Consider the following 57,671-nt stretch of genomic DNA (forward strand, 5'->3'; position numbering starts at 1 on the left):
AGATAAAGTAAATTTTTACCATAAGAATCGGAGCTGGAGGTAAAAAGACCACATCCTGGCGTGGCACAAATATCCTTAAAGGAACTAAAAAGTCGCCGAGACTCTTCGTTAAGAGATAAGGTGTTGATCTCGATCTCAATTTCGTCTTTTATCTTGTTGAACCCTGACACCCGGCTTTCTAGGTCTTTTATTGCAGCAGAGAGATTAAGCCGCTCACCCTGCTTCTCGCGAATTAGTCTTTGTAGAACATAATCTGCATCGTTCGTCGCATCAAAACTATTACGGAGCTCTTCAAATTCATCTCTCAATTGTTCCAACTCATCTTCGAGCTCTGCAGCGGAAATATTATCTACATCAGACTGCTCTTCGAGTTTTAGAATAAAATCTTGAGTATTAACGATTTGAATATTTACTAAATCAAGCTCTCTTTTCTTTTCTATGAGAAAACGTTTTGCCTCGAATGAATGTTTTGGTGCTATTCCAATCCCCAATCTGATCATCTCGGCGTATTGATCTTTTATGAAACTACTTGGGGGCTTGTAAGCACTCGTGTAACCAGCGTCTTGGTCTATGTAAAAGAGAGGCAAAAATGTCGATATATAAGGATAAGTGGGCTCGTTCTTATTAGTTGTCAGAGCAAGCGGCGAGAGTCCAAGTCTCGAAAAAAGGTACTCAGAAATCTCTTTTTCATTGTAAAATATACGCGTTTCGTTGGAGCCTCGCTCCGACACTTCTATGTGAAACTTATCAGAAAATGACCTCTCGAAAATGAAAAATTCCCCTTCATGCTCTACAGTGAGGCTGGCTGACGAACATTTAGCCATAATATCGTCCCTGTATCGAACAGGGTATCCAAGCGCGAAGGCAATGGAATGAATGACAGGCGTTTTTCCTGCTCCGTTCGGCCCATATAGCTGGGTAATATCACTAGCAAACACGAGGTCCTTTGAACCCCAACCGTCCTTCCCTGAAGGGTGAATTTTTAATTTAACAAGTTTCATTCCAAATCCATTGCAATTTGCTTTTCTATTTGTAAGTCAAAATAATTACGTTCAATTACCTGAAGCGTATAACCGAGGTCTGATTGAACGTCTATTGCTTTTGATACGACCTTTTTCCCAAAATCGGTAGCTTTAATGCGGGAATCATGGCGATCAACTTCAACAAGGCTTACTGTCTCAAGAAATGTTAGCGCCTTGACTGTCCGCATCCTAAGGTTTGCGGACCATCCCAAGTGTTGGGAGGAACCTTTAAAGCCTGAAAACGTTCGTTCAAAGCACTCGCCAATCAACTGACCTAGTTCGTCTGACTTCGGCTTACGGCGTGTTTTGGACAACAAGAGAATAGTCATCGCGAGCAAGGGGAGATGAAAAAGCGCCTCATTACTGAGCCGGTGAGATACTGAATCACTGAATTGATCTAAAGACAATACAATTTCTTTTTCAGATGCTTCTTGAAAGAATTCTTCGTAATCCATCACGCGTTCCCTCTAACTATAAATGAGAAAACAGCGCCGAGAAGGAGTTCACGATCAAGAGTGGCAGACAAGTCTTCGCCATCCAAAGCTGACAATACTTTATCAATACGACTTCGAAGAATTGGCAGATCCTCCCCAGACTTAACCCACTCTGCAGCATTATTCTCTATTTCTTCAAGAATAAAATTCAGATCGAACTCCGGGATAGTATGACGTTTATCCCTAAACCATATATCCCATCGAACCTTACAGCCAGATACGAATTCTATCATTCGTTCTGACGCACCAGCCTTACTCATCAACCTGTGAATAATCGAAGCATTCTTGATGGCTTGTGAGTCGCCGCTATCTCTTAAACTCTGATAAGCCGCTTTGGAGATACTCAAAATATCGAGCATTTCGGCAAGACTAACACCCGCTATATCATCGAGATCCTCTTCTCCGATTTCACCTAATAGTTTCCCTAACGACTTCCGTTCAACAAGTGATATAAGACTGTTAATTATTTCCTCACACTCTGAACGCTGCAAATCTATTTCACTGTACTGATAGATGGTCTCTCTTGCCTCAGAGAAGAATTTATCATCGTGTGGATTTAAATAGGAAATATTCGATTTAAGCTTAAGTTTCCTAATATGCTCAATAATATTCTGATCTTCTATTGGCGCTCTTGGGCTCAATGCGTCATTAAAATTTTCAAGCAACAACTTGTAATATTTGTTATCGCTATCGTCCTGTATTGCATCACGCAACTCCTCTAAATCGTCATTCAGATGGACGTTAGTGAGAAAAACGACGCTTCCACAGGAGTTCTCAAATCTGATAGTGTGGATAAGGAGCTTTCCAACGTAGCTATCAGTAATCTTGGCTGGTTCACATGCATTGGCGCCTTTCCTTATCCCTAGGACGTCATTGACAGACCATTGGTAATTCAACTTGCCCTTGGTTTTGACCTGAAAGAAATTATAAACATAGTTCCCGTCGACATTGATGCGAGACACGAAATCGTCCTGGTAATCACAATAGACCCGGTCTAGTGCCTCATCCTCCAACAATGACAAGCACTCGAAAGCAGCTCCGCGAAACTGAGCCTGATAACGGGCAATGGTTTCCCTTCCAACGTTCTCTCGTGGCTCAACTTCATGAAGCTTGGGACCACCGCTATTTTCTCCAGCCACGCTCATCTTCCTTCAGGAAATATCCTTCGCTTGTTTATACGCATTTCCCACTCCTCTTCTTGGTTCTTAATAGTATTCAGTACGACTATCATATAGCGACAGAATAACCCGAAAGGCCTGGAGGGCGAAGCACGGAAGGTCTTATCGGGTTCATTCACTCGTTAGACCTTACATTTTCGGAAGACGCCGCCAAACCCTTTCCGGCATAAACAGCAAAACTAACAATAACCAAAGTGAACCCAGTTAGAACCTGATGAATTACGAGAAGCTTAGCCACCCAGAACGACGGTGAATAATCACCGTACCCCAATGTGGTTATCGTGACCCCGCTAAAGTAAACTGCATCAATGATATTTCCAAATTTCTCTTCACCAAACCAACTAGGAGGCATCATAAAATATATAACCGCATAATTGATAATTAGCTCAATATAGCTAAGTAGTGCAAGCTTTATTCGCTTCCTATAAGTTAAACTACTTTCATTATTGACACCGCCATCACTAGCGTCTTTTGTCTTATCAAGCGCATCCACGATGAACGCGAACAATATTTCGTTACATCTTGCCCAGGTGACTACATACAAAAATAACAATACTAGCAACTGATATTTCAGCGGATAGTTATCCGTCGAGATACCGTGCGTAAAAATGCCAAAAACGAGTGCAACAATAATAGCGTAACTAAGGTAGAAATAATTTCTAAGAATTATACCCTTTGCTCTATCATGCCCGAAGGCCCCCGCTTTAGCATGGGTGGCAAACCACCAAGTAGGTGACAGGGCCCTTACAATCCAGCGCATGATGCAGGAAAACCTTGGCCATGCATATTTCTCTGCCCAGTCATATACCCGAGTACTCATCAAACCATCTTGAGTCGAATTAAAATTATCAGAGTTCAACTTATATCTCCACAAAAGCCAATACAAACCCGAATGCTTATTTCTGTCTAACAGTGACTATGCGGCTGTCTGCATAACCTCAATAAACGTGCGCGCTCATTCAGTGAGGGTATAAAGCCAGCTCATTTGACTCTATCCCACTGATTCGCCTGAAGGCAAAGAAAAAATAGGCGGCATATCCCAAAGTCGCGTACCGGCGCGTTTAGCTCTGCCTAATCACACAGCCTAGAAAAGGACGACTTCACTATGGGTATAGGCCTTTGACGCCGAAAAGCCAGTCTGCGGCCAACCTGGTCAAAGTGGGAAATAGTGAAATTGAGTGGCTGTCACAACAAGACAGCTTTTAACTAAGCGCCACACAAACCATCTCCACACCAAACCACTGCTGCTTAAGCCCCCGCTGCTTTTCCAGCAACAACGTTAGATAGTCGCGCAGTGGGTGGCCGGATGGTAGAGCCGCGAGGTATTTGCGCAGCCGCCGTTGGTAAGGAAACTGTTCAGCAGGCACATGCAATGGCGTGTCGTTTTGAGTAAGCCATTCAATGCCGGGCAGGAGTATATGCGTGGCCTTGTTGTCCAGTGCTAGGGTGACGCCTTTTACATCGAAGTCACCGGCGTAGATATGTGTTCGGCGGGTTTTGTGCCACGCCTCGGCGAGTAAGGCGAAGCCGCCGCCATAGTGGCTGTCGCCGCGGTAGACGACCAGCGGATTTGCGTAGCCGCTTAGCGCCGGTTGTTCCGGCGAAAACTCATAGAAGCTGTCCAGATTTTCGACCTGAATCAGGGCGCTGAACGCGCTCAGCTTTAGCCCCATTACATCTACATCGCGAATAGCCCGTGGTTCGTTGGCAAGCCCTGTTGTTGGTTGAGGCGGAAAGCTGACGAGTACCCGCCTTGCGCGGGGGCTTTCGCGGGTTGCTTTGTTTTCCTCTACACCCTCTTTCGCCTGGGCGCTGCTGGGCAGGCCGCTGAGTGATCGGCCTAGCGGCGCTATGCGGGCGCTCTCTAGAACGTCATTAATCTGCGCCAGCAAGGCGGCGTCAAAGCGCAGCGCTTTACTGTTGATTCGCGAGGCCAGGTCAATGTCGTGCTGCTGGCACCAGGCCACTACGTCGTCTACCCACTGGCGGCGCGGCTTTTCCACCGCGGGCTGGCGGAGAAGTTCGCGGGCCACACCGTTAAGGCCATTGCGTGCGCGGCTGGGTAGGTTCATACGGCCAGCTGCAGCTCTACATCGTGGATCAGGCGCAGGTGATTGAATTGGCTCGCCTGGCTCTCCTGCTGTTTGAGCCGAAACGCCTTCTGGTCGCTGCGCGGCAGGCCCTGGTATTCGGAAATCACCTGGAAGAGCCATATTTCATCCGGCCATTCCAGCGGGCTTTCACGCAGGTATTCAAGGGCGCTGACCGGCTCCGCCTGGGGCTGGTCGATCACGCTTAAATAGAAGTGTTCCACATCCTGCTTGAGCGCCTGCTGGCGGGCGGCGGCAAGGCTGCTCTCTTGGGCTTGGGCAGGCGCCGCGGCTTCAACCGTTTGCGTGGTGTGGCGCGGCTGGGGTAGTTGGTGCAGCAGATCGGCGAGCAACCGGCTATCCAGGTTGCGATCCAGCGCCGGGGCGGCGGCGGCGCTTAGCGGGGCGGCTTGATTGACCAGCCCTGGCACTTCGCTGCGCCTTGCATAGTTGCCGGGCACAAAGCCGGGGTGTTCGCGCATAAAGGCGGCCATGCCGCTGATCAGGCGGCTGCGCGCCTGCTGCTTGCGAAAGCGCGCCATCAGCTCGATCAAGCGCCGCTGCACTTCGCGCAGGCCGGTGTAGTGGTGGCTTAACTGCTGCTGTAGCTGGCTGATCAATAGCTTGCGCAGGCTGCCATCGCTGCCCACCAGTTCGATCAGTTCGTCGAAGTCGATTAGCGCCAGGCCATCCAGCAGCCTTGCGATCTGTTTCTGGGCGCGGTCGTTCTCGCGGATTTTGTCGTTGAGCTGGCTGACGAAACCAAAATCGCTATTCAGCCGCTGCCATAAGCTGTCGATGGCATCGGCGAAGCGCCCGTTCAGGTCGTCGACTTCCTGGCGCAGGCGCATCAACTGCTGCTCCAGCCGCCAGTGTTCGCCGCGGCTGCGCGCTTCCCGGTAGCTGTGGACCAGGGCGCGAATCAGCTCCAGGGTTTCCGCCACGTCGGCGTTCACATGGCGGCGGGTCTCGTCAGCGAGCATCTCGGCGATCAGTTCGCGCACCTTGGGCGCCAGCTTCACGCCGCTCTGCTCATCCGGTCGCCAAAGGATGCGCGCCGCCAGAAGCTTGCGCAGCGCGCTATCGCTGAGCGATTCCAGCGGTACTTCATCGCGGGTGTAGGCCTGCATCAGTACATCGGCGTGCTTGCCGAGCAGCGCCAGCCGTTCGCTGCCGGTTTTCAGCAGGCGGCTTTCCAGAGCGTGTTCTCCGTTCGAACTCACAGCAGGGCCTCCTGGGAACCGGAGCCCTCCTCGCTGCCCTCTTCGATGGGCAGGTTCTCTTCATCGCGAATAAAGCGCACCAGATCCACCAGGTAGTCGATCTTGCCGGTGACCACGAACACCTGCCGCTCTGAATGGGGCTGGAGCAGGTAGCCGTGCTCTTTCAGGCGCTTGAAGACCTGCTTTACCTGGGCATCGAGCTGGTCACTTTGCGAGCCGAAAAAGCTATCGGTAGCCAGGCGCTCCAGGCGTTCGCGCAGGCTTTGGTTGTCTTCGCACTTGGCGCTGAACTCGGCGGGTTTGAGCACATCGCCGGGGGCAGCCAGAGTATCGCGGCCCAGCGCCTCTTGAACCAGCTGCAGCCACTCTAGCAGCGGCAGCAGGCTATTGAGGGTATCGCCGAGCTGGCGGGAGAGCTGATCGCGGGCGTTGTCATTGAGCTGACGCCAGGCCAGAAAGTAGACACTGCCATCTTCATTGCTGGCCAGGCGGCGGTTAAGCGGCCGCAGGTAGGTGTCGATCTCTTCCCGGGTCTCTTCATTGGTGAGATGACGATAGCCGCTTTCATCGCTGATCGGGCAGACAAACTCCCCGGCCAGCAGGCGCTCTAGCAGTGGGCCATGTTCGATCATACTGTCACCTCCTGCTGGCGTTCCTGGAGCCGTTCGGCCAGGCGGCTTAGCCGTGGCTCGATGCGTTTTAACACCCGCTTATTGGGGTTGGCCTCATCGCGATCGATCAGGTAGCGGTTGGCGAACAGCAGCAATACATCGGACTCGGGGTTGGGGAAGGCGCCGACGATATGAATGCGGTTGCTGTCGCAGGCGTCGAACAGTTTTTCGACGTTGTGATACGCCAGGGTGCCGATCTCATCGATGGGCCAGTGGATGGCAATTTCCGCATCGCCACGCAGCAGGCGGGTAAAGGCGAGCAGGAACTTGCACAGAATCAAATACGCCATGCCGTGGCTGGAGGACTCCAGCAGTTGGCGGTCGTTCTTGATCACCAGGTCGGTGCCGCCTTCGTTCAGGTGCAGTTCCAGGCGCAGCAGGCTTTCGAAGCTGTACTGCTGGTCGCTGCGCAGCAAATCGACCACGTCCGCCAGTGCGTTGAGGTAGTCGTCGCTGGGTAGCGTCTGGCCGGATTCCCGCCACTCTTTGTAGCGCTGGGCGAACAGCTTTAGCGGCTCCCAGAAGCCCAGCTCATCGATGGTGGACTGGATGCGCACTTCGGCCTTGGTGATGCCTTCCAGGCGCAGATCGTCGGCGACCTCTTCGGAAAGCCGGCGGCTTTGGGCGCTGATGCGCCGGTTCAGATCGCGGAATACGGTGAAGAATTTATCCAGGTCGTCGCTCAGGTTGCGGCCTTCCTGAATCAGCTGCTGTTGTTGATCTTCGAGCAGTTTGAGCATATCGCGCAGTAGCGGCAGCTGTAGCCGGGGGTTGTCGCTTTGCAGCTTGCTGCGTTCGCTCTCCAGCGCTTCGGCGAAGCCGCTGCTGGCGTCTTTGATCAGTTGGCTTTCCACCTCCAGGCAGCCACGGCGCAGCTGCTCGATGAGCTGGTGGCGATTACCCAGCGCCTGGCGGGCGCGCTCGATGCGCTCGTCCACATCACCGACTGGCGCACTCGACGCCTGGCCGTCGGGCTCGATGGCCAAGCTTTCCAGCTGGGTGAGTAGCGGCTTCAATGCTTCCAGGCAGGCGTATTCGCTCTCCCGCTGGGTTTTCAGTGTGCTGACTGTGCTTTGGTGAGTTTTGCGTGCGGCCTGGAAGTCATTTTTCAGGTGCTCTTTATCCCGCTGCAGCTTTTGCTCCGCCTGCTCCAGCTCTGCCTCCTGGGCGACCAGCTGGGGCTTATGCTGGCCCCACTCGACGCGCATAAAGCGAGTGTACTCGGTGAGCTCATCCTGGCGGGCGGCGGTGACGCGGATGCGTTCATCCTGGCTTGCCAGCCGCTCCTTGGTATCTTTTAGCTTGGCGGGGTCGACGCCCTGCTCGGCCAGCTCCTGGCTAAAGGCCTCTTCCAGCTCCGCGCGCTGGCGCTGGTGTTCGCTGTTGGCGTCGCTCAACTGCTGTTTATACTGGCGCAGCTGGGCATCCAGGCTATCCACCTGGCTCTGGCCGTCGGCCTTGAGCTCCAGCAGCTGACTTTGATGGGTCTCGCTGAGGGCGGTGAGCGCCTGCTGCTTCTCTTCGCGCAGCTCCTTTTGCGCCTGCTCTTGGCTGGCTAACGCGGTTTGATGAGCCGCGCGACGCTCCTGCTGACGCTTGGTATGGCGCTCCTGCTGCTGGCGGCGGGCCTCTATCGCAAACTCGACTTCCTGCTCGGCGCGCTTGTGGGCCATGCGGCCCTGATCCTGGGCTTCATCAGCCTGCTGTACCCGCTCGTTATGCTGCTTGAGCGCTTTCTCGGCGGCCTGGCTCTCCGTTTGCACCCGCCGTTTGGCGCCATCCGCCTCTTCGATAGCGGCCAGCAGGCTGGCTTCGTCCTGGGCGTAATCTGGCAGGGCAATGGCGGAAAGATCCAGCGCCAGCCCGAACAGGTCATCGCTAGCGCCTTCGGCCAGCTGCGGGGCGAGGTCACGCCGCTCCAGCAGCTCCGGGGCAATCACTTTGCCTAGCTGCTGCTCCCAACCGGGGCGGTGGTAGCGCAGGAAGTGGCGCAGGCTGCCCTGCTCCGGGTCGCGCTGCTGATAGAGCGCGTAGCAGCGCTGCTCGGCGCGCTCCAACTGCTGGCGAAGCTGCACCAGCTGCTGTTCGGCACTGTCGCGCTCGCGTTTGCGGCTTTCAAACTCCCGGCGCAGGCCATCCAGGGTAGCGGCCGATGCGTTGCGCTCCTGCTGGGACTGATCCAGGCGGGCCTGGGCAAGCTCCGCCTCGGAAGCCTCTTCAGCGGTCTGGGTCGAGAGCGAAAGTTGCGCTTTTAGTTCGGCTAGCTGCTCGACACCGAGTTCCAGCTGCGCCTGATACTCGCCCTCCAGGCGTTGGCGCTCCTGCTGGTAGCGCTCGTTAAGCTGCTGTTCGGACTCCCACTGCTGCTCCCGGCGCAGGGCTTTCTCTTCGACCAGGGCGTCGATCAGCTCCTGGGATTCACGGGTCTGGCGGGCCAGCGCCTCTGAAAGCTCGCGCAGCCGCCCATCCAGGCGCGCCTGGCTCTCTTTTACCGCGTCCTGCATCACGTTTAGGTGGGTGCGCAGCTGGTCACGCTGTTCCCGCCACTGGGGCAGCGCGTTGATGTCGCGCTCCAGGGCGGGCATATCCGCCTCGGCGTATTGCTCGTACTGGGTTTGTAGATCATTCAGGCGGCGCTGGGCCTGCTGCAAATCGCTGACCACTTCGCTGTGGCGGTCGTTTAGCTTATCCCGCGCCTCACTGTAATCGCTCTCCCGCTGCTGGAACTCGCGGTGATGTCGGGCAAGCGCAGCATCCACATCGGCCATTTGCCGCTCTGCTTTCTGGCGGTCCTCTTCCAGCTGGGGCTTCAGTTGCCACAGCGTGGCATCTAGGTCGGCGAGTTCACGGTCGATACCGGCGAGCCGGGCAAGAGAGGCCTGCAGCGGTTCCAGGCGCATGGATTGGCGCATCTGGGCAATCCACTCCCGCGCCTTGGTGTTGCGAATCCGTGTCACCGGCAGCTCAACGCCATCCTCTTCGAAAATCGCCGCCAGCATGGTTTTGAGGGTGTCCATCTTGCCCTCTTTGGCATGCACCGCAGAAACCAGCTTTTCGATATGGCGGATGCGCCGCTCGGGTTTTACCAGACTGAACTGGGCCGCGATTTGGCGCAGTTTGAGGCCATCGCGGCTGTTGCCGTGCAGTTGGGTAAAGTCGTTTTGGATCACCGAGCGAAATTCAGAGGTCGCGCCCAGCTTGGGGGAGACCGGCGTGCCGCTACGCCGCAGGCCGCTGGCCCACTGGGTGTAGTCCAGCGCCGCTACGCCCGCCTCGCTCTCCACCAGATAATCTTCCGGCTGGTAGGGCGCGCCGACAAAGCGGTACTCCACCCCGCCCTCGGCTTTGCGGGTCAGCACCGCCTGGCAAATATTGCCCGCTTCGCGGCGGTATTCGTACACCAGATAGCTGTTGCGGTTGGGCAGGTAGAACGCGTCGAATTTCATGCGCGTTTTGGGCACGACCTTGTTAGGTAATTCGCCGTAAAACACCGGCACCAGCCGCTGCAGCGTGGTTTTACCGGAGGCGTTGGTGCCGCAAATATTGGTGTGGCCATCCACACTGAGTTCGACCACTCCGTTTAAGTGGCCGTGAATCATCACGATGCGTAGCAGGTGGGCCATGCCGAGTCCTTGATCGATAGAGATTCGAAAGCGACTATCTTGCCAGACACATTGATGGCTTGTCTTACTGATTACTTCTTAGCAAGCAGCCCCTCAAAGAAACTCACCAAATCCCGCGGTTGAAACGGCGACCTTGGCTTGGGGGTCGAGTTCGTAGATATCAAACCCCAGCGCCAGCACAATCGCATCCGGCTCAAACAGCCGAATGGCTTGGCAGGATTGCTCCAGGCGATCAAAAAACACTGACTCTTCTGAACCGTGGGGCATCGGCAGGTTGAGGTTATAGCCCAGCCCGGCCCCCTGCCCGCGCTCGTTTTCGAAGCCGGTTACCGCCGGGTAGAAGTTAGTGGTATCGCCGTGGATCGAGATATACAGCACATCGTCGCGCTGATAGAAAATTTCCTGAATGCCCTGGCCGTGGTGCATGTCGGGGTCGAGCACGACGATGCGCGGGTAGCGCGTTTTAAGATGCTGTGCGGCAATCGCAGCATTGTTGAGAAAGCAGAAGCCACCGGCGGAATCGATGCCCGCGTGGTGGCCCGGCGGGCGCGATAGCGAATAGGCGAATCGATCACCGGCTATCAGAGCCTCTGCCCCGGCGACCGCACTTTGCGCGGACCAATAAGCAGACTGCCAAGTGTACTGGCCCACCGGGGCGCTACCGTCGGCCAGATAACGCCCAGCTTCTGCCAAGATGCCGCGCAGGGCGTTGGGCGAACGCACGAAGATATTGGAGATCACCTCTTCACCCCAGTCCTCCCCAAGGGCATGCCAGCGCCGGTGGGCACTTTCGAGAAAGCGCAGATAGGGCAGTGAATGCACCGCTCTCAATGGGCCCACGCCATAATCGCCGGGTGCTTGAACATCGAAGTTCATCCGCTTGGCCGCTGCCAGCAGTTGTGTGGCGCGCTCCGGCACTTCCTGGGGCGTGCGCATCTTTCCGCGGGAGAAGTAGGTTTGCGGCTGATGAAGCAGTTGGTCAGCGTGGAAGAACGTCTTCATCGGCACTATTTTCATCAGAACTATCTCCGGTTTCGCCCACACCCTTCACCACGAATTTGCGGGCAACGCCTATGTGGTAGTCAATCGCCTCACGGCAGGCGGCCGGGCTACCACTATCCAGCGCGTCGAGCAGCTTAAAGTGGCTGGTGGCGATGGTGTCGGGGGCTTCATGGGTTTTGGTAATCAGGGTGATGCAGAGGCGCAGTTCATGGGTCAGGTCGTCAAACGCGCGCAACAGTCGCTCGTTGCCGGCGTAGTGCAGCATGAGGCGGTGAAACTGCAGGTCCTCTTCAATCCGACGGGTGCCATCGTTACCGGCTGCTGCCTCACAGAGCACCTCAACCTGCTGCTTAAGCGCGCGCTGGGCTTCCGGCGTATAGCGCTCCGTTAAGCGCTGAATTGCATGACGCTCAAGGCATAGCCGCAAATCAAACACATCTTCGAGTTCAACGGTATTCAACGCGCGGACAAAGAAGCCGCGGCGAGGTTTGGAGATCAATAAGCCACGGCTTTCCAGCAAGCGCGCGGCCTCACGAACCGGTGCGCGGCTAACGCCCAAGTCACGGGAAAGCTGTACTTCCGAAAGCCGTTCGCCGGGTAAAAAGTGTTGCTGAATAATCGCTTGGGTCAAATAGTCAGCCACCTGCTCGACAAGGTTCTGCTGCTGGATTAAGGGCCTGGGAGCCGCCGTTGATAAGGCCATAAAATTTACTCGTGGGGTGTGGCGCGTTTCCTTAAGTATGACGAAAAATAACCATTTGTCGACGAACGATTGCCGACTGTCGACAGTTTTGCCACATGCTGCTAAGTTCAAAGTGCAAGGTTCAAAAAGGCCCCCAACAACCCACACAACTGGGCCTAACACGCCACGCCTCGCTCGCCTAACGACTACGTAAACCCATTACGTGCTAATAACCGAGGAGCAGGAAACATGAAAAAACCTTTAGCTTTGGCTATTTCCGCTGCAGCACTTGCTTTCACCTCCGCCGCCCTGGCCGATGACCCCAAAGAGGGCGGTGTGGTTAACACCATTATCCAGCCGGAGCCGCCCGGCCTAGTGCTAGGCATGGTTCAGAACGCCCCTACACGCACCGTCTCGGGCAACATCTACGAAGGCCTGTTGCGCTACTCCACCGACCTTGAACCCATGCCGCAACTGGCGGAGTCGTGGGAGGTCAGTGACGATGGCCGCACCTACACCTTTCACCTGCGTGAAGGCGTTACCTGGCACGATGGCGAAGCCTTTACCGCCGAAGACGTGGTGTTCTCCGCCGATGTCTTCCACCGCGAGTTGAACCCAAGCGCCCGCGCCGTGCTACAGCACGTGGAAAGCATCGAAGCCACTGACGATCACACCGTTGTATTTACCCTGACGCAACCCTTCGGCCCTTTCCTGCTCTCGTTTGAAGCAGGCACCTTTACCATGGTGCCCGAACACCTTTACGCGGGTACCGATTTCCGCAACAACGAACACAATGATCACCCCATTGGCACTGGCCCGTTCAAGTTCGACAACTGGGAACGCGGCACCGTCATCGAGCTGGTCAAGAACGAAGAGTATTACGAAGAGGGCTTGCCCTACCTGGACGGCGTGAATTGGCACGTTATTCCTGACGGCGCTTCCCGTGCAGTGGCGTTCGAGAACGAGACCATTGATGTACTGCCCAGTGGCACCGTCGAGAACTTCGATATTCCCCGCTTGGCCGAAATGGATAACGTCTGCATGACCGAAGAGGGCCACGAGTACTTCAGCCCCTTTGCCATGCTGTGGATGAACAATCGCGAAGGCCCCACCGCGGATAAACGCTTCCGTCAGGCGGTGATGTACGCCATGGATCGCGAGTTCGCCAAAAATGTGCTGTGGAACGGCCTGGGCAATGTCCCGCTCTCCGCCTTTGGCTCCAATGCGCGCTTCCAGAACGATGATCTGGAACCCTACGACTACAACCCGGATCGCGCCCGCGAGCTGCTGGATGAAATGGGCTACGACGGTGAAGAGATCACCATTCTGCCGCTGCCCTACGGCGAAACATGGACCCGCTGGGCCGAAGCCGTGCAGCAGAACCTGCGCGAAGTAGGCATCAATGTCGAAACCCAAGCCACCGATGTGGGCGGCTGGAACCAGCGCCTGGGCGATTGGGATTACGATCTCGCCTTCACCTATCTTTACCAGTACGGCGACCCGGCACTGGGTATTTCACGCACCTACCTTTCCGACAACATTGCCAAGGGCTCGCCCTGGAATAACGTGGAAGGCTATGAAAACGAGCGTGTCGACGAACTCTTCAACGAGGCCGCCACGGCCTACCCTGACGAAGAGCGCGAAAAACTTTACCGCGAAGTACAGGAAATCCTGCACGAAGACGTGCCGGTTGGCTGGCTGATGGAGCTGGGCTTCCCAACCCTGTATCGCTGTGATGTTCAAAACCTGGTCACCTCCGGCGTGGGTGTTAACGACGGCTTTAAAGATGCTTGGCTAGACCGCTAAACCCAAGCCACCCAGGTAGCGCGAGCTACCTGGGTTTTTCAGCCATGTCTTGAAGGTATTAGCCAGGAAACGACTTATGGTTTACGCGCGCCTAATCCTAATGCGGCTTTTCAAAGCCGTCATTGTGCTGTTTTTAATCGTTATTTTTAACTTTCTGCTGATTCAGCTGGCCCCCGGTGACCCGGCTGCCATTCTGGCCGGTGAAGCGGGTGCCGCGGATCAGGAGTTTCTTAATCAGTTGCGCGAGCGCTTTGGGCTCGATCAGCCGATGTACGTTCAGCTGTGGCGCTATATATCAGGTATCGCCGTACTCGATTTTGGTTACTCCTACCGCTTGGGCGTTCCGGTGTTTGATCTGATTATGGATCGCTTGCCCGCCACCCTGCTGCTCACCGGCACCGCTTTCGTGCTCTCGCTGGTACTCGGTATCGTCGCAGGTTCAATGGCTGCAGCAAGGGTTAAAAAACCTTCCGGCTCCATCATTATGGCGTTGGCGCTGGTGTTCTACGCCACGCCGCTGTTCTGGGTCGCGCTGATGTCGGTGGTGGTGTTCTCGGTCTACCTGGGTTGGCTGCCCGCCTACGGGCTTTACACCGTGGGAGCGGGCCACACGGGGTTTGCGCTGGTGCTTGATGTTGCCCAGCACTTGGTGCTCCCGGCGACCACCTTAGCGCTATTTTTTATGGCGATTTACACCCGCATGACGCGCACATCAATGCTGGACGCCGCGCAGCAGGATTACGTCAAAACCGCCCGCGCCAAAGGCTTGAAGCCCAGCATTATTCAGCGCCGCCATGTGTTGCGAAACGCCCTGCTGCCGATCATCACGTTAGCAGGCCTCCAGGCGGGGCAGATGGTCGGCGGCGCGATCCTGACCGAAACCGTGTTTGCTTGGCCCGGTATTGGTCGGTTGATGTTCGAAGCGCTGCAGCAGCGTGACTACAACCTGCTGCTGGGCATCTTCTTCTTCTCAGCGGCCTTGGTCATCGTCTTCAATATCATCACCGATCTGGTCTACAGCCTGGCTGATCCACGCATCAAAAAGGGGGCCGCATGAGCTTTTTCGCACGCTTCGCGCAAAACCGTGGCGCCCTCGTCGGGCTGATCATCCTGCTGCTGATTATCGCCATGGCGATACTGGCGCCGCTGCTGTTTCCTGAATCGCCCTGGCGCATGGTGCAACGGCCCTTTTTGCCGCCGCTCTCGCAAGATGGCTTTCCGCTTGGCACCGACACCATGGGCCGCAACGTGGCCTCGGGCTTAATGCACGGCGCCTGGGTATCGCTGCTGATTGGCTTGGTTTCCACTTGCGTGGCGCTCTTGATCGGTGTGCCGCTGGGTGCCATTGCTGGCTACTATGGCGGCATCATCGATGATGTATTGATGCGCTTTACCGAGTTCTTCCAGACCATTCCCAACTTCGCGCTGGCGATTGTGCTGGTGGCCATTATGCAGCCCAGTATCACTTCGATTGTGCTGGCGATTGCGATTGTCAGCTGGCCACCGGTAGCGCGTTTAGTGCGCGCCGAGTTTATGTCGCTGCGCAACCGAGAATACGTGGAAGCGGCGCGTTTGGTTGGTCAGTCCAACAGCACGATCATTCTGCGTCAGATTCTGCCCAACACGCTGTCGCCGATTATCGTGCTGGCATCGCTCATGGTGGCCACCGCGATTTTGCTGGAGTCGGCGTTGTCTTTCCTCGGCTTGGGCGACCCTAACGTGATGTCCTGGGGCTACATGATCGGCGCTGCGCGCACGGTGATTCGTCAGGCGTGGTGGCTAAGCTTCTTCCCTGGCGTGGCGATTCTGCTCACCGTTTTGGCGTTAAACCTGGTGGGTGAAGGGTTAGACGACGCACTGAACCCCAAACTATCACGCGAGCGCTAAGGACTTTATATGCCTATTACAGAGAATCCATCGGCTGACACCGTCCTCAGCATTCGCGACCTTAATATTGCGCTCCCCAAAGGCGCGGATCGCGCTCTGGCGGTGGAGGATGTGAGCTACGAGGTAAAGCGCGGCGAAATCATGTGCGTAGTCGGCGAGTCCGGCTCCGGTAAATCGATGGCCGCCAACGCGGTAATGGGGCTACTGCCCAAGGGCGTGAACGCCACCCATGGCGAGATACTGTTCGAGGGGCAGGACCTGCTCGCCCTGACGGAAAAGCAGCACCGCGCCCTGCGCGGGCTAAAAATTGGCATGATCTTCCAGGAGCCAATGACCGCCCTTAACCCGCTGATGCGAGTCGGCGCGCAAATTGCCGAGGTGTTCGAAGCCCACGGCCAGCTCACCCCCAAAGAGCGTCAGGCTCGCGCCCTGGAACTGTTGATCGAAGTGGGCATTCCACAGCCGGAGAAGGCCATTCGCGCCTACCCGTTCGAGCTTTCCGGCGGCCAGCGCCAGCGGGTCATGATCGCCATGGCGCTGGCGCTGGAGCCCATTCTGCTGATTGCCGATGAGCCCACCACCGCGCTGGATGTCACCACGCAAGCGCAGATTCTGGAGCTTATTCGCGACCTTCAGCAGCGGCGCGGCATGTCGGTGATGTTTATCACCCACGACTTTGGCGTGGTGGCCGAAATTGCCAATCGCGTTTGCGTCATGCGCCACGGCAAGATCGTCGAGCTGGGTGACGCCAAGTCGGTGCTTGAGAATCCTCAAGACGCCTATACCCAAGCGCTGATTGCCGCGATTCCCAGCAATGCGGTGCCACCCCACCGTGAAACCAGCCAAGTCGCCCCGCTGCTGGAGATCAAGCAGCTCAATAAGGTCTTTCGCTCCCGGGGCGGGTTCCTTAAACCTTCTCGCGAAGTGCGCGCCCTTGAGGATGTATCGCTCACCTTGGCGCGGGGTGAAACCGTAGGCATCGTAGGCGAATCCGGCTCGGGGAAATCTACCCTCGGACGCTGCGTGGTGCGTTTGGAACACCCCGACAGCGGCGAGCTGCTGCTGGATGGGGTGAACCTTTCCCAGCTGAAAGGCGACGCACTGCGCCGAGAGCGCCACCGGGTGCAGATGATCTTCCAAGACCCTTACGCTTCGCTCAACCCACGCACCAAAGTGGGCATGGCGATTGCCCAGGGGCCGATTGCCAACGGCACGCCCAAAGCCGCGGCGCTTAAACAGGCAGGCGAGCTGCTCGATATGGTCGGTTTGGGCGCCAGCGCCGTGGAACGCTTTCCTCACGAGTTTTCCGGCGGCCAGCGTCAGCGTATCGGGATTGCCAGAGCGTTGGCGCTTAATCCTGAGTTGATCGTGGCGGATGAAGCCGTCTCGGCGCTGGATGTTTCGATTCAGGCCCAGGTGCTGGAACTTCTAGAAGAGTTAAAACAGCGCCTCTCGCTTTCGCTGCTATTTATCACGCACGACCTGCGCGTCGCCGCGCATATCTGTGACCGCATTGTGGTCATGCAGAATGGCCGCATCGTCGAGCAGGGCAGCGCCGAGCAGATCTTCCTCGCCCCAAAAGAGGCGTATACCCAGGATCTGCTAAAGGCGATTCCCGGTCGCGAAGCGCCGGTGGCGGCGACAGCATGATTTATCGAACGGACAAGATAGGCTAAGGAAAACACATGCAAATAACCCTGGAAGCGCTGCGCGCTATTGTAGGCCCGGCCCACGTATTGACCGGCGACGATGTGCATAGCCGCCGCGTGGACTGGATGACCGGCGCGCCCTGCCAGGCAGGCGCGATTGTTCGCCCGGCGGATACTGAACAAGTCGCCGCGGTGATGCGTGCCTGCCATGAGGTGCAACAGCCGGTAGTGACTCACGGCGGCCTCACCGGCCTGGTTCACGGTGCAGAAGCGAGCCCGAATGAGCTGGTGATTTCGCTGGAACGCATGACCGCCATCGAAGAGATCGATCAAGTAGGCGGCACCCTCACCGTGCAGGCCGGGGCACCGTTGCAACGGGTTCAGGAAGCCGCGAAAGAGGTCGGCCTGCAGTTCCCGCTGGATCTAGGTGCTCGGGGCAGTTGCACGATTGGCGGCAATATCGCCACCAACGCCGGTGGCGTTCGGGTAATTCGCTACGGCATGATGCGCCAGCAGGTACTTGGCCTGGAGGCCGTGATGGCGGATGGCCGGGTGGTCAGTTCCCTGAACCGCATGCTGAAAAACAACGCCGGTTTTGATTTAAAGCAGCTATTCATCGGCAGCGAAGGCACCCTGGGCATCGTGACCCGCGCGGTGCTACGCCTGCAGCCGCCGACGCCCAGCGAGCAAACGGCGCTGGTAGCCTGCCCTTCGTTTGAGGCGTTAACCGGGCTACTCAGCCATATGGGCAAAGCGCTCGGCGGCAGCCTGGGTGCGTTTGAAGTGATGTGGCAAAATCACTACCGGTTGCTCACTGAAACCCTGGACCGCCACACTCCGCCGATTGCCACCGAGCATCCGTTTTATGTAATTATCGAGTCGCTGGGCAGCGATGCCGAGCGCAATGCCACTCAGTTCAGCGAAGCATTAGAAAGTGCATTAGAGAACGAGCTGATTGTCGATGCGGTGATTGCGCAGTCGACTACCCAGCGCGATGGGCTTTGGGCGATTCGTGAAGATATCGAGGGGCTGGTCAAGGGCATGGCGCCGGTGCTTACCTTCGATGTCAGCCTGCCGATTGCCGATATGCAGCGCTACACCGATGCCTTGGAAGCGCAGCTAACCCAGCGCTGGCCCGAGGCGCGTTTGGTGGTCTTTGGCCACCTGGGCGATGGCAACCTGCATATCTCCGTTAGCGTGGGGAGCGCTGAAGTCGAGGTGCGCCGTGAAGTGGAAGCGATGGTCTATCAACCGCTGGCCGCACTGGGCGGCTCGGTCTCTGCCGAGCACGGCATTGGCCTGGAGAAACGCCCCTGGCTGAGCACCTGTCGCTCCAGCGCCGAGATCGCACTGATGCAGTCGCTCAAGCAGGCGCTCGATCCGCTTAATCTGTTAAATCCCGGTAAAGTACTTTAAATAAGAGTGCGTTAAATAAACGCGCTACGTTAATCGTTACTACTGATTTGAAAATCGTTTTTAGGAATCGTTATGCCTTCTCAAAGCACGCCCCCTTATCCCAACCACTTACTGAGTGAAGGCCCTGTTAATCCGTTTCCGGGCATTAAGGTGCTGGAGCGTCGACTTGGCCGAGAGATCCCCCATCGGCTGGGCTCAAACGAAGGTCTGGACATGCCTCACCTTGCCCTGCGCGACCACTTTGGCGATGCCCTGGCTGAACACGTTTACTGCTACGGAGATTCCGAAGCGCTAGGGGTGCGCCAACGCCTGAGCGCGCAGCAGGGGATTGCGCTGGAAACGATGCTGGTGGATGCCGGTGCCGATAGCTTAATCGCCCTGGCGCTGCGCACCACCTGCGAACCGGGCGACACCGTGGTGAGCACCGCCGGCACCTACCCCACCTTGGGCTATTTTGCCAAAGGCCAGGGCTGCCGTTTGATCGAGCCCAGCTATTTTGAGGCGCCCGGTGTGCTGGCCCCCGATCTGGAAGCACTTATCGCAGCGGCACATCAGGAGAACGCGCGGCTGGTGTATCTGGCCAACCCGGATAACCCCAGCGGCCATTTGCACAGCGACAGCGCCATCCTCAAGCTGCGCGAGGCGCTGCCTGACACCTGCTGGCTATTGTTAGACGAAGCCTATGGGGATTTCCGTGATGACGCGGGTAGCGATTTCGCTGCCAAAGCCATACCGGGAGTGATTCGCCTGCGCACGCTCTCCAAGGCTCACGGTCTAGCGGGCCTGCGCATTGGCTATGCCATCGCCGACCCTGAAGTGCTGGCAATGATGATGAAGGTGCGTATTCACTACGCGGTCTCGTCACTGACTCTGGCCGCTGCGGAAGTGGTGCTCGATCACCCTGACGAAGTGCAACAACACGTTTCCGACGTAAAAGCCCGTCGTGAGCAGCTGGCTGAGCACTTTCGCGCACTGGGTGCCGACGTGCTCCCCAGCGCCACCAACTTCATCGGCATTCGCCTGCCCAGCGCCGAACTCGCCGCCGAGGTACATCAGCAGCTGCTCGACGAAGGCGTATTAGTCACGCGCCTGACACACCCAGAACTTGCCAATGTGATACGTATTACGGCGGTACAAGCAGCGCTGGAACCGGGGAGATTGAACGCTCTCGAACAGGCGATTAAAGAACACGCCTGATTCAGTTGGTAAATTTGATCAGTAGGTGGGAGGGCAGGTTGGAGCGAGGGTCTTTCGCCCATGGATGGCGAAAGTAGCGCCCATGGACGGGTTCACAGCGCCCTCGCGGAAACCTGCCCTCGCACCGGGGCATGCTGATTGCCTGCCACAATAACCCTAAGGCGTTAACCAATGCCTGAAATCATTCAGTTCGCCGCGCACCGCCTGACGATATAAGCCCTGCAGTTGCGCCGTCACGCTGTCTTGGCTGATGGGTTCGTTGGCGGGTGGTGCGCCCGCGCGCCCGCCAATTCTGCGGCCATCCAGCTCGCGAAGCGGGAGTATTTCGGCGGCGGTGCCGGTTAAGAACGCCTCATCAGCGGTGTAGAGCTCATCACGGGTAATTCGCCGCTCGCGCACTTCAATATCCAGCACTTTTTGCGCTAGCTGAATCACGCTATCACGGGTGATGCCTTGCAGGCAGGAGGTCACTTCTGGGGTGTGCAGCACGCCATCGCGCAACAAAAAGACGTTCGCCGCCGAGGCCTCGGCTACATAGCCCTCCGGGTCGAGCATGATGGTTTCATCGAACCCGGCCTTGATCGCCGTATTCAGCGCCAGTATCGAGTTGACGTAGTGGCCATTGGTTTTCGCCCGACAGAGGCTGATATTGACGTGGTGGCGCGCCCAGGAAGAGGTTAGCGCGCGCAAACCGTGGGTGGCGGCCTGAGGCGAAATGTAGGGGCCTAAATCCCACGCGGCCACCATCACATGGGTCGTCAGCCCCTGGGCACGTAGTCCTAAACCTTCCGCACCAAAAAACACGGTAGGCTTCAGGTAGGCATTGCTCAGGCCGTTTTTGGTCAGGCACTCGCGCTGGGCATTGATCAGTTCCGCTTCACTAAACGGCAGCGGCATATCCAGCGAATGGGCGCTTTCTGCCAAGCGGCGGGTATGTTCAGCTGCACGAAATAGATGCGTGCCGCTAGGGCCAGCATAGGCGCGCACACCTTCAAAACAGCCCATGCCATAGTGCAAGGTGTGGGTGAAGACATGCACCCTGGCCTCGCGCCACTCCAGCCATTCACCGTCCTGCCAGATCCAGCCATCGCGGTCATAAAGCGGTGTCATTGTTTGCGTTGCTCCCACTGTTGGCACCAGTCGTCTATCAACGACTGCTGGTGCGGTTGCAGGGCCTGATAGCCCCAAGCGGCAATTTCATCGTTTTGCGGGTCGGGCACGGCAATCTGGGTATCTGACAAAGTCTGGATCACCGCGTGGCCACAGAGCGGTACATAGCCTTCTGAATAACCGCCTTCATGGACGAACACCAGCTTGCCCTCGCAGCAGCGCTCGGCCAGGGCTTTTAGCTGGGCGGTCATGGTGGCGAAGGCTTGGCTATTGAGCAACATCTTGCCTAAGGGATCTTTGGCGCAGGCGTCGTAACCGCAGGCCACCACGATCATGTCAGGTTTGAACGCCTCAAGCGCGGGCAACACCAGTTTTTCCATAGCATAGGCGTAGGCACCCAGGCCGCAGCCCGGCGGCAGCGGCAGGTTGAGATTGGCTGCCAGGCCTGCGCCTTCGCCCTGCTCGTCAAAACTGCCGGTTTCCAGCGGATAGTTGGCCGCTTGATGCATAGAAACGGTCAACACATCAGGCTCATTATAAAACGCTGCCTGCTGACCGTTACCGTGGTGAACATCCCAATCGAGTATCGCCACGCGGTTAACCTGCCCCAAGGCCCGGGCGCGCATCACCGCCACGGGGATATTGCCCAGCAGGCAGAACCCGCGGCCTTGATCGGCTTCGGCATGATGTCCCGGCGGGCGGCATAGGGCATAGGCGTTACTCACCTCACCCACTGCCACGGCTTCAACGGCGGCGATGGCTAAACCTGCGGACTGCGTGGCCGCTGCCCAACTGCCGGGCATATAAGGGGCGCAGTCGCCGCCGTTGCCGCCGCGTGCCTTATCCCCCGCCTGCAGTTCATCCAGGTAACGCGGAGTGTGAAAACGCAGCAGGTCAATAAGCGCAGCAGCGGGTGGTTTCACCACGTGCAGCTCATCAATCAGCCCGCTGACTTCGAGAATATTTTTCAGGCGTCGTTTACTTTCCGGGCTTTCCGAAGCGGCCTGGGGCTGCAGGAATTCGCCTGGTGCGGAGAACACCCCAATCGCGCCCTGGTCGTGCCAAAAGCAGCGTTCGTGCCAATAGAAACCGGTTCTGCTCATGCCGTAAAACCCTGCATAAAGGCGGTCAGGTTGGCGCTTAGATGTTCGGTTGGGTAACCGCCTTCCTGAACAATCACCATGGGTAGCGACAGCGCCGCTAAACGTTTGCCTACCTCGACAAATGCCTCGGTTTCCACCGTAAGCCCTGCTAGCGGGTCATCTTTATGAGCATCTAAACCGAGCGCTACCACCACGGCACCCGGCTCATAACGTTGCAGGTGATCAATCAGGATCGCCAGGGCATCGAGATAAACGTCGCCATCACTGCCCACCGGCAGGGGCAGATTCACATTGGTTCCAACACCTTCATCGCTGCCCTCTTCCTCTGCACCGCCCCAGAAAAATGGGTAAAAGTCGCTAGGGTCAGCGTGCAATGAGCCGGTCCACACATCGCTTCGATAATAAAAAATATCCTGGGTGCCGTTGCCGTGATGCAAATCCACATCGATGATCGCGACTTTGCCGTAGCGTTCACGCAGCACGGTCGCCGCCAGCGCGGAATTATTCAGCAGGCAAAAGCCCCCAGCGCGCTCCGGCCCGGCATGGTGGCCCGGCGGACGACACAATGCATAGGCCGTTGAGGCGCCATTCAGCACCTCTTCTGCTGCCGCTTCAGCGCTAGCCGCCGAGGCCAGCGCGCCTTGAAAGCTCGTAGCACTTAGCGGGCAGGCCATATCATGCAGATGCCAGCCCGCTTGCCCAATCGGGTGGCGCGGGTAGTGGTGGCCACCCCCGCAGGGGTGAATGTTTGGCGCAACCACTTCCGACGCGTTGGGCAGCGCCTGCCAGCGAGCGTAAATGGTGTCCAAAAACGTGAGGTAGCGCGGCGTATGGATCTGTTCCAGGCGCTTGCGCAGCTTAGGCGAATCGGCCTCGGCAGGTGTGGTCAGGGTCAGCCCTGCCGTTGCTAGCCCCTGGGTAAGCAGCTCCGCGCGCACCGGGCCTTCCGGCGAGGGCACGGGCTGACCGCGCAGCAGGAAGGTCGGTGGCGCGTGGTACGCTTGGTCGGGGTGGTAAAAGCATTTCATGGGACGCATTCCTTAGCGAAGCTATGATGCAGTAGATTCAGGCAATGACTCCCACACTTCAATGGCAGCAGCCAGATCTTCCAGCGAAGCGCCTACCGATTTGAATAGCGTGATGGCCTCCGGCCCTGAGCGCCCCGATTTAGTCCTTGCGAGCACCTCAGCAAGCTCCGCTTGAATCTGGTCGAACTGGAATTCGCTCTCTTCAATGGCTTGCAGAATATCGCCCGCTTCGCCTTTGGCACCGGCGTAGGTGTCTACAAATACCTCTGAGCGACGCAAACACAGCGCATCGGTTTCACGCATCTGTGGCCGAAACGCACCGATCAAATCCAAGTGGGTGCCAGGCGTCAGCCACTCGCCCTTGACCAGCGGCTGGGTAGAGAGCGTCACGCAACTGACGATATCCGCTTCTGCCACAGCATCCGCCAGATCTTCCACCACGTGGGTCTCAAAGCGTTCGGCGTATTCATCGGCGATGGCGGCCGCTTTACTGGGATTACGGCCCCAGATCAGCACACGTTTGATGGGCCGCACGCTGGCGTGAGCCTCGATCACCATGGGCGCCAACTTGCCCGTACCCACCACTAGCAGCGTTTCTGCGTTCTCATTCGCCAACGCTTGGGAGGCCAGCGCCGAAGCAGCCGCCGTACGGCGCCGGGTTAACTCGCTGCCATCGATACAGGCCAACGGCTGGCCGTGTTTGCCCTCGCTGAGCAAATAAAGCCCAGAGATGGCTGGGATACCGTGGTCGGCGTTTTGCGGGAACACGTTGACCATTTTCACGCCGATATAGCCCGCCGCTTCCCAGGCGGGCATTAGCAGCATGGTGGCTTCGCCATCGGGCCGGTGCATCGCATGGTGATGGCGTGGAGGAGACTCCACGCCGTTCACGAACGTTGTGTGTAGCCGCTTGATCAAGCCATTCCACGACAGGTGGCGAGTGACCTCTTCGGCAGTAACAACCCGCATATCAGGCCTCCGGCAGCGCGGCGATCACCATGATCTCAACTTTCCACTCAGACTTGGCGAGCTGGGCTTCAAGCGCTGCGCGCACCGGCGGGCGACCGGGCACAACCCAGGCGTCCCAAGCCGCGTTCATTTGGTCAAACTCCGCCATGCTAGTGACCCAGATTTGCGCTGAAATCAGATGCTCTTTCGAGGTACCCGCTTGGGCTAGCAGTTGGTCGATACGCGCCAGTACCTGCTCAGTTTGGCCGCGCATATCCGCCGTGGCATCAGGTGGAACCTGGCCTGCGAGATAAACGGTGCCGTTGTGAATCGCCACTTGGCTCATACGTGCGTTGCTGTCTTGATAGGTAACGCCCATGGTGTTTTTCCTTGAAAGAGGTTGTGTTGATTTAAAAGGGATTATCAGAGACTAGTGCGCTCGCCGACAAATTACTTGCCCGACACTGCGGTAGATTTGCCCGCAAGTCATGCAGGCAAGAAAATTTTATCACTAGCGGTCCGATGAGGGTCTAGCGATCTGAAGAAGGAGAGAGGTCGAAATAACGCCGATAGGCGCGGGAAAAACTGCCTTGATCGCGAAAGCCGACCAGCATGGCGATATGCCCCAGGCTGAGTGTGCTGTGGCGAACCAAGGTGCGGGCATGCTCTAAGCGCCTGCGCTGCACATAGGCTAGCGGCGTTACGCCGGTCAGCTCGCGAAAGCAGCTGTGAAAGTGCCCGGGGCTCAAAGCACACAAAGCAGCTAACTGCTCCACACGGATCTCATCGGCAAGATGCTGATCCAACCAGGCATCCAAACGAGCAAGATCCAGGCGCTCGCTAATACAGTGTTGGCCCAACTGCCCGACCGCCGTGGGAGAGGCATCATGCAGATACATGGTCAGCGCCCGTAACAACAGAATCGCGATTTCATTCTGCAGCGCGGGACACTGCTCAAGCTGATTCGCCAGGGCGTGGGTAAGCTGGTTTAACGCAGGGGGTACGCTGAAAAAGCGCGGCTTATCAAAGAGACGCTCGATCTCACTGCCCTTTTCAAGCGACGCCAAATGCGCAACGGGAATATCCAACACCAAGGTGCGGTTACTGCCATCCCCTTGGTACTCGTGATGGCGCGACGAAGGAATCAAACACCCGCGGCGAGCGGTAACCCGCTCCCCCTGGCCTTCCATCGAAAGCTCCGTAACGCCACAAGTGGCCAGAATAAGCTGATGAAAATCGTGGGTATGGGCCACCTGCTCCTGGGCTAAGTTGCGGCTATGCAGCTCAAAAAGGGCCATGGTGGATACCGTCTGTACATCGAATGCTATTTCAGCACTATAAAACGGCTAAGCAATAAAAAGCGAGGAAGCGGTCAACTGTGCGTTAACGCTCTGCCGGAAAGGTGCACGGGTATTTACTAAGCGCGCTGGCTGTCATGCGCCAGTCATGGACTCAGGATAGCTTGTTCGTAAGCTGCTATAAGAGTCTAAACAACATGTCACAGCACCGACGCCATCCTCTTAGTCACCCTCTCAGCGAATCAGAAATCGCGTCCCTCTCTCAGCTAGCCAATGGCAACGCCATCACCCAGCAGCGCGAAGCAGAGCGTGAGTCGCGGCTGGCATCAGCATTAACGCTGTTTCACTCGACGACACCCGCAACCGCGATGCCACTGGGCGGTATGAAAGTACTTATGATTTCGGATGTCTACTTTCCTCGCGTTAATGGTGTTTCTACTTCCATAGCCAGCTTTCGTGGCGCCCTTGAACGCTTGGGCCACTCGGTCACGCTGATCTGCCCCGACTACCCCGTAGGCCAAGTGGATGAGCCAGGCGTGCTGCGTATCCCGTCACGCGGCGTGCCCGGCGACCCTGAAGACCGCATGATGCGCTACAGGGACCTACTTGCCCTGGCACCATCACTGGCAGGTGAGACCTTTGATCTTATTCATGTGCACACACCCTTTACCGCCCACTATGCTGGCGTGGCGCTGGGGCGTCGGCTTGGACTACCGGTGGTGGCGACCTATCACACGCTTTTTGAGGAGTACATTCATCACTATATCCGCTGGCTTCCGCGGCGCTGGCTGCGCTTTGCTGCACGAAGGCTCTCGGTGCACCAGTGCCAGCAGCTCGACGCCTTGGTCGCTCCTTCACGGGCAATGCAGCACGCACTCGCCCACTACGGCGTAACGACACCCATCATGGTCATTGCCACTGGTTTAGCGCTGGAGGCGTTTTGCCACCCCCAAGGAGCCCAGGATGCTAGCGACTTTCGTGCTCACTACGACCTGCCTACAGATGCACGGCTGCTGCTCTATGTCGGCCGCGCCGCCTTTGAGAAGAACATCGATTTTCTGATTGATATGCTGCCCCAGGTGTTAGTCGAATACCCCACTACCCGTTTAATTATTACCGGCGAAGGCCCGGCCCACGAAACACTCGTCAAACGCGCCCAAGAAATAGGCGTGGCAGACGCCGTACTGTTCCTCGGCTATCTCGACCGCAACGGCCCACTGCAAGCCGCCTACCGCGCCGCCGATGTATTCGTATTTGCATCACGCACGGAAACCCAGGGGCTAGTCCTGCTAGAAGCGATGGCACTCGGCACGCCGGTAGTTTCCACCGCGATGATGGGTACGCTGGATGTATTAAAAGAGGGAGAAGGCTGCCTGATCGCCGAGGATACCCATGACGACTTCGCCGCCAAGGTCAACCGCCTGCTAGGCAATGAACCCCTGCGCCAACAGCTCGCCGAACGCGCCCAAACCTACGCCGCTAGCTGGCACGAAGATGCCAAGAGTGTGGAGTTAGTGGAGCTCTATCAACAGTTGGCGGTAGATCGTTGTGAGAGAATAGGGAGATAAGTGACAATGTTCGGTTGACACTTTGTGGACACATCCAGGGATTTAGAAAGGGAAAAACACAAATCGCAGGCACAAAAAAGGCGCCTAAGCGCCTGATTTTTAATGTTTGGTGCCGGTAGCCAGACTCGAACTGGCACACCCGTAAAGGCGGCGGATTTTGAATCCGCTGCGTCTACCAATTCCGCCATACCGGCAATGCGTGCGTAGTATACGTAAATTTCTAGGTGGGTCAATCACATTGACTGACTTTATGCAGCCAAAGCGCTATCCTATGCCGCCTGTTTGATCAACGCTAAGAGTTATACACCATGCAGCGCGCGGATTTTCATTACGAGCTACCCGACGAATTAATTGCTCGCTACCCTTCTGAACAGCGTAGCGACTGCCGTTTGCTGTGTGTGGATGGCCAGAGCGGCGCGCTTGAGCACCGCCGCTTTCCTGATTTGCTTGAGCTTTTAGAGCCTGGCGACCTACTGGTGTTCAACGACACCCGCGTGATCCCGGCGCGCCTGCACGGCCATAAGGCCAGTGGCGGCAAGGTGGAGATGCTGCTGGAACGCCCGCTGGATGCTTACCGTGGCCTGGCACATATACGCTCGAGTAAATCGCCTAAGCCCGGCACGGAGCTGATTTTCGAGGGTGATATTCACGCCATTGTAGAAGGCCGCCGTGACGCGCTGTTCGAGCTGCGCTTTTTAGGCGATACACCGATGATCGCGCTGCTCGAAAAACACGGCCATATGCCGCTGCCGCCGTATATCACCCGGGAAGACGAACTTAGCGACCGTGAGCGCTACCAGACGGTTTACGCCCGGCGTGACGGCGCCGTGGCGGCGCCGACCGCTGGGCTGCATTTTGATCAACCGCTGCTGGATGCGCTGGCTGATAAAGGCATTAACCGTGCATTTGTCACCCTGCACGTAGGCGCGGGCACCTTTCAGCCGGTGCGCGTCGACAACATCCTTGAACACCATATGCACAGCGAGTGGATTGAGGTCACGGAAGCCACCTGCCAGCAAGTGCGCGAGACCCTGGCGGCGGGTAAGCGGGTGGTCGCGGTGGGCACCACCAGCGTGCGCTGCCTGGAAAGCGCCTGCATGAAAAGTAGCGACGGGCAGATCACGCCTTATAGTGGCGATACCGATATTTTTATCTATCCCGGTTACCAGTGGCGCTGCGTGGATGCTTTAATTACCAACTTCCATCTGCCTGAATCGACCCTGTTGATGCTGGTGTCCTCCTTTGTGGGCTACGACACCACCATGCACGCCTACCAACGGGCAGTGGCCGAGCGCTATACGTTTTTTAGCTATGGCGACGCCATGCTGCTGACCCGCTAGTTACTGACTGCTGATTGTTGCCCCGCTTGCCCTGCTCCAGTCGCGCCAAACGAACGAGATTAACGAGTTACCTTTATGCGAAACGAATGCTTTATGCGCTTTGAGCGCTTGGCCGACGATGGCCGCGCCCGCCGTGGCCGCCTCCACTTTCCCCGTGGCACGGTCGAAACCCCAGCCTTTATGCCAGTGGGCACGTACGGCACGGTAAAAGGCATGACGCCGGACTCTGTCAAAGAGATCGGCGCCGAAATCATCCTGGGCAACACCTTTCACCTCTGGCTGCGCCCCGGCACCGAGGTAATTGAAGCCCACGGCGACCTGCACGACTTCGCCCAGTGGGATAAACCGATTCTGACCGACTCCGGCGGCTTCCAGGTATTTTCTCTGGGAGAGACGCGCAAGATCACCGAGCAGGGCGTGCACTTCCGCTCGCCGGTGGATGGCAGCAAAGTCTTTATGGGCCCGGAAGAGTCCATGGCGGTTCAACGTTCGCTGGGCTCCGATGTGGTCATGATCTTTGATGAGTGCACGCCCTACCCGGCCACCTTTGAGGAAGCCGAGAAATCCATGGAGCTGTCGCTGCGCTGGGCCAAACGCTCGCGGGATGCCCACGGCGACTCCCCTTCCGCGCTGTTCGGTATTATTCAGGGCGGCATGCACCCTGAGCTGCGCGAACGCTCGCTCAAAGGGCTGCTGGAGATCGGCTTTGATGGTTTGGCGATTGGCGGGCTTTCTGTCGGCGAACCGAAAGAAGAGATGATCAAGGTGCTCGACTACCTGCCCACCTGGATGCCGGATGAGATGCCGCGCTACTTAATGGGCGTCGGAAAACCCGAAGACCTGGTGGAAGGCGTTCGTCGCGGCGTGGATATGTTCGATTGCGTAATGCCCACCCGCAACGCGCGTAACGGCCACCTGTTCACCTCGGAAGGCACGGTCAAAATTCGTAACGCCAAGCACCGTTTTGACACCCGTCCACTCGATGAAGAGTGCGATTGTCATACCTGTAAGCGTTTCTCGCGGGGTTACCTGCACCACTTAGACCGCTGCAATGAAATGCTCGGCTCAATGCTCAACACCATCCACAACTTACGTTACTACCAGCGTGTGATGGCTGATTTGCGCGCGGCAATTGAAGCGGGTACATTGACGACCTTTGTGGAAGGCTTCTATGCACGGCGCGGCCTGCCGGTGCCTCCCCTTGCTACCTAAAACCTAGCGAATTAATCGCCACGCGCCATGGCGGGTGGTTTAAACTGTTTGGTCATATTTAAAAACCAAGCTTTTAAAAACTAAGCCTTTCAAAACCAGGCATCTAAAAACCTAAGCTTTTTCTAACTCAGGAGCTCTCTACAATGCTGGATTTCTTCATCTCACCAGCCCATGCCCAAGAAGCCGCCGCTGGCGGTGGTATTGCGCAAATTGTCATGCTGGTCGGCTTCGTGCTGATTTTCTACTTCCTGTTGTGGCGCCCGCAAGCCAAGCGTGCTAAGCAGCACAAGCAACTGGTCAGCAACCTGGACAAAGGCGATGAGATCGTCATTGGCGGCGGTTTGGTGGGTCGTATCACTAAAGTGAGCGACGAATTCCTGACCATCGAGATCTCTGAAGGCACCGAAGTTAACGTGCAGAAGAACGCCGTTGCCGCCGTACTGCCTAAAGGCACCATCAAGTCCATCTAAACCTTGTAGTACCCCTGCCGAGCCAGTGCCAGCCACCCCGGCAGGGGTGACATGGTATAAATGATGGTGAACTTTGCTGTGCACGGCGAGTCCGTGCACAGCATTCCGTTTGTAATTGAAGGCAGGGCTTGCATGCTCAACCGTTACCCCCTGTGGAAGTATCTACTGATACTGGTCGTCCTGGTGGTTGGCCTTATCTATTCGCTTCCCAATCTATTCCCCGAAGATCCCGCCATCCAAATTAGCAGCGCCCAAGGCGATTCGCTGAATGAGCAACAGATAGACCGTGTTGAAACCGCGCTCAGCGAAAACGGTATTGCGATCAAAGCACTCGAAGAAGAGGACGGTCAGTGGCTCATTCGTTTGCGCCAAGACGATGATCAACTTCCGGCACGCGACATTGCCGCCGACCTATTGGGCGATGAGGCAACGGTAGCGCTAAACCTTGCTGAAGCAACGCCGGAGTGGCTACAGGCCTTTTCTGCTTCCCCCATGACGCTAGGCCTTGATTTGCGCGGTGGCGTACACTTCCTGCTGGAAGTGGATATGGATGCCGCTCTGACTCAGCGCCTGGAAGTCAACGCCAGCGCCATGCGTGAACTACTACGCGAAGAGCGGATTCGCTATCGTAATACCGATATCGAAGAGCGCTCGCTGTCGATCGACTTTGCTAGCGCCGAAGACCGCGACACGGCGCGCAGCCTGATCAGCCGTGACTTTCCTGAGTTTGAATACAGCAGTGAAGGCGATGGCCGCGCTTCAACGCTGGTAATGACGCTTAGCGATCAATCGGTCAACGAAATTCAGGATTACGCGATCAACCAGAACTTGACCACCCTGCGCAACCGGGTCAACGAACTAGGCGTCGCGGAGCCTATGGTGCAGCGCCAAGGCCCCAACCAGATCGTAGTGGAACTGCCCGGTATTCAAGACACCGTGGCCGCCAAGCGGATCGTGGGTGCCACCGCCAACCTGGAATTCCGCCTGGAAGCCCGCCCCGACACGCCGGAAAACGAAACGGAAACCCTGACGTTTCGTAACGAGCCTGCGCGCACTGCTGAGTTAATGCGCGATGTGATCATTACCGGTGACAGTGTTTCCAGCGCCAGCAACAGCTTCGATGAAAACGGTCGCCCGCAGGTCAATATTGATCTGGACGGCACCGGCGGCACGCTGATGAACCGCGCCACGCGCACCAACATTGGCCGCAATATGGCGGTGCTGTTCATCGAGCATAAGAGTGAAGACACCGTGGTGACCGACCCGGAAACGGGTGAAGAAACCATTGAGCGCGAGCCCTATGTTGAGCGCGGCCTGATTAGCTTGGCAACGATTCAAAGCGCTTTGGGTAACAGCTTCCGGATCACCGGCCTGGACTCGCCGACAGAAGCCGCTGAACTGGCGCTGCTGCTGCGTTCAGGCTCACTCGCTGCCCCCATCTACTTCGTGCAAGAGCGCACGATTGGGCCAAGCTTGGGCGCTGAAAACATTGAGCGCGGTTTGCTCTCGGTCCAGATCGGTCTGCTGCTGGTCGTGCTGTTCATGCTGGTGCGTTACAAGGTGTTTGGGGTGTTTGCCAACATCGCCCTGGCGCTGAACTTAACGCTGCTGGTCGCGGTAATGTCGATGCTGGGCGCCACGCTGACGCTGCCGGGTATTGCCGGTATCGTGTTGACGCTGGGCATGGCGGTCGATGCCAACGTGCTGATCTTTGAGCGAATACGCGAAGAGCTGCGCAATGGCATGTCGGTGCAACAGGCGATTCAAGCCGGTTATGAGCGCGCCTTTACCTCCATCGTCGACGCCAATATCACCACGCTGCTGGTGGCCGTTATCCTGTTCTCGATTGGCTCCGGCCCAGTGAAAGGGTTTGCCGTCACGCTCTCTATCGGTATTTTGACGTCGCTGTTCACCGCTCTGATGGTGACTCGCGCCATGGTCAATCTGGCCTATGGCAGCAAACCCGTCAAAAAGCTGTGGATCTAATCCGCGTGCTTAGCCCAGAACTTAAGAGGTGGTAATGAAACCCCTATCACACCTGCGAATCGACTTTATGGGACGGCGCAAAATCGCGTATATCGTCTCCGCACTGCTTTTGATCGTGTCGATTGGCGCCATCCTGATCCAGCAGCTCAACCTGGGGCTGGATTTTACTGGCGGCACGCTGATTGAGGTGCGCTATGGCGCGGCGCCCTCACTCGATGCTATTCGCGTGCTTCTCGAAGAGAGCGGCTTCCAAGATGTTTCGGTGCAAACCTTCGGCGCATCCACCGAGGTACTGATTCGCCTCCAGCAGGCGTTTGATGCCGATGTGGGTGGCGAAGTCGTTAACCTACTACGTGCCGATGGCGACACGGTCAACCTGGTACGCTCTGAGTTTGTGGGCTCCCAGGTAGGTGACCAGCTTCGCGACCAGAGCGGCCTTGGCCTGCTGGTCGCCCTCGGCGTGGTCATGGTTTATGTAGCGTTCCGCTTTCAGTACAAGTTTGCGATTGGCGCACTGCTGGCGTTGCTGCATGACGTCGTGATCGTGGTCGGCGTTTTCGCGCTATTTCAGCTCGATTTCGACCTCACGGTACTGGCGGCCATCCTGGCGGTGATCGGCTACTCCTTGAACGATACCATCGTGGTTTACGATCGCGTTCGCGAAGCCATCCGCACCTCGCGTATCGACGACATGCCACAGATCTTCAACGAAGCGATCAACGCTACGCTCTCGCGTACATTGGCAACCTCGGGCACGACCGTACTAGTGCTGCTCGCGCTACTGCTGTTGGGCGGCGATATGATTGAAAACTTTGCCATTGCGCTGCTGGTCGGCATCGTGGTGGGTACGTTCTCTTCTATCTATATTGCCGCGGCGCTGCTGCTACCGCTGAAGCTGTCGCGGGAAGATTTGATTCCCACCAAGAAAGAGCTTGATGAAGAAGAGGAGGAGTTGCCTTAACGGCTCCTCCATTTAGATGGCTTCTTTAGCCGACAAAAAAGCCCCTGCTGGTAACCCAGCAGGGGCTTTTTTCATCTTTACAGCTTTTATCTTTAAAAGCTCAGCATTGCTGCTTAAAAGTGCGGCGTTAGCTGCTTGATCAGTGCCTTGTAAAGACGCGGTCCGGCGGCCATTAGCTGTCCTTCCACTTTCACCGTGGGCTGGCCGTCTGGCGTTCCCATCAAGGCGCCCGACTCTTTCAGGAACAGCGTGCCTACCAGCATGTCCTGCTCTTCCAAGCCGAGCACAAAAGCGCTGTCTACTCGCCCAGTGGCCAACTCACACAAATCCAGCAGTCCACAGCCTGTTGCCAGCAGGTTTTCTACCTGTGGGGCAAGCTGCTGTGAAACGGTTAGATAGGCAGGCAAATTGCGGGGGCGCAGCCAAACTTCCGGCAGGCTCATGGCCATGCGCGTACCGCTAATGGCGGTAGGTTTGCTCACACGCATGCGCTTGTCATTGTGCTGGGCACCGCGACCGCGGCTGGCGATATATTCGTCGTCGGCGAACGGGCAGATAATCACTGCGTGCTCGGGACGACCTTTGATAAGACACACCACTGAGAGTGCAAAGCCCTTACCAGCAACGGCTAAATTGGAGTAACCGTGCATCGGTTCAATTTTCCAGACGGTATCCGCGCCTTCGCCTTCACCCGCGCGGTGCGGCGTAAAGCGACCGGTAACACCGTGCTGGGGATAACCGCGTTCCAACTGCTGAACAATCGTCGCTTCGGCCTTGCGCGCTGTCTCATCGAGCAGGCGGTCAAGGTTAAATTCATCGTGAGCGTTTTCAATACGTTCGCGTACGCGCAGGAAGTGTTCAACAGCGCCACGCGCAGCGCGCAGCGTAAATTGGACCATCGGATTCATGGTTGGGCCTTGTGACAGTGATGTTAAAGAACGTGATGCTAATAATAGAGCATAAGTAGGCGCAGGTGCCGCCTTTGGCGCGCAATTCTAGCAGACCACTCTCGGGCATGCCATCGACTCATGCTAGACTGCGCGTTTTACGCGATAATCATCACCCTCTTTATTCACCGCCCTCTTTATTCACCGAGCCTTATTCATGCTTGAGCGCATCCGCATTATTTTAATCGGCACTAGCCATCCAGGTAACATCGGCGGCGTGGCACGCGCCATGCACAATATGGGCTTGGCAGATTTAGCCCTTGTTGCCCCCCGCTGCGAAGTCATTACCCAGGACAGTATTTCCCGCGCGTCCGGCGCTGACCACCTCCTTCATCAAGCCAGTGTGCACGGTACTCTTGAAGACGCAGTGGCTGATTGCACCCTGGCCGTGGGTGCCAGTGCGCGCTCACGCACTCTGCCCTGGCCAATGCTCTCGCCCAGGGAATTAGCCGACCGGCTGCCCGCCGAGTGCCAAGCGGCTGAGTCACGCGTGGCGCTAGTGTTTGGCCGCGAGGACAGCGGCCTGACCAATGCTGAGCTACAGCGCTGCCATGCCCACGTGCATATTCCGACTAATGCCGATTTCAGCTCGCTCAATTTGGCCGCAGCAGTGCAGGTGCTAGCCTATGAGTGTCGGATGGCTTGGCTAAGCCAGGCAGATGCGCCTTCAGCGACGCCGAGCGATGACGCTGAACTGGCTACCCACGCGGAGCTTGAGCGTTACTTCGAGCACCTGGAGCGCACGCTGATCGGCATTGATTTTCACGACCCTGACCAGCCGCGGCAACTGATGGCGAGACTGCGCCGACTCTATCTGCGCGCCCGCCCGGAGCGTATGGAAATGAATATATTGCGTGGCATACTGTCGGCCACCGAGAAGGCCGCCAACACCAAGCAAACCAAGTCATAATTTATTAGGCTTGAAGATGCTGACTTGAAGACGTTACCTAACGCCCCCACGTTGAAGGTCTGTTTAGTTATCTTCATGCGATGCACTTTCAGTTGAGTGACTGCACCTCTACCGCCCAAGGATCACCTCATGTTTCAACGTCTACGTGAAGACATCAACAGCGTATTTGACCGCGACCCAGCCGCACGTAACTTTCTTGAGGTGCTGACCAACTACCCCGGCCTGCACGCTCTACTGCTGCATCGCTGCGGCCACTGGCTGTGGAAAAAAAACCTCAAATGGCTAGCGCGGACGCTATCGACGTTTTCACGCTGGCTAACCGGTATCGAGATCCACCCGGGCGCCACCATCGGACGGCGCTTTTTCATCGACCACGGCATGGGCGTGGTGATTGGTGAAACGGCTCAGGTCGGCGATAACGTCACGCTGTACCAGGGAGTTACGCTGGGCGGCACCAGCTGGAACAAAGGCAAGCGCCACCCAACGTTGGGCGATGGGGTGATTGTCGGCGCGGGCGCCAAGATACTAGGCCCCTTTACCGTGGGTGCGGGAGCCAAAATTGGCTCTAACGCGGTGGTCACGAAAGAAGTACCGCCGGGCGCCACAGTGGTCGGTATTCCCGGCAAAATCGTCAAGCGCACCGACCCTGATGTGGAAGAGGCGCTGGATGTCGACCCCGCCCGTCGCGAGGCTATCTGCCAGAAATTTGGCTTTGATGCTTATGGTGTCAGCCAGGATATGCCCGACCCCGTAGCCCGCTCGATGCAGGCCATGCTCGACCATATGCACGCCGTGGATGAACGAATTGAGCGCATGTGTTCGACCCTGCGCAAGCTTGATGACAACTACCGTGACGGCCAGCTACCGGCGCTACGCGAAGAAGATTTTGCCGGCATTCTGGATGAGCACGATACCGGCTGCCCAGGCGTTGGCAAACGTTCGGCCACACCGGCATCAGCTAAGCAAGAGGCTGGGCAAGAGACCGAGCAAGAAACACTGCCGCCGCGTAATGGTTGACCAAAGCACTCAGGTTTTCCCATAATGGCAACACATTTGCCGTCAGTGCGCTGAGCGTTCAGCGTCGAGGGGCTTGCCATGCGCTTGACCACCAAAGGCCGTTACGCCGTTACCGCCATGCTCGATTTAGCCTTGCATGCCCACAACGGCCCGACCAGCCTAAGCGATATCTCCCAGCGCCAAGAGATATCGCTCTCCTATTTAGAGCAGCTTTTTGCTCGCCTGCGCCGTGCAGGCTTGGTCAACAGCGTGCGCGGGCCAGGCGGCGGCTACCTGCTGTCGCAACCGGCGGAAGAAATTAGCGTTTCCAAGGTGATTGATGCGGTGAATGAAAGCGTTGATGCCACGCGCTGCCAGGGGCTTTCCGATTGCCAGCAGGGCGACACCTGCCTGACACACCACTTGTGGTGCGAGCTTTCCGTTCAGATACGCCATTTCTTTGACGAGATGACGCTGGCACAACTGATGCTGCGCCCTGATGTCATACGTATTGCATCGCGACAGAAACAGCGTGCCGAGGCGGGTATTCTTGCCTCCTCACCCTGACCCAACGCTCCCTGACCGACAAACTGCTGGAACATAACGATGACCACACCCACGCTGCCCATTTACCTAGATTACGCCGCCACTGCGCCGGCGGATGCCCGCGTGGTTGAGGTTATGCAGCGCTACCTAACGGTTGACCAGCTATTCGCCAACCCGGCTTCGCGCAGCCATATGTTAGGTTGGCAGGCAGAACAGGTGGTTGAGCAGGCCCGCCGCCAAGTGGCCGACGCGATTGGCGCCGACCCACGAGAAATTGTCTGGACCAGCGGTGCCACCGAAGCGGACAACCTGGCGCTGATCGGCTTTATGCGCGCTAACCGCGAGCGTGGCCTACACTTGGTGACCTCGACGATTGAGCATAAAGCCATCGTAGACACGGCCCATGCGCTGGAGAAAGAGGGGTTTGAGGTAACGTGGCTCACGCCTGGGCGTGACGGCTGTATTCAGCCTGAAAAGCTGCGCGAAGCCATGCGCGACGATACTGCACTGGTCTCACTCATGGCGATTAATAATGAGCTGGGCAGCATCAACGATATTGCCGCTTTGGCGGCCGTTGCTCATGAGTTTGGGGCGGCCTTTCATACCGATGCTGCCCAGGCGGTGGGGCGTATTCCCTTAGACGTAGCGGCCCAGCAGATCGACCTGATGTCGCTGTCCGGCCATAAAACCTACGGCCCTAAAGGCGTCGGCGCGCTATATGTGAAGCGCCACCCGGATATCCGCGTAGAGGCGTTAATTCATGGCGGCGGTCACGAACGTGGCATGCGTTCCGGCACGCTACCGACGCACCAAATTGCAGGCATGGGTGAAGCTTTCGCGCTGATGCAACAGCAATACGATGACGACAACGCTCACATTACACGTTTACAGCAGCGCTTTTTGCGCGGACTTGAAGGCGTAGAAGGTGTCTTTGCTAACACACCGCTAGATAATGCGGTTCCCAATATTCTCAATCTGGCGTTTGAAGGCGTCGACGGTGAGTCATTACTGATGGCGCTGCGCGATGTAGCGGTCTCTACTGGCTCCGCGTGCAACTCGGCAAGCGTTGACCCTTCTTATGTACTGCTTGGCATCGGCACGCCCCGCTCGCTGGCGCTCTCGTCGCTGCGCTTTAGCTTCGGGCGTTTTACTACCGAAGCAGAAATCGATCATGCGCTAACGCTCATACGCCACGCAGTGAGCGGTTTACGTACACCGCCCGGTTAAGCGGCTGACTATTTTTAAGGAGAACGCCTCATGGCAACACTCAACATTACCCCGGCTGCCGCACAACAGATTCGTCACGTGCTTGATGAGCGTGGACAAGGCCTAGGCCTGCGCGTTTCGGTCAAGCCAAGCGGTTGCTCCGGCTACAGCTACGTACTCGATTTCGCCGACACCGTTAGCGAAGAAGAAGTCCATTTTCAAGAGCACGGCGCAAGTGTCTATGTGGCGCCTGATGCGGTCGAAATGCTCAACGGTAGCGAAGTGGATTATGTCAGCGAAGGTTTAAACCGCTTTTTCCGCTTCAACAACCCTAACGTCAAAGACGAATGCGGTTGCGGCGAAAGCTTTACTGTTTAGCCTTTGCGCGGACAGCTCTCATCGCCGGTATTCATCCCCCGGCTTAAGCGTTATAATCGCGCCCCTGAATACCTAACATCAGGCAGCCGGGTACTCCCGTGCGCTTGTAAAACGCTAGCTGCTGAAACGCTATTAGCCGAATTATTTTCTAGGCCGCCCCGGCTTTACTGGGGCGGCAATTTTGCTTAGCCCCCATTTATGGAGACCATTTACATGGCTACTGAACGCACTCTTTCTATTATCAAGCCTGATGCCGTTGCTAAAAATGCGATCGGTGAAATCATCGCCCGCTTTGAAAAAGCCGGCCTGAACGTTGTTGCCGCGAAGATGGTTCACCTCTCTGAAGAGAAGGCTGGCGGTTTCTACGCAGAGCACAAAGAGCGTCCTTTCTTTAAAGACCTGGTCGGTTTCATGACCTCTGGCCCGGTCGTTGTACAAGTGCTTGAAGGTGAAGGCGCCATCGCTAAAAACCGTGATCTGATGGGCGCAACTAACCCGAAAGAAGCCGCACCTGGCACTATTCGCGCTGATTTCGCGGAAACAATCGATGCGAACGCTGTCCATGGTTCTGATTCTCCGGAAAGCGCTGAGCGCGAAATTAGCTACTTCTTTGGCAACGACGAAATCTGCCCGCGCTAAGCCTTTCAGGTAGCGCCGCCGCATCTACTTCCGTTGCCGGCCATTTTGCGGGGGCCTCGCCCCCGCCCCTTTCTAAAACGCTGACCGCCATGACCACCACTGTAGCCCAACATACGCCCGCCCCCCGTACTGACGCTGATAGCTCAGACGCCGCCAGCACGCCTGCTGCCAAAGCGACGCCTGAACGTCACAACCTGCTTGGCATGTCCCGCGAGCAGATGGAAGACTTCTTTTTGTCCATCGGCGAAAAGAAATTCCGTGCTGCGCAGCTGATGAAGTGGATTCACCAGGAAGGCAGTGATGACTTTGCTGCCATGACGAATCTCTCCAAGCCGCTGCGTGAAAAACTGGCGCGGGTAGCTGAAATTCGTGGCCCAGCGGTGATCTACGAAGGCACCTCTAGCGATGGCACGCGCAAGTGGGTGCTCGAAGTAGAAGATGGCAGTTACGTCGAAACGGTGTTGATTCCGGCCGAAAATGGTAAACGCCGTACGCTGTGCGTTTCATCTCAGGTGGGCTGTTCGCTGGATTGCAGTTTTTGCTCGACCGGCAAGCAAGGGTTTCAGCGCAATTTAACCGCCGCTGAAATTATCGGCCAGGTGTGGGTCGCCCAGCGTAGCGTTGGCCCGCGTCGCGATACGGCCAACCGCCCTGTCACCAACGTCGTAATGATGGGCATGGGTGAACCGTTGCTCAACTTCGACAACGTCGTACCCGCCATGAAGCTGATGCTTGACGACAACGGCTATGGTTTGTCCAAACGCCGCGTGACGCTGTCGACTTCCGGTGTGGTACCGATGATCGATAAGCTCGGCGATGAGATGGATGTCAGCCTGGCGATTTCGCTGCACGCCTCGACCGACGAGCTGCGCAACGAGCTGGTACCGATCAACCGCAAGTACAATATTCGTGCCCTGCTGGATGCGTGCCACCGCTACCTTGCCAAGTGCCCGGACAATCGTCAGGTCACGATCGAATATACGCTGATCAAAGACATCAATGATCAGCAGGAACACGCCGAGCAGCTCGCGGCACTGCTTAAAGAGCTGCCGTGCAAGATCAACTTGATCCCGTTTAATCCGTTCCCCAACTCAGGGTACGAAAAGCCATCGCGCAACCAGGTCATGCGTTTTCAGCAGTGGTTGTATGACTTGAATTACAACGCTACGGTCAGAACGACCCGCGGTGAAGATATCGACGCCGCCTGTGGTCAACTCGTTGGTCGCGTGAAAGACCGTACCAAGCGCAGCGAACGCTATATTCAGTCGGTACAGCTTGATGCTGACTAAACGTAAACAGGGCTTATCTTGACTTCCGCCTAGCACGGCGCTTTGATGGTCACGGTTTTTATGTAGCATCAGGTTAGTTGTTGGACGTTCACCACAAGAGGATTTACATGATCGCTCACCGCAGGCGCCTACACCCATCACGGGTGCCCATGCTAGCCGTTCTTATCGGCAGCTTGTGGCTAGCCGGCTGTGCTTCGTCCAGTACTCAGACACCTCAAGCCAATCCAGAAGCGGCTGACGCCTACACGCAGTTAGGCGTTGCTTACCTGGAACGTAATAACCTTCCTCGCGCACTCAATGCACTGGACCGGGCACTAGAGATTGCTCCACGCCATGCAGAAGCACTGCAAGCACTAGCGCTGGTTTACCAACGCCAGGGCGAGCGCGCGCTTGCCAACGACTATTTTCAACAGGCGGTTAACGCTGAGCCGGATTACACACGCGCCCGCAACAACTATGCGGCGTTTTTATACGGGCAGGGTCAGTTCAACGCTGCCTGTGAACAGTTAGAGACCGCATCCGAGGATGCCCAGTACGCCAACCGTGCCCAGCTATTTACCAATTTAGGGCAGTGTTATCTGGCACTGGAAGAATTTGATAAAGCACGCGCTCGGTTGGAGCGCGCACAGAGTATTGATCCGCGTAATTCACGCGGTTATTTAATGTTAGCTGAACTCGAATATTCGCAGGGCCATTACACTCAAGCCTGGGCGCCGCTGCAAACCTATTTACAGCTCGCCGAGCCCAACCAAGCAGCGCTAAGAATGGCGGTTGATATCGCCCACGCACGCGGCGAACATGATGTTGCCGCCGAATACCAGCGCTTGCTAGGCAACGACTGACTGATTGGCGCCCGGATCACCGCTTATTTAATGAAGGATGCTCAGCCATGAGCGATACACAGTCACAAGAAAATATTATCGATAGTCCTAACACTAGTGGTAGCGCCTCGCCTGGCGAACTTCTTGCTCGCCAACGCGAGCAGCTCGGCATTCCACTCACCGATGCGGCCCGGGCGCTGAATTTGCGCCCCGCCGTGGTGGAAGGGCTTGAGCAGGATGATTATCAGGAAATCCCCGTCGCCGCTTATCGGCGCGGCTATCTGCGCTCTTACGCCAAGTACCTGGGAATGGATGACCGGCTGGTGCTTGAGGCATACCAAGCCCGTAGTGGCGGCACCGACACCGAACACAAAGTGACGCCGGTCTCCACCGCCAGGCCGCCCTCCCGCATTGGCGCTTGGCTATTTAAGCTGGTTACTTTACTAGTAATCGCTGGCCTTATTGCCGTGACCGTGATGTGGTGGCAAAGCCGAGGCGGCAACGAGCCACCGGGCTTTGGCTCAACTTCCACGGAAGAAACCGCCAATGCCTCGGCGGAGCCAGCTAATGAGCCAGCTGAAGCAGAAAACTCCACGGCTGGCTCAAGCTTCACCAGTGGCGATGAGAACGCAACGCTACCGAGCAATGCCACTAACGTGTCGTCTTCGTCGTCAGTTGCCCAGGATCAAGCCCCCAGCGCGCAGGATGACGCTGACGCCGTTGCGGGTCTTAACGAATCAATCCTGGATAGTGACAGCGGCACGTCCAGCACTGCCGCAGAAAGCGATGAAGCGAACAGTACCGAGCAGAATGACAGTGAACAGCTCGCTACCGAACAAGAGAGTAACGCTGACAGCGAGCAAACCGCCGCTGCAGAGCCAGCCACCAATGCCAATGTGCTTGAGCTGACGTTTAACGAGCAGTCGTGGACTGAAATTTTTGATGCCACCAACCAGCGCATTTTCGTTGGCTTACAAACGCCCGGCACCTCGACAAGTGTCGAAGGTGAGCCCCCTTTTCGTTTAACCGTGGGTAATGCCACCGGCGTTGAACTGCGCTACCAAGGCGAGGTAGTTGATCTTCCCGCCCGCGCAGGCGCCAACAATGTTGCCCGATTCACCTTGGGAGAGTGACCCGTCCTATGCACGCCCCTTCTCCGATAAAACGCCGCCATTCCCGTCAGATTCAGGTTGGAAATGTAGCCGTGGGCGGTGATGCGCCCATTGCCGTACAAAGCATGACCAACACCAACACCCTGGACGTGGCCGCGACCGTAGCGCAAATTCAGCAGCTGGAAAAAGCCGGCGCAGATATCGTGCGCGTCTCCGTGCCGGATATGGACGCCGCCGAAACCTTTGGCCAGATCAAAAAGCTGGTCAATGTCCCGCTGGTTGCCGACATCCATTTTGATTACAAAATTGCCCTGCGCGTTGCCGAGTTAGGCGTTGACTGCCTGCGTATCAACCCAGGCAACATCGGCCGCGAAGACCGAGTACGCGCGGTGGTGAGTGCGGCCCGTGACCATGGAATTCCGATTCGCATCGGCGTCAACGCTGGGTCGCTTGAAAAAGACCTGCAAAAGAAATACGGCGAGCCAACGCCTGCCGCGCTGGTGGAATCTGCCATGCGCCATATTGACTACCTTGATCGCCTCGATTTCCAAGACTTTAAGGTCAGCGTAAAAGCCTCAGACGTGTTTATGGCGGTCGCCGCCTACCGCGACCTTGCCGAGCGCATTGAACAGCCGCTGCACCTGGGCATTACCGAAGCCGGTGGACTGCGTTCAGGCACGGTGAAATCATCGATTGGCCTGGGCATGCTGTTGATGGACGGTATCGGCGACACGATCCGTGTGTCGCTTGCCGCTGATCCGGTGGAAGAGATTAAAGTCGGCTTCGATATGCTGCGAAGCCTCAAGCTGCGCTCTAAAGGGATTAACTTTATTGCCTGCCCCAGCTGCTCACGCCAGAACTTTGATGTTATCAGCACCATGAACCAGCTCGAAGAGCGGTTAGAAGACGTGATGACGCCGCTGAACGTCTCAGTAATTGGCTGCGTGGTTAATGGCCCCGGCGAAGCCAAAGAGACCGATATCGGCTTAACCGGCGGCAGCCCCGCCAACCTAGTCTATATCGATGGCAAACCGGCCAGCAAGCTACGTAACGACCACTTGGTCGACGACCTGGAGCAGCTGATTCGTGAGAAAGTGCGCGAAAAACAGCAGCAGCAAGACGCTATGATCGCCCGCAGCGTTTAACCGCTGGGGCTAGCTGCCAGCCTGGGCAACCAGCGCTAACTGGCAGAATAAGGAGTTTTCATTGAGCAAGTCCGCCGTTAAAAAGATTCAAGCCATCCGTGGTATGAACGACTTATTGCCCAGCGACAGCCCGCGCTGGCAGTTTTTTGAAGCCAAAGTACGCCAGCTCATGCTGCGCTACGGCTTCAACGAAATTCGCACGCCGATTGTTGAGCAAACCGCGCTGTTTGCGCGCTCTATCGGTGAAGTGACCGATATCGTCGAAAAAGAAATGTACACCTTCGACGATCGCAATAGCGAAAGTTTGACGCTGCGTCCTGAGGGCACCGCCAGCTGCGTGCGTGCGGCAATGGAACACGGCCTGCTGTACAACCAAACCCAGCGGTTGTGGTACCAGGGCCCTATGTTCCGTTATGAGCGCCCGCAAAAAGGCCGCTACCGCCAGTTTCATCAAATTGGTGTCGAGGCCTTCGGTTTTGATGGCCCGGATATCGACGCTGAGGTGATTCTGCTTTCAGCGCGGCTTTGGAAAGAGCTGGGACTAATGGAGCACGTTACCCTCGAGCTTAATTCGTTGGGCTCATCTGAGGCGCGTGCGGCCTATCGCGACACGCTGGTGGCCTATTTTGAGCAGCATCATGACGTGCTTGATGAAGACTCCAAACGCCGTTTGACCAGCAACCCGCTGCGCATTCTTGACTCCAAAAATCCGGCCATGGCCGAGATGCTGGATGCCGCGCCGCAGTTGATGGATCACTTGGACGTGGAATCCCGCGAACACTTCGAGCAGCTCACCAAGATGCTTGAAGCGGCAGGTATAGATTATGTAATCAATCCCCGCCTAGTGCGTGGGCTCGACTACTACTGCCGCACCGTGTTCGAGTGGACCACCACCGCACTGGGCAGCCAAGGCACTGTTTGCGCCGGTGGCCGCTACGACGGTTTGGTCGAACAGTTGGGCGGCAAACCTACCCCGGCGGTGGGCTTTGCCATGGGCATTGAGCGGCTAATTCTGCTGCTCGACACCCTGGAACTGATTCCTCAGGATGCACTTGGCGGCTGCGATGTGTATGTGCTCCCGATGGACGATAACGCCACCACGGCGGCAATCACGCTGGCTGAGAATTTGCGCGGTGAACTGCCTGAACTGCAACTGCAACTTCACTGCGGAGGCGGCAGCTTTAAAAGCCGGATCAAAAAAGCCGATAAGAGTACCGCCTCCATGGCGATCCTGCTCGGCGAAGATGAGATTGCACAGCAGTCGGCAACGCTCAAGTTTTTACGCGATGACCGCGAACAGCAGCGTGTGCCGTTAGCCCAACTAGGGTCCACGCTGCGTGAGCTATTAGCCCCTGGCGCTTAAGCCCGCGTCTCGCGTAACCCCTGCAGGCGCCGTGCCTGCTACATACGCCTGTTTGTGCCTACTGTTTGTGCCTACGACAATTGAGAAATAGGAGCCCGCCCGTGGTGGAGCTGAGAAGCGAAGAAGAACAGCTAGACGCGGTAAAGCGCTGGTGGAAAGAGAACGGCATGTCGTTGATTGCAGGCGCTGTCCTGGCGGCGGCGGGGGTATTCGGCTGGAATGCTTGGCAGAACTATCAGCAGGGTCAAGCTGAAGCCGCCTCCATGCGTTATCAGCAGTTGGTTAACATGACCGCTGGCAACGAGCTTGAAGACGACCAACTGGCAAGCGCGCGTGAAATGGTCGTCGAACTGACCGAAGAGCATGGCGACACGTTGTATGCCGAACTCGCCCTGCTGCTTGATGCGCGCCTGGCGGTACAGCAAGGCGACCTGGAAGGTGCGCGTACTGCGCTGGAAAGCGCTGCTGATTCATCGCGTCGTTATGTGCAGAGCCTGGCGTGGCTGCGCCTAGCTCGGGTCGAACTCGCTGACGGCAACCCCACCCAGGCGCATGCGCTGCTGGACGAACCGATCAGCGACGCCCTGGCGGCCCAACGGGCGAACGTGCGCGGCGATGCCTTTGCTGCCCAAGGAGATACTGAGGCGGCTCGTGAGGCATGGGAAACCGCTTTAGAAGTGTCTCAAACCCAAGACCAGCCGCTTTACGGCGTGCAGTTCAAGCTTGATGATCTCGGCGCTGAGGAGGCGACACAATGACTATTAGCACTGTAATTAATCGGGGTATTTCCAAACAGCTGGCACGAGTAAGCGTGGGTGCACTAACGCTGGCACTGTTGGCCGGCTGCGCCAGCAAAGGCGACCCCGCTTTTACGCCCAAAGAGCTGCGTAGCTTCGACGAGACCTCCTCGCTAAACACCCAATGGAAGCGTACTGTAGGCGATGGCTTAGGCCACGCTCGCTACCCCATTGCACCCTCCCGTGAAGGCGATACCGTATTTGCCGCCGACGTTGAAGGCGTGGTGATGGCCATGAATGCCAACAGTGGCGATGTTGAGTGGGAAATCGATCTCGATACCACCATCTCCAGCGCGTTAACGGCGATTGCCGGTCAGGTTTACCTGGCGACCGGTAACGGCGAGGTCATTGCGCTGGATCAAAATGATGGCAGCGAAAGCTGGCGGTCACGGGTCTCTAGTGAAGTGCTTGCCGCGCCCCAGGCCAACCAGCAACTGCTGGTCGTGCAAAGTGTCGATGGCCGTGTCACTGCCTTGGATCGCGCCACTGGTGAAGAGCGCTGGGTATACACCAGCTCACAGCCTTCACTCACCCTGCGCGGTACAGGCACGCCGATGGTAATTGACCCGGTTAGTTTTGTTGGCCTGGCCAATGGCCGTCTCGCCACGCTGGATAACCGCAGTGGCCAACCGCTATGGGATATGCAGATTGCCACGCCGCAGGGGCGTAGCGAAGTTGAGCGCCTGGTTGATCTTTCCGGCCAGCCGATCATCAGCCCCGATGGCCGCCTGTTTGTGACCAGCTACAACGGTCGCGTTGTAGCGCTTGAAGCTACCCAAGGCGATCTACTCTGGGAAGCGAACCTGTCTAGCCGCCATACGCCCATCCTGGTCGGCGATTTACTGTTTGTGGTTACCGATAACAGCCAAGTAGTCGCGTTAGATGCTAACAGTGGCCGTGAAATCTGGCGTAATGACGACCTGCAAGACCGCTGGTTGACCGCGCCCGCCTTTGCCGATGGCCGCTTGGTCGTGGGCGATTTTGACGGTTATCTTCACCTGATTGACGCTCGTGAAGGCAGTATTGTAGGACGCACTCGCGTGCACAGCTCGGGCATCACCGTTCGCCCGGTCACTGAAGGCAGCACCATTCATGTCCAGGCCAACAATGGTCGCCTGGAAACCCTGGAAGTAACTCCATGACACCCGTCATTGCTTTAGTCGGTCGCCCCAATGTGGGCAAATCGACGTTGTTTAACCGCCTAACGCGCTCGCGTGATGCACTGGTGGCCGACTTTCCTGGCCTCACCCGCGACCGCAAGTACGGCAATGGCATGCTGGGCGATAAGGTCTATACGGTTATCGACACCGGCGGTATCAGCGGTGACGAAGAGGGTATCGACGCCGCCATGGCCGAGCAGTCGCTTGCTGCCATTGATGAAGCCGATATCGTCCTGTTTATGGTCGACGCTCGCGCCGGCCTTATCGCCGCAGACCAGGCGATTGCCAACCACCTGCGGGTTAATCAGAAAAAAACCTGGCTGGTGGTGAATAAAACCGACGGGCTGGAAGAGCACTCGGCGATGGGCGACTTCTGGTCGCTGGGCTTAGGCGACCCCTGGCCGATTGCCGCTGCCCACGGGCGCAATGTTTCTACCCTGATGGACGTGGTACTTGAACCGTTTCCCGAACGCGATGCCAGCATCCCTGCCGACACCGGCAGCAAAGGCGTTCGTATCGGCGTGATTGGTCGCCCCAACGTCGGGAAATCGACACTGGTCAATCGCCTGCTGGGCGAAGACCGTGTGGTGGTCTTTGATGAGGCGGGCACGACCCGTGATGCTATCGAGATCCCCTTCGAGCGCCGCGGCAAGCCTTACGTACTGATTGACACCGCGGGTATCCGGCGGCGTAAGAACGTGAGCGAAATCGCCGAGAAGTTCTCCATCATCAAAACGCTGGATGCGATTAAAGAGTCGCATGTAGTGATCATGGTGCTGGATGGTTCCAGCGGCTTGGTGGAGCAGGATTTGCACCTGCTCGACTACGTATTAACCACCGGACGCGCGCTGGTGCTGGCAGTGAATAAGTGGGACGGCCTGGAGAGCGAAGCCAAGGACAAGATGCGCACCGAAGTGAAGCGCCGCCTGGGCTTTGCCGATTACGCCGAGCTCCACTTCATCTCCGCGCTGCACGGCACGGCGGTGGGTGATCTTTACCCGTCGATTGACCGCGCCTTTGATGCCGCTAACGCTCACTGGTCGACCAACCGTTTAACGACCCTGCTGCAGGATGCCGTCAGCCAGAATCCGCCGCCGATGGTACAAGGCCGACGGATCAAGCTGCGCATGGCTCACCAGGGTGGCAGCAATCCACCGATTATCGTTGTCCACGGTAACCAAACAGAGTCATTGCCTGAAGCGTACCGTCGTTATCTCACCAATACGTTCCGCAAGGTATTGAAGGTACGCGGCACACCGATTCGCTTTGAGTTTCGCTCGGGCAGCAACCCGTTTGACACGATGGCGGGCGCCAGCGACAAAGAGAAAGCTAAAAAGCGCGAGCTTAACCGCACCAAAGAGGCGCGCAAAAGCCGTCGTTAATTTTCACGTCACAGCTAGCTCGCTTGGTTATTCAAATTCGCCCGTTTGCATCGTCAAGCGGGCGTTTTGGTCATCCCCTATCCCAGGTAACACCCGCGATAACAGTTTCGCTTGACAGCGTCCGGTTTCGGCCCTCAAATAGCCGCGTTTTTACTCAGCTGTCATTCATACCCACTCCATATCATCCACCCCCATCACCACCCTTGCTGCCCTACTTGTATGCTGCTTTTGCGCTGAGTAGGGGGAGAACGTTATGCTTTATGCTGCTCGCCGCTGGCTAATTCTATTGGGCTTAACCAGCCTGTTAACGGGCTGTCTCGCCCTACCCCAAACTGGCCTCTTTGCGTTTCGTTTGGCGGTGACCTCCCTGGGGGTCGAAGATGTACGCATCGGCCCTTACAGCATTAATGCCGGGCTAGATACGAGTGACTTAACCAGCCTGATTGCTTCCAGCCTGGGCGCGGGCAGCCTGCCCATACAAGCCACCATTGCCATGGGCCTTGGCTTACCTGCTGGCATGCCGCCGGTAGAAATGTCAGGTTTTCGCTGGTCGCTGGATATGCCAGGCGTTGACCCTGTGCAGGGTAACTATGAGCAGGATGTCACGCTTACCTCCGGCGACGATGCCAATTTACGCCTGCCAGTCGCCTTTGATGTGCTGGGAACCGACACCCAAAAAATGGCGCCGATGCTTGAGCTTGCCAGTCAGCTGGCGTCTCAAGGCGAGCTACCGCCCGGTAGCCAACTGGCTATCACGCCAGGCGATCTGCGCGGTTTAGGTATGCGGCTCCCTTCAGGTTTGTTGACACCCACGATTCGCCTAAACGTGGGTGCCGATGGGCAGCTAGTCCCTCAGCGCTGAGGGTTGCTCAGTTCAGCCTCCAACCTCACCCTCCAGGTAGGTTATGATGGGAGGGATTGATTTACTGTTATCAGCGGTTATCTTGTGAGCAAGAAACCCACTCGTCTATAAGGAAACCGTCTCATGCGTTGGCTTCGCCCTATCGCCGTTACCGCTCTATGCGCTTCTATCGCCGCTTGTACCACGTCTCCCACCGGACGTTCGCAGCTATTGCTGCTTTCTGATGGTGAGCTTAATGAGATGGGACGGCAGGCATTTTCTCAATATCAGCAGGAGCTTCCTACTGCCAACCAGGCTAGCCAGCGCTATGTACAGTGCATTGCCGATGCCATCGTCGCGGAATTGCCCGCCGAGCAGCAGCAGCTAGATTGGCAGATTCGCGCATTTGAATCGGAACAGCCCAATGCCTTCGCCTTACCCGGCGGCTATATGGGCGTCAACACTGGCATGCTGGATATCGCGACCACACAAGACCAGCTGGCTTCCGTCATCGGCCATGAGATTGGCCACGTGCTGGCGAACCACGCGAATGAACGCGCCTCTACCGAGAGCGCTACCTCATTGGGCCTGTCAGTGATTTCCAGCACTTCTAGCATGCAGTCCGCCGGTGGCCAGCAGTTGATGGGCGTACTTGGTATGGGCGCACAGTATGGCATCGTGCTGCCGTTCTCGCGGGCGCATGAAAGCGAGGCCGATGTGATTGGTCTGGACCTAATGGCGCAAGCCGGCTTCAACCCAAGTGAGAGCGTCACTCTGTGGGAAAATATGCAGGCAGCCACAGGCGGCGGTGCGCCGCCCGAGTGGATGTCGACCCACCCTGGCCAAGGTCAACGCATTGAAGGCCTGCAAGGCAACATGGATCAAGCGATGGCCCTCTATGAGCAAGCCCGCAACAATGGTCGCACGCCGAACTGCCCACGCCCTTAACGGTTTGCGTTGAGGTTTGACATTCGGCTCTTGAGGTTTCAATGATTAGACTAGGGTTACTGCTGCTGGTGTTGCCGCTGTTTGTGCTGATGGGCGTCTTTTTCTGGGAGTTGAACGATGTACGTGCGTGCCAGCTAGACGGCGGTCACTGGAACTATATCGAGAGTGTCTGTGTTGACACCCCGCAGCCGTTCGTCTCCTGGCTGCAGCGCTCTCCACTGCTCGTCAACGGTGGAATGGTGCTCTCGGTAGTAGGCCTGGTGATGTGCATGGTGGGGTTGTATATAAAACGCGCTAAATGAAGCGTTTTTAGCATCAAAAAAGCGGGGCGGATAATTTATCCGCCCCGCTTTTTTTTCGCTGCACTAACCAGGCGCAATGATTACCAGACTCAATGTTTAATAATTAAGCGATTGGCGCAGTATTTCCCGCACAGGGACGGTATCCGGCCTTACGTTACGCCAGAGAAAAAACGACTCGGCGGCTTGCTCTACCAGCATACCTAGGCCGTCAAGCAGCTTCGCACCACGCGGGCCTGCCCATTGTAAAAATACCGTCGGTTCGGCCCCATACATCATGTCGTAGGCCCAGGCGTTTGGGGCAAATAAAGTATCAGGTAAAGGTGGTAGCTCCCCCGTCAGGCTGGCGCTGGTGCCGTTAATCACCACGTCAAAGACACCACTGACGGTTTCAAAACCACCGCCATGAACGGTGCCCAGATCAGCAAAATCGCTGGCCAGTTGCGCGGCCTTGGTGGCAGTGCGATTAACCACGACGACTTCGCTAGGCTGCTCGGCAAGCAATGGTTCCAGAATGCCACGCACGGCGCCACCGGCGCCTACCACCAGGATACGTTTTCCCGGTAACGCCACACGGTGGTAGGCCAAATCACGTACTAGGCCAATGCCGTCGGTGGTATCGCCGTAGGTGCGGCCATTGCCGCCGAGAATCAGCGTATTGACCGCGCCCGCCCGCCGTGCGCGGTGGCTTAACGTATCGCACAGCGCGAAAGCATCCTCTTTGAACGGGACGGTGACATTGGCGCCGCGACCACCCGCATCAATAAAGGCGCGCCACGCGCCTGCAAAGCCATCCAACGGTGCTTCTTCAGCGGTGTACTCAAGCGCTTGTTGGGTTTGATGGGCAAACTCAGCGTGGAGCAACGGCGACTTGGAGTGCTTGATGGGGTTGCCAAATACGCAGTAACGATCGGTCATGAGAGCTCTCCGCTTGTTCTTTTACCTGCATCCGCAGTGGATTCACCGAGCCAGTCGCGGGGATGCAAGAAGTCTTGCAAGCGCGCTTCGGCGCTGCCGGGCTGTGGTTCAAAGGCGTACTCCCAGCGCGCCAAGGGGGGCATCGACATTAAAATCGACTCCGTGCGCCCGCCACTCTGAAGGCCAAACAGCGTACCGCGGTCCCACACTAGGTTGAACTCCACGTAGCGGCCTCGGCGATAAAGCTGGAACTCGCGCTCGCGCTCGCTCCAGGCATCGTTCTTGCGACGCTCCACGATGGGCAAATAAGCCTCTAGGAAGCTGTCGCCCACCGCCCGCTGCATGGCAAAACAGTCGGCAAACTCGCCTTCATTTAAATCATCGAAAAACAGCCCGCCCACGCCGCGGGTTTCGTCGCGATGCTTGAGATAAAAGTACTCGTCGCACCAGGATTTATAGCGGTCGTAAACGTCGTCGCCAAAAGGATCGCAGGCGGCTTTTGCCACTTGGTGCCAGTGCACAACGTCTTCCATCACAGGATAAAATGGCGTTAAGTCATAACCGCCGCCAAACCACCACACCGGCGGTTCGCCTACTTTCTCAGCAATAAAGAAGCGCACGTTGCCATGGCTGGTAGGAACATGGGGATTTTCAGGGTGCAGCACCCAGGAAACGCCCACCGCGTGGAAGCTACGCCCAGTAAGCTCAGGGCGCGCGGCGGTAGCGGAAGGCGGCAGCTGAGTGCCATAAACATGTGAAAAGTTGACGCCGCCCTTTTCAAATACGCCGCCATTAGTCATCACTCGCGAGCGACCACCGCCCCCCTCTTCACGCTCCCAACTATCTTCTTGGAACTGGGCAGCCCCGTCGGCTTCGGCTAATCCAGCGCAGAGCCTTTCCTGCAGATCAAGAAGGTAGCGTTTAACGTCATCAAGGTGCTCGTGTGCCACGGTAACTCCTGAGGGATAAAGGGTAAGTAGTGGTGCGTAAATCGGAATGAAGTACTGCTTAGGGGCGCATGATTTTGCCAGTGGCTAAATCCCTAATCGTGCTCGGTTTGGCATTGCCGCCTAGCTCGCCTTTCACCACATAAGCCACTTCATCGCCAAAGATTGAAGTGATTTCAGCGGCACTCATGGCGGGCGGCTCCCCGGCACGATTAGCCGACGTCGATACCAACGGGCCGCCGAAGGCTTCACATAGGGCTTTCATCAGCGGGTGGTCGGTGACACGCAGCGCCACGCGTTCGTGGGCGCCGCGCACCAGCCCATGGCTGCGGCCATTATCAGGTACCAGCCAGGTGTTCGGGCCCGGCCAGCTTGCCGCGAGAGGTGCATGCAGCGCTAGAGGAAGTTGACTCAACCAGGGTTGGAACTGCTCGATACTGGCGGCAACGAGAATGACCCCTTTAGCCGGGTCACGCTCTTTCATGCGCATCAGGTGCGCCAAGGCTTCGTCGTTTTCGGGATCACAGCTAAGCCCCCAAACTGCTTCAGTGGGGCAGGCAATCACTCCCCCGGCACGCAGCGCGCTAATCGCTGGGGCTAGATCAGTCGCCAAACTCATGGTCTCTCCTCACGGCTAACATGCCTTTAATGGGGTTATCCTATCATGGCCTCGGCAACCGCACCCAGCCTCCCGCCTGCTGGCTTACCCAACCGTCTAATTCAAGCATCAGCAGGCGTTGCTGGCAGTCGCTGACCGTCACGCCGGTGGTGTGCACCAAGAGATCAATCGGCGTTGGGTTGGCCGACAACGACGTTAACAATGAATCGGGTAAGCTATCGTCTGACAAGCTATCGTCTGACAAGCTTTCGGCAGGCAAGCTTTCATTGGACAAGCTATCAGGAAGAGGTGCTTGCTCCGATGGCTTGTCTATCGTCGCAGGCGGGATAAACGCCTCCGCCCAGTGGCCAAGATCGGCGATGATATCGTCGACGCTACACGCCAAATGAGCCGCCCCTTGACGCAGTAGTGCCAAACAGCCGCGGGCCTGCACGTTGTGCAGCGAACCGGGCAGCACGAACAGCTCGCGGTTTTGCTCTAAGGTGAGCCGCGCGCTGACCAACGATCCGCTTTTTTCGGTGGCTTCGACCACCAGTGTGCCGAGCGAAAGGCCAGTAACAATTCTATTGCGGCGCGGAAAAAACGCTGGGCGGGCCACGGTTCCAGGCGAGTGCTCTGACAACAACAGCCCACCGGGCAGACGACTGAGCTGTTCATGAAGGTCACGATGGGAGGCGGGATAGATCACATCCACACCGCAGCCGAGTACCGCCACCGTGCTTCCACCGGCGGCTAAGGCCGCACGCTGGGCAACGCCGTCCACCCCTAGCGCCATGCCACTCACCACGCACCAGCCGCGGCGGGCCAGGTCACGGGCAAACGTTTGAGCATTGTGGGTGCCTTCCCCCGTCGGGCGGCGGGTGCCCACCATGGCCAGTTTGGGGCCTTCCAGCGCACCAAGATCACCCTGAGCCCAGAGCACTACGGGTGGGTCGGGCAACTCATTCAGTAGTGCAGGCCAAGCGGGGTGGTCACGATGCAGCAGATGCCGGTTTGCGCCGCTTTGCTGCCACGCCAGGGCCTCATCAATGACCTTTTGCAACGGACTACGGGCCGGGTGTTCTAGCCACAGGCGCAGCTCGCTGGCCGCACGACTAGGTAATGCTGCCAACCACCCTTCTGGCCACTGAGGTTGGCGGGCTACTAATTGTGCAATACGCAGCGCGCCCATACCGGGTAATGCATTGACCGCCAGCCATGCCTGAGCGTCCATACCATCTCCTTATCAACACGTTTGCCGCCCGCTAGTTAGCCGGTGACGCGACTTGATCACCTACTTCCAATACGCGGGATGCCTGCATCACTAGTGCGTAGCTAACGTGATCATAGGGTTTAAACACCATCACAATGCCTGCCTCGGTGCTGGGTAGTCGCACCAGCTCCTGGGTCCGGGGGTCATTGATTAACTCCCCTTGTTGATTTACCCGCAGCACATGGCCCGCCTGCAAGCCATCCAGGGTGCCCAGATCCAACGCGACAATTTGGTAGCGGCCAATAAAACGCACGCCACCGGGTACGGCAATAATATGCCCTTCAACCGGATTTAACGGTGCGCGGGGCATAAACTCACTGCTTAGCTCGCGCTCTTCCAGTGGCAAGACAATATCGTTAACGCGCACTTCCTGATGGGAGCTAATGACTTCAAGCTGGACAATATCGCCCTCACTGCTGATATGTCGGGCGACGCCTACATTGATCAGCTCCAGTCCAAGCGGTGTGCCATCCATCGCCTGATAGGGCTCCGATTGTCGGTAGATACCCACCTCGCCATGGCGCGGCACCTCCCCTCGCACATAGATACGGTCACCGGCACCGCTGATCAAGCGGCGATCATTACCGGCGACCACATAAGCCAGCTCCTGCAACTCAGCAGCATCATCCACGACGCGATGTTCGCGTAAAAAAGCCCGCGCCACCTCCATGGGAATCGGCGCAATCGCCTCCCGGTGAGGCAAGGTACGCACCTGCGGCGAAAGCTTCACCACATTTTGACCACGTTCCAGCGCTAAACAGGGGGAACCCTGACAGTCGTTAAGCACCAGTACATCACCTGGGTAGATCAAGTGCGGGTTAGCGATCTGAGGGTTGTGCTGCCACAACTGGGGCCACTGCCAGGGGATGTGCAGAAAACGCCCGGCGATATCCCAAAGCGTGTCACCTGACACCACCTGATAGCGCTCAGGCGCATCACTACGCAGGCGCTCCCACGCGGCAGCATCGAAACTTACCAGCATCACTGCGCTCAGCAGCCAACCACTTAAAGCCCCGCCATAGGCGTGTCGTTTCGCCGCCATCCTGCTCTCCCCTGTGAGTGTGTCATTATGAATATTCTATTATTGATAACACGTCCCTCGCCTTAGCCACCCATGCCCAGAAACGTTGACAGCATGATATAGTGACCCATCATAAAGTACCTAGGTGAGAAGACGCTCGTCACTGCCTAGCTTGACTTAATTTAGACTCAGCATAACGGTGATTGTAACGCCATGGCCAAACTTCCTATTCTTGAATTCCCCGATGAGCGCCTGCGCACCAAGGCTGCTGCGGTGGAAACCGTCGATGATGAAGTGCGTAAACTCGTCGACGATATGCTGGAGACCATGTATGACGCCCGTGGTATCGGTCTCGCCGCGACGCAGATTGATGTCCATCGGCGTGTGGTCGTCATGGATGTCAGCGACGATAACTCCCAGCCGCTGGTGCTCATCAACCCGCGCTATACCCCCACTGGCGACGAGAAAGAGCTGCTATCGGAAGGCTGCCTGTCGATTCCCGAGCATTACGCCGAAGTGCCGCGCTACCTGAAAGTGCAACTCAACGCGTTGGATCGTAATGGCGATGCCTACGAACTAGAAGCGGAGGGCCTGCTGGCACACTGCATCCAGCACGAGTACGACCATCTTGAGGGCGTGCTGTTTGTGGACTACCTGTCGCCGCTTAAGCGCGACCGTATCCGCAAAAAAATGCAGAAACGCCATAAGCAGATGCAGGACGCCTAACACTTATCTCATTCACGCCAGGTAGCCCTCTTTATATGTCCCGATTGCGCGTTGTTTTTGCCGGCACGCCTGAATTCGCTGCCTCTAGCCTTTCCGCGCTGCTGGAAAGCCAGCACGAGGTGGTGGCAGTGTATACCCAACCCGACCGCCCCGCGGGTCGCGGCCGCAAGCTAACCCCCAGCCCGGTCAAACAGCTGGCGCTGGAACACAGCTTGCCTGTCTACCAGCCCCAAACGCTAAAACAGCCCGAGGCTCAAGCCGAGCTGGCCACGCTCAATGCCGACATTATGGTCGTTGTGGCCTATGGACTGCTGCTTCCCCAGGCCGTGTTGGATATTCCGCGCTTAGGCTGCGTTAACGTGCATGCCTCGCTGCTGCCCCGCTGGCGCGGCGCTGCCCCCATCCAGCGGGCAATCGAAGCGGGCGATAGCGTATCGGGCGTCACCATCATGCAGATGGACGCTGGTCTGGATACCGGTGCAATGCTCTCAGAAGTGCGCACGCCGATTACGCCACGCACCACCGGCGGCGACTTGCATGACCGCTTGGCGATTCAGGGCGCCAATGCGCTGATCAACACCCTGGATGATCTGGCCACCGGCTCCGCTCACGCCACGCCTCAGCCCGAGGAAGGCGTCACCTATGCCGCCAAGCTGAGCAAAGCGGAAGCCGAGCTCGATTTTGGCCAGCCCGCGCATCAGTTAGCCAGTAAAATCCGCGCGTTTAACCCTTGGCCGGTGGCCTGGTGTGCGCTGGGTGATGATCGCCTACGTTTGCTGATGGCGAACGTAGAAGAAGGTGAGCAGCCACCAAGCGCCCCAGGCACGCTACTTGAGCATGGCGACGATCATCTACGCATTGCCTGCGGCACCGAAGGACGCGAAGTATTGTGTATCACCAGCGCGCAACTGCCCGGCGGTAAAGCCATGGCCGTGCGAGAGCTACTTAATGCACGCCACGCGCGCCTTGCCACCGGCACTCGTCTTGGTGCTCATCTTGACACTCGTCTTGATAAACCAGCGGCTCAGGCCAGCGAAGGAGAAACACCATGAGCCAAAAGCGCTCCCCTCAAAGCGGTGGCAGTGGCCAGGAAGTTCGCGCTGCTGCGGCCCGCGCGCTGGCCCCGGTACTCAGCGACCAAGGCTCACTGGCGGGGTTGGACGAGCACAGCGTGGTCGCTCGTGACAGAGGCTTGCTCAAAGAGCTCTGTTTTGGCACCTGCCGTCGCTTACCGCGTCTTGAAGCGTTAGCGGGCGTGCTGCTTAAGCAACCGTTTAAGAAGCGCGACAGCGATGTTCAGGCGCTGCTGCTGATAGGTATCTATCAACTGCTCTACATGCGCATCCCAGCACACGCGGCGGTAGGCGAAACCGCGGGCGCTGCGCGCTTACTGAACAAAGAGTGGGCCACCCGCGTGCTCAACGGTTGCCTGCGTCGCCTGCAGCGCGAATCCGAGGCACTTCAGGCCCAGGTAGACCGGGATGAGAGCGTCGCGCTAGAGCATCCGCCGTGGCTACTTAACGCCTTGCGTCCGGCGTGGCCGGAGCAGTGGCGCGCGATTATTGAAGCCAACAACCACGCTGGCCCGATGACATTGAGGGTGAACCAACACCACAACGACCGTGAAGCCTACCTGTCGCTGCTCACCGAGCAAGGGCTAAGTGGCCACCTGTGCCCACATGCCCCGGACGCCATCACGCTGGAAACGGCCTGCGATGTGATGTCGCTGCCTGGCTTTGAAGAAGGCCACGTCAGCGTTCAGGACGAGGCCGCTCAGCTATCGGCGGTGTTGCTAGGCCCGGTGCTCGCGCCACGCCCCGGTGCCCACGTGTTGGATGCTTGCTGCGCCCCCGGCGGCAAAACAGCCCATTTGCTCGAGCTGTTCGACATCAACCTGACCGCGATCGATAGCGATAATCAGCGCCTGGCACGGGTGGAAGACACCCTCAGCCGACTAGGCGTAGAGGCCGTTCTTCAGCATGCCGATGCCACCGAGCGCGACTGGTGGAACGGCACACCGTTTGATGCCATTCTGCTCGATGCCCCTTGCTCGGGTACTGGGGTCATTCGACGCCACCCGGATATCAAAAAGCTGCGCCGTAAAGACGATATTCGCCCACTGGCCAAGCTTCAGCGCCAGCTGTTGGATAATTTGTGGCCAATGCTGCGCGAAGGCGGCACCCTACTCTACGCCACCTGCTCGGTACTGCCGGAAGAGAACAGTGAGCAGATCGAAGCGTTTCTTGCCCGCACGCCTGACGCTCATGTTACTACACCTAACGACGTTGCCTGGGGCATTCCCAGCGGAGCGGGGCGCCAATTGTTTCCGGCGCAGAGCAGTCACGATGGCTTTTTTTATGCCAGACTAGAGAAGCGGTCTGCCTAGGCGCTAACTGATGCCAGGGCAGTGAATTTCAGACAAGGAAGGAGACATTATGAGTCATC

At 57.3% G+C, this 57,671-nt stretch carries 55 protein-coding genes and 1 tRNA gene (1 of these 56 running past the window's edge); 33 read left to right on the forward strand and 23 right to left on the reverse strand.

Annotated features, from left to right (window positions below):
- The 10 genes from CXF87_RS15850 to CXF87_RS15895 form a co-directional block, all read right to left on the reverse strand.
- The coding region (locus CXF87_RS15850) for an AAA family ATPase (protein ID WP_198556118.1) at positions 1–1,001 on the reverse strand (1,001 nt) is incomplete at its 3' end.
- Positions 998–1,477 (reverse strand): hypothetical protein, encoded by a 480-nt coding sequence (locus tag CXF87_RS15855; protein WP_101147287.1) that lies wholly within the window; start codon positions 1,475–1,477, stop codon positions 998–1,000. The genes CXF87_RS15850 and CXF87_RS15855, both read right to left, overlap by 4 nt.
- Complete coding sequence (locus CXF87_RS15860) at positions 1,477–2,655, reverse strand: dsDNA nuclease domain-containing protein (protein WP_157826560.1); 1,179 nt, start codon at positions 2,653–2,655, stop codon at positions 1,477–1,479. Before CXF87_RS15860 ends, CXF87_RS15855 begins: the two co-directional genes overlap by 1 nt.
- Positions 2,656–2,809: 154 nt before the next feature.
- Entirely contained in the window at positions 2,810–3,553 is a 744-nt protein-coding gene (locus CXF87_RS15865; protein WP_157826561.1) for a potassium channel family protein, read from the reverse strand.
- A gap of 343 nt (positions 3,554–3,896) precedes the next feature.
- Positions 3,897–4,766, reverse strand: a complete 870-nt coding sequence (locus tag CXF87_RS15870; RefSeq protein ID WP_101147290.1) for a DUF7281 domain-containing protein — start codon at positions 4,764–4,766, stop codon at positions 3,897–3,899.
- Positions 4,763–6,007: a hypothetical protein gene (locus CXF87_RS15875; protein ID WP_101147291.1), complete on the reverse strand. Its 1,245-nt coding sequence runs from the start codon at positions 6,005–6,007 to the stop codon at positions 4,763–4,765. The genes CXF87_RS15870 and CXF87_RS15875 overlap by 4 nt, the downstream gene beginning before the upstream one ends.
- Positions 6,004–6,639: a condensin complex protein MksE gene (locus tag CXF87_RS15880; RefSeq protein WP_022520046.1), complete on the reverse strand. Its 636-nt coding sequence runs from the start codon at positions 6,637–6,639 to the stop codon at positions 6,004–6,006. The genes CXF87_RS15875 and CXF87_RS15880 overlap by 4 nt, the downstream gene beginning before the upstream one ends.
- A complete protein-coding gene (locus CXF87_RS15885; RefSeq protein WP_101147292.1) occupies positions 6,636–10,301 on the reverse strand; it encodes an ATP-binding protein in 3,666 nt (1,221 codons plus the stop codon). Before CXF87_RS15885 ends, CXF87_RS15880 begins: the two co-directional genes overlap by 4 nt.
- Before the next feature lie 93 nt (positions 10,302–10,394).
- Positions 10,395–11,303, reverse strand: a complete 909-nt coding sequence (locus tag CXF87_RS15890) for a histone deacetylase family protein (protein WP_232774947.1) — start codon at positions 11,301–11,303, stop codon at positions 10,395–10,397.
- A complete protein-coding gene (locus CXF87_RS15895) occupies positions 11,281–12,006 on the reverse strand; it encodes a GntR family transcriptional regulator (protein ID WP_101147293.1) in 726 nt (241 codons plus the stop codon). Before CXF87_RS15895 ends, CXF87_RS15890 begins: the two co-directional genes overlap by 23 nt.
- A 228-nt stretch (positions 12,007–12,234) precedes the next feature.
- On the opposite strand from CXF87_RS15895, the gene CXF87_RS15900 reads away from it, so the two are divergent.
- The 6 genes from CXF87_RS15900 (at position 12,235) to CXF87_RS15925 (ending at position 19,940) form a co-directional block, all read left to right on the forward strand.
- Entirely contained in the window at positions 12,235–13,791 is a 1,557-nt protein-coding gene (locus CXF87_RS15900) for an ABC transporter substrate-binding protein (protein ID WP_101147294.1), read from the forward strand.
- A 76-nt stretch (positions 13,792–13,867) separates the two neighbouring features.
- Entirely contained in the window at positions 13,868–14,848 is a 981-nt protein-coding gene (locus CXF87_RS15905; protein WP_101147295.1) for an ABC transporter permease, read from the forward strand.
- A complete protein-coding gene (locus tag CXF87_RS15910; RefSeq protein ID WP_101147296.1) occupies positions 14,845–15,678 on the forward strand; it encodes an ABC transporter permease in 834 nt (277 codons plus the stop codon). The genes CXF87_RS15905 and CXF87_RS15910 overlap by 4 nt, the downstream gene beginning before the upstream one ends.
- Positions 15,679–15,687: 9 nt before the next feature.
- Positions 15,688–17,328, forward strand: a complete 1,641-nt coding sequence (locus CXF87_RS15915; protein ID WP_101147297.1) for an ABC transporter ATP-binding protein — start codon at positions 15,688–15,690, stop codon at positions 17,326–17,328.
- Positions 17,329–17,363: 35 nt separating this feature from the next.
- Positions 17,364–18,743 (forward strand): FAD-binding oxidoreductase, encoded by a 1,380-nt coding sequence (locus CXF87_RS15920; RefSeq protein WP_101147298.1) that lies wholly within the window; start codon positions 17,364–17,366, stop codon positions 18,741–18,743.
- Between the two features lie 72 nt (positions 18,744–18,815).
- On the forward strand, positions 18,816–19,940 hold the full coding sequence (locus CXF87_RS15925; protein WP_101147299.1) for a pyridoxal phosphate-dependent aminotransferase: 1,125 nt from the start codon (positions 18,816–18,818) through the stop codon (positions 19,938–19,940).
- Between the two features lie 156 nt (positions 19,941–20,096).
- On the opposite strand, the gene CXF87_RS15930 is transcribed toward CXF87_RS15925, so the two are convergent.
- From CXF87_RS15930 to CXF87_RS15955, 6 genes are all read right to left on the reverse strand, one after another.
- Positions 20,097–21,050, reverse strand: coding sequence for a branched-chain amino acid transaminase (locus CXF87_RS15930; RefSeq protein WP_101147300.1), 954 nt, complete (start codon positions 21,048–21,050; stop codon positions 20,097–20,099).
- Positions 21,047–22,153: a class II histone deacetylase gene (locus tag CXF87_RS15935; RefSeq protein ID WP_101147301.1), complete on the reverse strand. Its 1,107-nt coding sequence runs from the start codon at positions 22,151–22,153 to the stop codon at positions 21,047–21,049. The genes CXF87_RS15930 and CXF87_RS15935 overlap by 4 nt, the downstream gene beginning before the upstream one ends.
- Positions 22,150–23,181 (reverse strand): histone deacetylase family protein, encoded by a 1,032-nt coding sequence (locus CXF87_RS15940; RefSeq protein WP_101147302.1) that lies wholly within the window; start codon positions 23,179–23,181, stop codon positions 22,150–22,152. The genes CXF87_RS15935 and CXF87_RS15940 overlap by 4 nt, the downstream gene beginning before the upstream one ends.
- A gap of 21 nt (positions 23,182–23,202) precedes the next feature.
- The gene (locus tag CXF87_RS15945; RefSeq protein ID WP_101147303.1) at positions 23,203–24,150 is read right to left on the reverse strand and encodes an ornithine cyclodeaminase family protein; all 948 of its coding nucleotides are present in this window, start codon (positions 24,148–24,150) and stop codon (positions 23,203–23,205) included.
- Between the two features lies 1 nt (position 24,151).
- Positions 24,152–24,508 (reverse strand): RidA family protein, encoded by a 357-nt coding sequence (locus CXF87_RS15950; RefSeq protein WP_101147304.1) that lies wholly within the window; start codon positions 24,506–24,508, stop codon positions 24,152–24,154.
- Between the two features lie 151 nt (positions 24,509–24,659).
- Complete coding sequence (locus CXF87_RS15955; protein WP_101147305.1) at positions 24,660–25,427, reverse strand: helix-turn-helix transcriptional regulator; 768 nt, start codon at positions 25,425–25,427, stop codon at positions 24,660–24,662.
- Positions 25,428–25,624: 197 nt separating this feature from the next.
- Here CXF87_RS15955 and CXF87_RS15960 point away from each other — a divergent pair, with 197 nt between their 5' ends.
- Complete coding sequence (locus CXF87_RS15960; protein ID WP_101147306.1) at positions 25,625–26,995, forward strand: glycosyltransferase; 1,371 nt, start codon at positions 25,625–25,627, stop codon at positions 26,993–26,995.
- A gap of 107 nt (positions 26,996–27,102) precedes the next feature.
- Here the strand turns inward: CXF87_RS15960 and CXF87_RS15965 are convergent.
- A tRNA-Leu gene (locus tag CXF87_RS15965) sits at positions 27,103–27,189 on the reverse strand.
- 114 nt (positions 27,190–27,303) lie between these two features.
- Between CXF87_RS15965 and queA the strand changes: the two genes are divergently transcribed.
- The 5 genes from queA to secF all read left to right on the forward strand — a co-directional run bounded on the left by queA (position 27,304) and on the right by secF (position 32,964).
- The gene (gene queA, locus CXF87_RS15970; protein ID WP_101147307.1) at positions 27,304–28,335 is read left to right on the forward strand and encodes a tRNA preQ1(34) S-adenosylmethionine ribosyltransferase-isomerase QueA; all 1,032 of its coding nucleotides are present in this window, start codon (positions 27,304–27,306) and stop codon (positions 28,333–28,335) included.
- A 93-nt stretch (positions 28,336–28,428) separates the two neighbouring features.
- A complete protein-coding gene (tgt, locus tag CXF87_RS15975) occupies positions 28,429–29,547 on the forward strand; it encodes a tRNA guanosine(34) transglycosylase Tgt (protein ID WP_101147437.1) in 1,119 nt (372 codons plus the stop codon).
- A 143-nt stretch (positions 29,548–29,690) separates the two neighbouring features.
- On the forward strand, positions 29,691–30,017 hold the full coding sequence (gene yajC, locus CXF87_RS15980; RefSeq protein ID WP_071695382.1) for a preprotein translocase subunit YajC: 327 nt from the start codon (positions 29,691–29,693) through the stop codon (positions 30,015–30,017).
- Between the two features lie 132 nt (positions 30,018–30,149).
- The gene (secD, locus tag CXF87_RS15985) at positions 30,150–32,003 is read left to right on the forward strand and encodes a protein translocase subunit SecD (protein ID WP_101147438.1); all 1,854 of its coding nucleotides are present in this window, start codon (positions 30,150–30,152) and stop codon (positions 32,001–32,003) included.
- A gap of 34 nt (positions 32,004–32,037) precedes the next feature.
- A complete protein-coding gene (secF, locus tag CXF87_RS15990) occupies positions 32,038–32,964 on the forward strand; it encodes a protein translocase subunit SecF (RefSeq protein WP_101147308.1) in 927 nt (308 codons plus the stop codon).
- 113 nt (positions 32,965–33,077) lie between these two features.
- On the opposite strand, the gene CXF87_RS15995 is transcribed toward secF, so the two are convergent.
- Positions 33,078–33,872: an inositol monophosphatase family protein gene (locus CXF87_RS15995; protein WP_035564573.1), complete on the reverse strand. Its 795-nt coding sequence runs from the start codon at positions 33,870–33,872 to the stop codon at positions 33,078–33,080.
- A gap of 196 nt (positions 33,873–34,068) precedes the next feature.
- Here CXF87_RS15995 and trmJ point away from each other — a divergent pair, with 196 nt between their 5' ends.
- The 17 genes from trmJ (at position 34,069) to CXF87_RS16080 (ending at position 49,746) form a co-directional block, all read left to right on the forward strand.
- On the forward strand, positions 34,069–34,821 hold the full coding sequence (trmJ, locus tag CXF87_RS16000) for a tRNA (cytosine(32)/uridine(32)-2'-O)-methyltransferase TrmJ (RefSeq protein ID WP_101147309.1): 753 nt from the start codon (positions 34,069–34,071) through the stop codon (positions 34,819–34,821).
- A 129-nt stretch (positions 34,822–34,950) separates the two neighbouring features.
- Positions 34,951–35,838 (forward strand): serine O-acetyltransferase, encoded by an 888-nt coding sequence (gene cysE, locus CXF87_RS16005; protein WP_101147310.1) that lies wholly within the window; start codon positions 34,951–34,953, stop codon positions 35,836–35,838.
- Positions 35,839–35,916: 78 nt separating this feature from the next.
- Positions 35,917–36,384 carry a Fe-S cluster assembly transcriptional regulator IscR gene (gene iscR / locus CXF87_RS16010; protein ID WP_035564577.1) on the forward strand — a complete coding sequence of 156 codons (468 nt, stop codon included), beginning with the start codon at positions 35,917–35,919 and terminating at the stop codon, positions 36,382–36,384.
- A gap of 39 nt (positions 36,385–36,423) precedes the next feature.
- Complete coding sequence (locus CXF87_RS16015) at positions 36,424–37,590, forward strand: aminotransferase class V-fold PLP-dependent enzyme (protein ID WP_101147311.1); 1,167 nt, start codon at positions 36,424–36,426, stop codon at positions 37,588–37,590.
- A 30-nt stretch (positions 37,591–37,620) separates the two neighbouring features.
- A complete protein-coding gene (locus tag CXF87_RS16020; RefSeq protein WP_008959762.1) occupies positions 37,621–37,947 on the forward strand; it encodes a HesB/IscA family protein in 327 nt (108 codons plus the stop codon).
- Between the two features lie 213 nt (positions 37,948–38,160).
- The gene (gene ndk, locus CXF87_RS16025; protein ID WP_008959763.1) at positions 38,161–38,586 is read left to right on the forward strand and encodes a nucleoside-diphosphate kinase; all 426 of its coding nucleotides are present in this window, start codon (positions 38,161–38,163) and stop codon (positions 38,584–38,586) included.
- A gap of 89 nt (positions 38,587–38,675) precedes the next feature.
- Complete coding sequence (gene rlmN, locus CXF87_RS16030) at positions 38,676–39,875, forward strand: 23S rRNA (adenine(2503)-C(2))-methyltransferase RlmN (protein WP_101147312.1); 1,200 nt, start codon at positions 38,676–38,678, stop codon at positions 39,873–39,875.
- A gap of 107 nt (positions 39,876–39,982) precedes the next feature.
- Positions 39,983–40,717, forward strand: a complete 735-nt coding sequence (gene pilW / locus CXF87_RS16035; RefSeq protein ID WP_101147313.1) for a type IV pilus biogenesis/stability protein PilW — start codon at positions 39,983–39,985, stop codon at positions 40,715–40,717.
- 47 nt (positions 40,718–40,764) lie between these two features.
- Positions 40,765–41,829: a RodZ domain-containing protein gene (locus tag CXF87_RS16040; RefSeq protein WP_101147314.1), complete on the forward strand. Its 1,065-nt coding sequence runs from the start codon at positions 40,765–40,767 to the stop codon at positions 41,827–41,829.
- An 8-nt stretch (positions 41,830–41,837) separates the two neighbouring features.
- Positions 41,838–42,953 carry a flavodoxin-dependent (E)-4-hydroxy-3-methylbut-2-enyl-diphosphate synthase gene (ispG, locus tag CXF87_RS16045; RefSeq protein ID WP_101147315.1) on the forward strand — a complete coding sequence of 372 codons (1,116 nt, stop codon included), beginning with the start codon at positions 41,838–41,840 and terminating at the stop codon, positions 42,951–42,953.
- A 61-nt stretch (positions 42,954–43,014) separates the two neighbouring features.
- The gene (gene hisS, locus CXF87_RS16050) at positions 43,015–44,316 is read left to right on the forward strand and encodes a histidine--tRNA ligase (protein WP_101147316.1); all 1,302 of its coding nucleotides are present in this window, start codon (positions 43,015–43,017) and stop codon (positions 44,314–44,316) included.
- 101 nt (positions 44,317–44,417) lie between these two features.
- On the forward strand, positions 44,418–45,074 hold the full coding sequence (locus CXF87_RS16055; protein WP_101147317.1) for a YfgM family protein: 657 nt from the start codon (positions 44,418–44,420) through the stop codon (positions 45,072–45,074).
- A complete protein-coding gene (gene bamB / locus CXF87_RS16060; RefSeq protein ID WP_101147318.1) occupies positions 45,071–46,255 on the forward strand; it encodes an outer membrane protein assembly factor BamB in 1,185 nt (394 codons plus the stop codon). Before CXF87_RS16055 ends, bamB begins: the two co-directional genes overlap by 4 nt.
- Positions 46,252–47,655, forward strand: a complete 1,404-nt coding sequence (gene der, locus CXF87_RS16065) for a ribosome biogenesis GTPase Der (RefSeq protein ID WP_035564598.1) — start codon at positions 46,252–46,254, stop codon at positions 47,653–47,655. The genes bamB and der overlap by 4 nt, the downstream gene beginning before the upstream one ends.
- Before the next feature lie 253 nt (positions 47,656–47,908).
- The gene (locus CXF87_RS16070; protein WP_101147319.1) at positions 47,909–48,517 is read left to right on the forward strand and encodes a hypothetical protein; all 609 of its coding nucleotides are present in this window, start codon (positions 47,909–47,911) and stop codon (positions 48,515–48,517) included.
- A gap of 123 nt (positions 48,518–48,640) precedes the next feature.
- A complete protein-coding gene (locus CXF87_RS16075) occupies positions 48,641–49,444 on the forward strand; it encodes a M48 family metallopeptidase (RefSeq protein WP_101147320.1) in 804 nt (267 codons plus the stop codon).
- Between the two features lie 41 nt (positions 49,445–49,485).
- Entirely contained in the window at positions 49,486–49,746 is a 261-nt protein-coding gene (locus CXF87_RS16080) for a hypothetical protein (protein WP_008959774.1), read from the forward strand.
- Positions 49,747–49,842: 96 nt separating this feature from the next.
- Here the strand turns inward: CXF87_RS16080 and aroE are convergent, their stop codons facing one another.
- The 5 genes from aroE to CXF87_RS16105 are packed head-to-tail and all read right to left on the reverse strand — an operon-like array spanning position 49,843 to position 54,521.
- Positions 49,843–50,661, reverse strand: a complete 819-nt coding sequence (gene aroE, locus CXF87_RS16085) for a shikimate dehydrogenase (protein WP_101147321.1) — start codon at positions 50,659–50,661, stop codon at positions 49,843–49,845.
- Positions 50,658–51,611: an oxygen-dependent coproporphyrinogen oxidase gene (gene hemF, locus CXF87_RS16090; RefSeq protein ID WP_101147322.1), complete on the reverse strand. Its 954-nt coding sequence runs from the start codon at positions 51,609–51,611 to the stop codon at positions 50,658–50,660. Before hemF ends, aroE begins: the two co-directional genes overlap by 4 nt.
- 58 nt (positions 51,612–51,669) lie before the next feature.
- Positions 51,670–52,227 carry an L-threonylcarbamoyladenylate synthase gene (locus CXF87_RS16095; RefSeq protein WP_101147323.1) on the reverse strand — a complete coding sequence of 186 codons (558 nt, stop codon included), beginning with the start codon at positions 52,225–52,227 and terminating at the stop codon, positions 51,670–51,672.
- A gap of 43 nt (positions 52,228–52,270) precedes the next feature.
- The gene (gene dprA / locus CXF87_RS16100; protein ID WP_101147324.1) at positions 52,271–53,440 is read right to left on the reverse strand and encodes a DNA-processing protein DprA; all 1,170 of its coding nucleotides are present in this window, start codon (positions 53,438–53,440) and stop codon (positions 52,271–52,273) included.
- Positions 53,441–53,471: 31 nt separating this feature from the next.
- Complete coding sequence (locus CXF87_RS16105) at positions 53,472–54,521, reverse strand: LysM peptidoglycan-binding domain-containing protein (RefSeq protein ID WP_101147325.1); 1,050 nt, start codon at positions 54,519–54,521, stop codon at positions 53,472–53,474.
- A gap of 192 nt (positions 54,522–54,713) precedes the next feature.
- Between CXF87_RS16105 and def the strand changes: the two genes are divergently transcribed.
- The 4 genes in view from def to CXF87_RS16125 are tightly spaced (at most 49 nt apart) and all read left to right on the forward strand, a layout consistent with a single transcriptional unit that may run on beyond the window.
- Positions 54,714–55,226, forward strand: a complete 513-nt coding sequence (gene def / locus CXF87_RS16110) for a peptide deformylase (RefSeq protein WP_101147326.1) — start codon at positions 54,714–54,716, stop codon at positions 55,224–55,226.
- 35 nt (positions 55,227–55,261) lie between these two features.
- On the forward strand, positions 55,262–56,278 hold the full coding sequence (gene fmt / locus CXF87_RS16115) for a methionyl-tRNA formyltransferase (RefSeq protein WP_101147327.1): 1,017 nt from the start codon (positions 55,262–55,264) through the stop codon (positions 56,276–56,278).
- Positions 56,275–57,612: a 16S rRNA (cytosine(967)-C(5))-methyltransferase RsmB gene (rsmB, locus tag CXF87_RS16120; protein ID WP_101147328.1), complete on the forward strand. Its 1,338-nt coding sequence runs from the start codon at positions 56,275–56,277 to the stop codon at positions 57,610–57,612. The genes fmt and rsmB overlap by 4 nt, the downstream gene beginning before the upstream one ends.
- 49 nt (positions 57,613–57,661) lie before the next feature.
- A protein-coding gene (locus tag CXF87_RS16125; RefSeq protein ID WP_008959783.1) for a dodecin crosses the window boundary here: on the forward strand, positions 57,662–57,671 show its beginning. Its footprint extends 197 nt past the window's final position; the window shows 10 of its 207 coding nt (coding positions 1–10); it begins with the start codon at positions 57,662–57,664; its stop codon lies off the right edge, out of view.

This window comes from Halomonas sp. MES3-P3E, assembly GCF_002836035.1.
Lineage (GTDB): Bacteria > Pseudomonadota > Gammaproteobacteria > Pseudomonadales > Halomonadaceae > Vreelandella > Vreelandella arctica.

Bases quoted from the DNA above. Each gene is read 5' to 3' on its own strand.
- CXF87_RS16095 (WP_101147323.1), bottom strand. From the start codon at position 52,227: ATGAGTTTGGCGACTGATCTAGCCCCAGCGATTAGCGCGCTGCGTGCC.
- iscR (WP_035564577.1), top strand. From the start codon at position 35,917: ATGCGCTTGACCACCAAAGGCCGTTACGCCGTTACCGCCATGCTCGAT.
- CXF87_RS15885 (WP_101147292.1), bottom strand. From the start codon at position 10,301: ATGGCCCACCTGCTACGCATCGTGATGATTCACGGCCACTTAAACGGA.
- CXF87_RS16105 (WP_101147325.1), bottom strand. From the start codon at position 54,521: ATGGCGGCGAAACGACACGCCTATGGCGGGGCTTTAAGTGGTTGGCTG.
- CXF87_RS15870 (WP_101147290.1), bottom strand. From the start codon at position 4,766: ATGAACCTACCCAGCCGCGCACGCAATGGCCTTAACGGTGTGGCCCGC.
- CXF87_RS15940 (WP_101147302.1), bottom strand. From the start codon at position 23,181: ATGAAATGCTTTTACCACCCCGACCAAGCGTACCACGCGCCACCGACC.
- CXF87_RS15925 (WP_101147299.1), top strand. From the start codon at position 18,816: ATGCCTTCTCAAAGCACGCCCCCTTATCCCAACCACTTACTGAGTGAA.
- CXF87_RS15915 (WP_101147297.1), top strand. From the start codon at position 15,688: ATGCCTATTACAGAGAATCCATCGGCTGACACCGTCCTCAGCATTCGC.
- CXF87_RS15960 (WP_101147306.1), top strand. From the start codon at position 25,625: ATGTCACAGCACCGACGCCATCCTCTTAGTCACCCTCTCAGCGAATCA.
- yajC (WP_071695382.1), top strand. From the start codon at position 29,691: ATGCTGGATTTCTTCATCTCACCAGCCCATGCCCAAGAAGCCGCCGCT.
- ndk (WP_008959763.1), top strand. From the start codon at position 38,161: ATGGCTACTGAACGCACTCTTTCTATTATCAAGCCTGATGCCGTTGCT.
- trmJ (WP_101147309.1), top strand. From the start codon at position 34,069: ATGCTTGAGCGCATCCGCATTATTTTAATCGGCACTAGCCATCCAGGT.
- queA (WP_101147307.1), top strand. From the start codon at position 27,304: ATGCAGCGCGCGGATTTTCATTACGAGCTACCCGACGAATTAATTGCT.
- dprA (WP_101147324.1), bottom strand. From the start codon at position 53,440: ATGGACGCTCAGGCATGGCTGGCGGTCAATGCATTACCCGGTATGGGC.
- bamB (WP_101147318.1), top strand. From the start codon at position 45,071: ATGACTATTAGCACTGTAATTAATCGGGGTATTTCCAAACAGCTGGCA.
- CXF87_RS16075 (WP_101147320.1), top strand. From the start codon at position 48,641: ATGCGTTGGCTTCGCCCTATCGCCGTTACCGCTCTATGCGCTTCTATC.
- secF (WP_101147308.1), top strand. From the start codon at position 32,038: ATGAAACCCCTATCACACCTGCGAATCGACTTTATGGGACGGCGCAAA.
- CXF87_RS16070 (WP_101147319.1), top strand. From the start codon at position 47,909: ATGCTTTATGCTGCTCGCCGCTGGCTAATTCTATTGGGCTTAACCAGC.
- CXF87_RS16040 (WP_101147314.1), top strand. From the start codon at position 40,765: ATGAGCGATACACAGTCACAAGAAAATATTATCGATAGTCCTAACACT.
- def (WP_101147326.1), top strand. From the start codon at position 54,714: ATGGCCAAACTTCCTATTCTTGAATTCCCCGATGAGCGCCTGCGCACC.
- secD (WP_101147438.1), top strand. From the start codon at position 30,150: ATGCTCAACCGTTACCCCCTGTGGAAGTATCTACTGATACTGGTCGTC.
- CXF87_RS15945 (WP_101147303.1), bottom strand. From the start codon at position 24,150: ATGCGGGTTGTTACTGCCGAAGAGGTCACTCGCCACCTGTCGTGGAAT.
- rsmB (WP_101147328.1), top strand. From the start codon at position 56,275: ATGAGCCAAAAGCGCTCCCCTCAAAGCGGTGGCAGTGGCCAGGAAGTT.
- CXF87_RS15895 (WP_101147293.1), bottom strand. From the start codon at position 12,006: ATGGCCTTATCAACGGCGGCTCCCAGGCCCTTAATCCAGCAGCAGAAC.
- CXF87_RS16080 (WP_008959774.1), top strand. From the start codon at position 49,486: ATGATTAGACTAGGGTTACTGCTGCTGGTGTTGCCGCTGTTTGTGCTG.
- CXF87_RS15880 (WP_022520046.1), bottom strand. From the start codon at position 6,639: ATGATCGAACATGGCCCACTGCTAGAGCGCCTGCTGGCCGGGGAGTTT.
- CXF87_RS16020 (WP_008959762.1), top strand. From the start codon at position 37,621: ATGGCAACACTCAACATTACCCCGGCTGCCGCACAACAGATTCGTCAC.
- CXF87_RS15995 (WP_035564573.1), bottom strand. From the start codon at position 33,872: ATGAATCCGATGGTCCAATTTACGCTGCGCGCTGCGCGTGGCGCTGTT.
- CXF87_RS15955 (WP_101147305.1), bottom strand. From the start codon at position 25,427: ATGGCCCTTTTTGAGCTGCATAGCCGCAACTTAGCCCAGGAGCAGGTG.
- CXF87_RS15935 (WP_101147301.1), bottom strand. From the start codon at position 22,153: ATGAGCAGAACCGGTTTCTATTGGCACGAACGCTGCTTTTGGCACGAC.
- fmt (WP_101147327.1), top strand. From the start codon at position 55,262: ATGTCCCGATTGCGCGTTGTTTTTGCCGGCACGCCTGAATTCGCTGCC.
- CXF87_RS15905 (WP_101147295.1), top strand. From the start codon at position 13,868: ATGGTTTACGCGCGCCTAATCCTAATGCGGCTTTTCAAAGCCGTCATT.
- ispG (WP_101147315.1), top strand. From the start codon at position 41,838: ATGCACGCCCCTTCTCCGATAAAACGCCGCCATTCCCGTCAGATTCAG.
- CXF87_RS15920 (WP_101147298.1), top strand. From the start codon at position 17,364: ATGCAAATAACCCTGGAAGCGCTGCGCGCTATTGTAGGCCCGGCCCAC.
- CXF87_RS15930 (WP_101147300.1), bottom strand. From the start codon at position 21,050: ATGACACCGCTTTATGACCGCGATGGCTGGATCTGGCAGGACGGTGAA.
- pilW (WP_101147313.1), top strand. From the start codon at position 39,983: ATGATCGCTCACCGCAGGCGCCTACACCCATCACGGGTGCCCATGCTA.
- CXF87_RS15900 (WP_101147294.1), top strand. From the start codon at position 12,235: ATGAAAAAACCTTTAGCTTTGGCTATTTCCGCTGCAGCACTTGCTTTC.
- aroE (WP_101147321.1), bottom strand. From the start codon at position 50,661: ATGACCGATCGTTACTGCGTATTTGGCAACCCCATCAAGCACTCCAAG.
- CXF87_RS16015 (WP_101147311.1), top strand. From the start codon at position 36,424: ATGACCACACCCACGCTGCCCATTTACCTAGATTACGCCGCCACTGCG.
- rlmN (WP_101147312.1), top strand. From the start codon at position 38,676: ATGACCACCACTGTAGCCCAACATACGCCCGCCCCCCGTACTGACGCT.
- CXF87_RS15950 (WP_101147304.1), bottom strand. From the start codon at position 24,508: ATGGGCGTTACCTATCAAGACAGCAACGCACGTATGAGCCAAGTGGCG.
- CXF87_RS15910 (WP_101147296.1), top strand. From the start codon at position 14,845: ATGAGCTTTTTCGCACGCTTCGCGCAAAACCGTGGCGCCCTCGTCGGG.
- CXF87_RS15855 (WP_101147287.1), bottom strand. From the start codon at position 1,477: ATGGATTACGAAGAATTCTTTCAAGAAGCATCTGAAAAAGAAATTGTA.
- tgt (WP_101147437.1), top strand. From the start codon at position 28,429: ATGCGCTTTGAGCGCTTGGCCGACGATGGCCGCGCCCGCCGTGGCCGC.
- cysE (WP_101147310.1), top strand. From the start codon at position 34,951: ATGTTTCAACGTCTACGTGAAGACATCAACAGCGTATTTGACCGCGAC.
- der (WP_035564598.1), top strand. From the start codon at position 46,252: ATGACACCCGTCATTGCTTTAGTCGGTCGCCCCAATGTGGGCAAATCG.
- CXF87_RS15890 (WP_232774947.1), bottom strand. From the start codon at position 11,303: ATGAAGACGTTCTTCCACGCTGACCAACTGCTTCATCAGCCGCAAACC.